The following is a 57,671-nucleotide window of genomic DNA, read 5'->3' on the forward strand; positions in this document are numbered from 1 at the left end:
CTGAATGAATTATATTTTCAATTGTCATCCCGACGGGAGGAGGGATCTCTATTAGAAAGACAAAATACCATCAAGGAGATTCCTCCTTCGTCGGAATGACATACAATTGAATTTGCTTGTCAGTCTGAGCTTGTTGAAGACTCTTACTAATTACAAAGCACACTTCGACCTCAGTTTGACAAAACTATTTCGAAATCTTCGCTGGCTCTTCAGAAGCTATTTCTAAAGCGGTATAATCTAATTTCCAACCTATGGTCTCTACGATCTTTTCCATCAACAAGATAGTTCCTAAAGCTTCCTTTGCTGCTTTTTCCAACAAGCCGCTTTGCGGGATCTTATCTACAATGTGTTTTTTTGAATCTCTGCTAATATCGGTAAGATCTGAGGTAGTAAAAGGGTTGGCCCAACCTTCGCGTTTGTCGTAATATTTAAAATCGGTTTCTACAGTGAGTAGTTCTGGCTTAGGGAAATTGGTAAGTATAATTTTCTTATTTTCAATATCGCTCTCCATCCGAACTTTGCTAAGATCGAAACCTACATGCGCTTTCGCGGTTATTAGGATGATTGCTTTTTTCTTTCCTAAAAGCAAGCTTACATACTTCTCTTTAAGGTTTTCATAGTGATAGATCTCAGAAAAATCTCCTTCAACAGAGATAAACTTACAGACGCTCTTAATTTTATCCATCAAGATCACAGATTGCTCATCTGCCCGCGATCTATTTTTGTTCTTATTGAGCCTGACAAAAATAAAATATGCTAAAATAGCTCCGGCTCCCAAACCAATCAAAAGATACTCCATATATCAAATATACTTAAATGTCATTTAATCCTCATGAGGGTTTATTCCCGGTCCTGATGGATACCGAGATGCCTAGAATTATTAAAATTATTTTTTCTCCAGAACCCTCAAGGCTTACCCAGAGGTTCTTATTTTTTACTCTAAAGTTTAGCCTACAATATTTACGATTTTTCCGGGAACCACAATCACCTTTTTAGGAGCTCTGCCGTCCAATTGCTTTTGGGTTCGCTCATCTGCCATAACCGCTTTTTCAATTTCATCTTTCCCCATATCTAATGACAACTCCATAGTAAACCTCATTTTTCCGTTGAAAGAAATAGGATAATCCTTGGTGCTTTCTACTAAAAAGCTTTCCTCATAAACTGGGTATTCTGCTGTTGTAATAGAAGAATCGTGACCTAATTTACTCCAAAGTTCTTCTGCAATATGTGGTGCATAAGGTGCAATTAATATGGCTAAAGGTTCTAAGACCTCACGCTGATTACATTTCTGAACCGTTAACTCATTCACACAGATCATAAAAGTAGATACCGAAGTATTAAAACTGAATTCTTCTATATCTTCTGTTACTTTTTTGATGGTCTTATGCAAAGTCTTCATAGAATCGGCTGAAGCTTTTTCTTCTGAAATATAAAACGAAAACTCCTCTCCTTTTGAGGGGTTGGAGGAGGAATGATACAGCTTCCACATTTTCTTCAAGAAACTATGAACTCCAGTGATTCCAGCTGTATTCCAAGGTTTTGCTTGCTCTAATGGCCCCAAGAACATCTCATACATACGCAAAGTATCTGCCCCATATTGAGAACAGATCTCATCTGGACTCACTACATTGTATTTGGACTTAGACATTTTTTCTACCTCTCTACCAACAATATATTTTCCGTTCTCTAAGATAAATTCAGCATCTGCAAACTCTGGTCGCCAGTTTTTGAAAGCTTCTATATCCAATTCATCTGAAGAGTTGATCATAGCCACATCTGCATGGATAGGTTGTACCGATTTACCCTCTATCAGTCCTTTGGAAACGAAGGTGTTCTCTCCTTCCCTTCTATACACCATGGCGCTCATTCCAAGGATCATACCTTGATTGATCAACTTCTTAAATGGTTCTTTTACTGAAACCATTCCGCGGTCGTATAAGAATTTCGTCCAAAATCTGGAATATAATAAGTGTCCCGTGGCATGCTCGCTCCCACCAATATATAGATCTACATTTTCCCAATAGTTTTGAGCTTCTTCAGAAGTAAATCTTTCTTCATTGTTGGCATCCATATATCTAAAGAAATACCATGAACTTCCCGCCCAACCTGGCATTGTATTCAGTTCTAAAGGATAAACATCCTCCCCTGACCCCTCCAAAGGAGGGGAAACCACCTTATTTAGCTTTGTATTCCAATACCAATCTTTGGCGCGACCTAATGGAGGCTCCCCTTCTTCGGTTGGCAGATATTTTTCTACTTCTGGTAATTTTAAAGGCAAATACTCATCTGCGATCATTTGCGGCATTCCATTTACATAATACACAGGAAATGGCTCACCCCAATAGCGTTGTCTGGAAAATACTGCATCCCGCAATCTGTAATTGATTTTTCCTTTTCCTGCATTCACTGCTTCCAAGGCTTCAATTGCTTTTTGAGTAGCTTCCTTATAACTTAATCCACTTAGGAAATCACTATTAGCAATTATTACTCCTTCTTTTTCTGCGTAAGCCTCTTCAGAAATATCTATTCCTTCAAAAATATTTGGGATTGGCAATCCGAAATGCTTCGCGAAATCGTAATCACGCTGATCTCCACAAGGAACCGACATTACTGCCCCGGTTCCATAACCTGCCAACACGTAATCACCGATCCAAACAGGGATTTTCTCCCCGCTTAATGGGTGAAGTGCATAAGCTCCGGTAAACACCCCGCTTATGGTCTTGACATCTGCCATACGCTCACGTTCGCTGCGTTTAGCCGATTTTTCTATATAGGCAGAAACTGCCTCTTTTTGCTCTGAGGTTGTTATTTCCTGAACCAATTCATGTTCCGGAGCAAGCGTCATAAAGCTAACCCCAAAAATAGTGTCGGGTCTGGTTGTGAAAACATCAATCCCCCTAACCCCCGAAGGGGGAACTTGGTAATTAATCAATTCTTTTTCAATTTCTTTTAAAACTGAATCAATATTTCCTATTACTTCTTCATTTGAAAAACGAATAACTTTAAATCCAAGATCATTTAAAATTTTACTTCTTTCTTGATCTTGCTCTCCTTTAGGAAGATGAATTTTGCCATCAACTTCTATAACAAGTTTCTTTGTTAAACATACAAAGTCTACAATGAAGTCTCCAATTAAATGTTGCTGTCTAAATTTAAAACCTACCTTCTTAGTTTTTAATTCCTGCCAAAGAAATTTTTCAGCATCTGTTGGATTATCTCTCATTTTCTTTGCTTTTTCAAGCAACAAATGAGAGTTATTTCCCCCGGTGAGATATCCGGGCTTTGGCTCCCTTCCCTTTGGGAAGGGCTGGGGATGGGATGAGTCTAAGATCTGGAACTTAACCAAAGCCCCCTTAGATCTGCCAATCCAGTTGGTTTGAGAATCTTTAAGTGGTTGTGGCCAATCTAAAGTTTCAGAATCGTCCAATAATCGTTGAGCATATGCTGAAATACGCATACTCCATTGCGTCATCTTTTTTCGAACTACAGGATATCCTCCGCGTTCTGAAACTCCATTCACAATTTCATCATTCGCCAACACAGTTCCTAATTCCGGGCACCAGTTCACTTCAGTTTTAGCTAAATAAGTAAGTCTATATTTTAAAAGGATCTGTTGTTTTTCTTCAGAAGAATAGGCATTCCATTCATCTGCATTAAAAGTTTCCACATCCTCATCACAAACTGCATTTACAGTTGCATTCCCTTCCGAAGAAAAAAGAGTTTTTAAGTCTGAAATGTTGCGAGCTTTATCTTCATTTTTATCGTACCAAGATTCAAAAAGTTGAATGAAGATCCATTGCGTCCAGCGATAATAATCTGGTTCGCTGGTGCGCACTTCTCTGCTCCAATCGAATGAAAACCCAATTTGATCGAGCTGCTGGCGGTATCTTTTTATATTATCTTCTGTAGTGATGGCAGGGTGCTGACCAGTTTGAATGGCATATTGCTCTGCCGGTAATCCAAAACTATCATATCCCTGTGGGTGCAATACATTAAAGCCTTTATGGCGTTTGAATCTTGCATAGATATCACTGGCGATGTAACCTAGAGGGTGACCCACGTGTAACCCAGCTCCAGAAGGATAAGGAAACATATCTAGCACATAGAATTTTGGCAGATCGCTTTTGTTCTTTGCTTTAAAAGTTTGGTTCTCTGCCCAATATTTTTGCCACTTGGCCTCAATCTCATTGAAATGGTAACTCATTCTATATTTTTTCTGATTACGCAGTAATACTTCACTGTAATGTGCGCAAATTTACAATTTTATACTTCTTTACCTGTTCTATTTTATTTTGATTCTGCCAGCATTCTTGCTTGATTTTCCATTGGCAGCAAACATCCATAGATAAATTGATTCACTGGAGTCGGGATATTCAATCGGTTTCCTTCTTTAACTATATAACCATTAAAATTTTCCAATTCTGAAGGTTTACCTTCCATAATATCACGCTGTGCTGAAGCAGTGGTTTTTGGATTTAACTTATTTATAACTTCAAATACCGCTTTAATATGATCTTCATTTAAGGCAATTCCTTTAGCATTGGCAACATTTTTAATCTCATCGGCAGTCTTTCTCATAAGATCCATCAAATAAGAACTCTCTCTCATTTCTCCAAGACTAATTCTTGTAAGTCCGCCCAAAGCGCTTATCGTTGTTATGAACAAGAACTTCTTCCAAATTTCAAGATCTATATCTTCTGAAACTATATTAGTAATCTTGGCAACTGAAAATACTTTTTCTAATTTTTGAACTCTTGCAGACTTAGAGTTATCTAACTCCCCAAAAGTGATCTTTGGCTCGAAACTTACATGTTTTATTCTCCCTGGAGCCGATACAAAACTTACAATATGACAGAGCCCACCCAGAATATTTTCTTTAGGGAGCACTTTCATCAAATTTTCCACATTGTTTGCTCCGTTTTGAAGTGGTAATACCATCGTGTTTGGATTGATAATGGATTTCAACTCTTTAGCTACTGCAGGAATCTGCCAAGATTTCACTCCTAAGATTATTAATTCGGGAGCTTCTACTTCAGTTAAATCATCTGTGACTTTGCTTGGAATAATTTTAAAATTCCCATTGATACTTTCTACCTCTAAACCATTCTTTTTGATTGCTTCCAGATGTTTTCCACGAGCTATAATACTAACCGAATTACCTGCCTCAGCTAATCTTCCTCCAAAATATCCACCTATCCCACCTGCACCATATATCAAAATTCTCATAGTAGTAATTTTCGACTAAATTAATCTAATAAGAATAATTTAGAAAGTTTGAACGTTTTAAAGAAAGTGAAGGGTTAACTTTCTTATTTTTACACCAAAATCTATAATTACTATATGAGTACATCTTTTGAAAGGTATCAAAAACGCCGATTGATCTCGTCTTATTTTTCTGTAGTTATAAGTATTTCGTTAGTGCTTTTTTTATTGGGCCTTTTAGGTCTCTTGGTGCTTAATACCAAGAAAGTAGCAGACCATTTCAAGGAACAGATAGCACTTACAGTATATCTTAAAGACACCGCCAAAGATGTAGAGATCGAACAGCTAAAGAAGAGCTTGGCATTGGCAGAATACACTAAATCTAGCGTGTTTGTTTCTAAAGAAGAGGCTGCCGAAGAACATAGCAAGGAAATAGGTGAAAATTTTATGGAATTCTTGGGTTATAACCCTTTACAAAATTCCATAGATATTCATATGAAAGCAGATTATGTCTCTTCAGATCAAATAGACAAAATTGCTGAAGACTTGACCTCTAAGGGATATGTAGATGAAGTGGTTTATGATAAACCTTTGATCTCGCTTTTAAATGACAACGTTAAAAAAATAAGTTTCTGGATTTTAGTGATAAGTGGAATCTTCACTTTTATCGCTGTTCTGTTGATTAATAGTTCTATCAGATTGGCTGTTTATTCTAAACGTTTTATTATTAAGACCATGCAAATGGTTGGAGCTACCAAAAGTTTTATTCGCAGGCCTTTTATCTTACAAAGTGTGAAATTGGGAATTATTGGAGCCGTTTTAGCCTTAATTGGTATGGCAGCTGTACTTTATTATTTGAATGACAGCTTCCCTGAACTGGAATTGTTAAGTGATAAAAAAATATTAATAGCATTGTTTGTTGGCATTTTTCTAATGGGATCGCTTATCTCATGGTTAAGTACCTTTTTTGCAACCTCGCGATTCTTGAATCTCAAAACAGACGAACTGTATTATTAATTTTCAAGAAAATCATTTAAAATAGTTTGCCACGAATACACGAATATTTTTATTCTGATTACAATTACAATCAACTAAAAAATGCAAGATGGGAGATATTCTTTATAAAGATGAAAGCTACCAATTGCTAGGTGTTTTATTTGATGTTCATACTGAATTAGGAGGGGGTTTTTTAGAAGCTGTATATTCTGATGCTATTCAGCATGAATTGAAATTGAGAAGTATTCCTTTTGAAAGAGAAAAACAATATAAAATACACTACAAAGATGTTATTCTACCACATCACTATTTTGCAGATTTTGTTATCTATAATAAAATAATTCTAGAAATTAAATCAACAACCAATTTAAATGATAGACATACAGCGCAATGCTTAAACTATTTGAAAATCTCTGGAAATAAGTTGGCGATTTTAGCTAATTTTGAAGCAGATAAATTAATGCATCAGCGAATCATCTTATAAATTATTAGTGCATACGTCGCCAAGTTTATAAAATTAAAACATTACACATGAGCAAGATCAAAAAACCATTTCATAAGCAAGACCTCAACTTTGTTTTCGGGAAAAAGAATTACACCTTCATGTTTATTGGTTTAGCGGTAATTGCCCTTGGTTTTATCTTAATGTCTGGCGGCGGTAGCACAGACCCAAATGTATTTAATCCAGAGATTTATAACTTCCGGAGAATCCGCTTAGCACCGGCATTAGTTTTAATTGGTTTTGGAATAGAAGTCTACGCCATCTTATTAAATCCCAATAAAAAATAATTTACTTTGAACGAATTTGACGCCGTAATCCTTGGAATCATTCAAGGACTTACCGAATTTTTGCCTGTTTCTTCAAGTGGGCATTTAGAACTTGGAAAAGCCATTCTTGGAGATAATAGTATTCCTAGCGAATCTTTACTTTTTACAGTAATATTGCATTCTGCAACTGCTCTTAGTACCATTGTGGTTTTTAGAAAAGATATTTTAGAAATCTTCAAAGGTCTTTTTCAATTTAAATGGAACGAGGAAACTCAGTTTTCATTAAAAATAATCCTTTCCATGATCCCGGCAGCATTAGTGGGACTTCTTTTTGAAGAAGAAATGGAAGTGCTCTTTGGGGGCAATTTATTGTTGGTAGGCTTTATGCTTATAATTACAGCATTATTATTATGGCTTGCAGATAAAGCAAAGAATACCAACAAGCCGGTTAGTTTTAAAAACGCATTTGTAATTGGAATTTCTCAAGCTATTGCAATTTTACCAGGTATTTCGAGGTCTGGAGCAACAATATCTACTTCGGTCTTATTAGGAAACGACAAATCTAGAGCAGCCAGATTCTCATTTTTAATGGTAGTGCCATTGATCTTAGGAAAAATTGCAAAAGATGTTCTTAGTGGAGATCTCTCTGAAAGCACGACAGAACCCTCAATTCTAATTATAGGCTTTATAGCTGCTTTCTTAGCAGGATTGGTTGCATGTACCTGGATGATAAAATTGGTAAAGAATAGCAAGCTTTCTTATTTTGCTATCTATTGTTTGATCGTTGGAATAATCGCTATAGGATTTGGATATGCAAACTAAAACCTTCACTCCAGAAGAATTTAAAGAAGGACAAATTCTGTTGTTTGACAAACCCTTGGGTTGGACTTCTTTTCAATTGGTAAACAAAGTGCGTTGGCTTATTCGCCAAAGCTGCAAAATAAAAAAAATTAAAGTTGGCCATGCAGGAACTTTAGATCCTTTAGCTTCTGGTCTACTTATAATTTGCACGGGGAAATTCACCAAACGAATAGAAGAATTTCAAGGCCAAGAAAAAGAATACACCGGCACCTTTACTTTAGGAGGCACAACGCCTTCCTATGATCTGGAAACAGAGATTGATCAAACCTTTAATATCGATCATATTTCTGAAGAAGATATTAATGAGGCAACAAAAGGCTTCCTTGGAGAGATCTCACAAGTTCCACCAGTATTTTCAGCCTTAAAAAAGGATGGAAAACGTCTTTATGAATATGCCAGAAATGGAGAAGATGTGGAAATTCCATCCAGAAAAGTAACTATTTCAGCATTTGAGATCACAAATATTGAAATGCCAAAAGTCGAGTTTAGAGTAGCTTGTAGTAAAGGAACCTATATTAGAAGCCTTGCGCATGATTTTGGAAAAGCCTTAAATTCCGGAGCACATCTTTCCACCTTAAGAAGAACTAAGATTGGCACTTTTAATGTAGATGATTCTTTAGATATTGCATCTTTTGAAAAATTGCTACCTTAATCGCAGAATAATTATAAGTTTTCGAAGTTTAAACTCTATGGATTTTTTTGACAGACATAAAGCCTTGATCATCACTCTTTTGTTTTTTGCTGTATTATTTTTGAGCTTATTTAATTTAAATCTCTCAAATAATATTCAAAAAGAACGAGAACTATTAGTGGATCTCGATAGCTTTAAAGCTGAAGAAGCTGTGGAAGAAGAAAAGGAACCAGAAGAATTGCTACCCACGAAAGCTCGGGAGAATGTTGAAACCCATCAAGCCTTCAACCAAAATCAAGAAGCAAGAGATGCTAATTTTAACGATCAATTAAACGAGATCTTTCAGAAAAACAGCGCTGCCGAATTAGAATCTTCAGATGAGAATGCGTCCAACACTGTTGGTAGTTATAATCTCGCTTCAGCAAAGAAGAAAGAACCAAAAAAACAATCTGATGGGAATAATTCTTCAGAAATTAAATCTGTTCAGAAAGGCGGAATAGATAATAGCTCTATTTCTTATTCCCTAAGAGGGCGAACAGCTATAGAGATTCCAAATCCTATTTACACCTGCGACAGATCTGGAAAAGTGGTAATTAATATCACTGTTAATCAAGATGGGCGGGTTATTTCCACAAGTGTCAACAAAGGAAGTTCTTCTACTAATAATGAATGTTTGACAGATCAGGCTGAGGAATACGCGAATCAGGCCTATTTTAGCTCGATGCCGGGACGTTCTTCCCAATTGGGAACAATTACCTATAATTTTAAGCCTTAAGTAGTATGAGCGACAAGAAACGTTGTGGTTGGTGCATGGGCGATCCATTATATGAAGCCTATCACGACGAAGAATGGGGTGTTCCGGTTTATGATGATGCAACTATTTTTGAATTCTTGGTTTTAGAAACTTTTCAGGCAGGCTTAAGTTGGATCACTATTCTTCGGAAAAGAGAAAATTTCAGAAAAGCCTTTGATGATTTCAACTATAAAAAGATTGCGAATTATTCTGAAGAAAAAATTCAGGAGCTTTTGCAAGATGCTGGAATTATTCGGAATAAGCTAAAAGTTAGAAGCACAGTTACCAATGCGCAGTTATTTATAAAAATTCAGCAAGAGTTTGGCAGCTTTAGCAACTATATATGGGGATTTGTAGATGGGACCCCTATTCAAAACGCTGTGGTAGATTATAAAAAAGCTCCTCCTACTACCCCAATAAGTGATGCCCTAAGCAAAGAACTAAAAAAACGAGGATTCAAATTTGTGGGTTCCACAGTGGTCTATGCCCACATGCAAGCTACGGGGATGATAAACGATCATGAAGTGGATTGTTTTAGATATTACGAAGTTTAAACAGAGAATTCTAGATGAAAACCAAATTTGCCAGAAATTTACTTTTCTTCCTGCCCTTCTGCGTTGCGATCTTCACTATACTGCCAACCCTGTTCCCTAATATTTGGTTGATAGATCTAATGTCTCATTTCCGGGTTCAGTACTCAGTTGTATTAGTATTGATTTTGCTTTTTATGGTATTGGTGGGGCTTCAAAGAAATAAAACACCCTTAATAATTCTAGTTCTCCTTTTCATTTGGAATGCAATCTATGTAGTTCCTTTATATATTTCTCCTGTGATTGTTTCTGAAAATACTGAACAAGAATTGACAATTCTTTCCATAAATCTTTTATCCTCAAACACTAATTCCACTGAAGTTTTAGAGTTAATTGAAGAGAAAGATCCTGATATTTTGGTTTTAATGGAATTGACACCTCATTGGGAAAATCAATTAAATGAAGTTTTTAAATCCTATCAATTTCACGAAGTAAAACAAAGAAATGACAATTTTGGAATTGCTTTATTCAGCAAAATAAAAATGAGTTCTTCTGTTATTTATTTTGAAAACAGCTCTAAATCATCTATAAAAGCAGATTTAGTTTTTGGTGATAAACCACTCAGCATATTAGCCACCCATCCTGTTCCTCCTATTAGTCCAAGAACTTTTGATTCAAGAAATAGTCAATTACAAGATATTGCTAGAAAACGGGATAGCTTTTCAGAGAATTTTATCCTGATAGGAGATCTAAACACTTCTTCTTTTTCATCGCATTTTAGAGACCTTCTTACTAATGCGAATCTAGTAGATTCTAGAAATGGATTCGGAGTAGCTACCACATGGCCAGCCGATTTTTACACATTAAGAACCACCTTAGATCATTGTTTAATTGGGGGAGAACTTAAGGTTTTAGAAAGGAGAACAGAAAAAAATATTGGGTCAGATCATTTACCTATTTTCATAAAAATTGGAATTTAATCCCTCCTTGAGGGTTTAAATTCCCGAGGTTCTTGATTTTTTTGAAAGATCTTATTTCAAATAATCCAAAAACTCTTTCCTAGGAATTTCAGTAGCTCCCAAACTTTTTAAATGTTCAGTATAGATCTGGCAATCTATAAGGGAAACTCCTTCAGCTTTCAATTTTCTTACATACCTGATAAATCCGTATTTGGAGGCATTGCTAACTTTAGCGAACATACTTTCTCCGCAGAAGACTTTTTTCTCTTTCAGGTAAATACCATACAGTCCGCCAACCAATTCATCATTTTGCCAGACCTCAACAGATTGAACTATTCCCAAATGATGAAGTTTCAAATAGGCATCTTTGATCTGCTGCGTGATCCAGGTACCATTCTGACCATCACGTTTAATCACAGCACAGTTTTCTATTACGGCCATAAAATCCTGATTATAGGTAACTTGAAAAACTTCCTTTTTGATCAGCTGTCGCATACTCTTGGAAACTTTTAAATTTTCAGGAAACAACACCATTCTAGGGTCTGGGCTCCACCAAAGAATAGGCTCTGATGCATCATACCAGGGAAAGATACCGAGATTATATGCATCTAGCAGCCGTTCCACTGAAAGGTCTCCTCCCATTGCGAGAAGCCCGTCTGGGTTTGCAAATTCCACGGATGGAAATTTTTGATATGGAATTGAAGAACTCAAAATTCTAGGGTACTAATAATTGGATTAATTCAATTTAGCAAATAAAAAGAAAAGCTTAGCCTCTTAATTTAAGATGCTAAGCTTTAAATATATGATATTCTTGAGGTCTTAGACCTTAAAAAGGTAAATCGTCGTAATCTTCATCCTTAAGATCTTGAGCAGGCTCAAATTGATCTGCAGGTGGAGGAGTTTGACCTGGAGCAGCACTACCAGCTTGCAAATTCTCTATTCTCCAACCTTGAATAGAATTAAAATATTTAGTTTCTCCCTGAGGATTCACCCATTCCCGACCTCTTAAATTGACTCCAATTTTTACTGGTTGTCCAACTTGGTAGTTATTCAATAGGTCTGTTTTATCTTGTACAAACTCCACCATGATATATTGTGGATACTGTTCTTCAGTTGTTACAACAAGCTCTCTTTTTCTAAATCCATTACTTCCAAATGTTTGGGTTTCACCAATCATTTTTATTTTTCCTTCTACTTCCATTTTAATTTGATTTTGCTAATAATATTTTCCAGGCTTTTGCCGGATCTTCTTTCTCTAAATATTCTTGTGCTTGCTTATGGATCTTTTTAAGATCTCCAGATTTCACCAAGCTCGAGGCATTAATATCCTCATTTATAAATGCATTTATTTCTTCTTCGGAAGGTAAAACTTCTACATTCCCAAGTTTACCAAGATCATTCCCTGTTAGAAATTTACTGTTTCTAATTTCCTGCGGAATTTGATCTACACCCATCCCGAGAGAAGACAATGGTTTAGGCACTTCAAAAAGACCCATATTGGCTCTGGTATACCAATTTCCTCCCATTCTTGCTACTTGATCTATTTTATGCTGATCTATAAAACCTTCAGCATCTAAAATAGCTTCATCAAAATGCATTTTTACTACTTCACAAATTACCAAATTACCTGCTCCTCCTTCTTCCCCAAGCTCCTTTACTTCTAGGATCTTGCACTCGAACTGCGCAGGAGATTCTGCAACTCTAAAAGGTTTTACAACATCAGATTTCAGCATAGTAAAACCAGCTTTTTCAAACTCATTAACCCCTTCAGGGTATTCTGTGCTAGAAAGTGACATTTGTTGTACGATCTTATAATCTACAACATTAATCACCACTTCCTTGGTTGCTTTTGCATTCAAATAAGTATGCTTAACAGTATTATCACGACCCCTTCTCGCAGGAGAAAATATCAAGATAGGTGGATTGGCGCTAAACACATTAAAAAAACTGAATGGTGACAAGTTTGGCTTACCATTTTCGTCTAATGTGCTTGCAAATGCAATGGGTCTTGGACCTATTGCTCCCAGCAAATATTGATGTCTTTTTCCTGTACTAATTTCCTTAGGATCTATAGATAGCATTCAGCGATTTTTCACAAAGGTAACGAATAGCCTTAGGAATGAAAAACCGTATTTCAACAATAATATCAACAGAAAACGGTTATATTTAAATCCTTCTAAATAAGGCTTCATGAATTTTACAAACGAACGAAACTTTGCACGTTGGTTCATTATTATCTCCTCCCTACTCATTGTAGCGCTTATTTTATGGAACACCTCCATTTTTTTTGAACGCTTAAAACAGGATGAGCGAGATAAAATGGAATTATGGACTGCAGCACAGGCATTTCTAGATAAAGCCACCGGGGACACTGATATCGATCTCACTTTGAGAATTCTTAATACCAACACTACTATCCCTACCATTTGGATAAATGAAAAGGGGGAAATTGTAGACGGATTAAATATTCCAATAGAAACAAGGGGAAATCAAAAGAAACTGGATGAATATTTTAGTGAATTAAAGTCGGAAAATGAACCTATAGAAATGGTTTTGGGGAAAAACCAAGTTCATAAGATCTACTATGGAAATTCGCCGCTGCTCACAAAAATCAAATATTATCCTATTGGATTATTACTTATTATATTTCTGTTTATAGGGGTTGTCTATTTCTTTTACACCACCACAAAATCTAGCGAGCAAAATAAATTATGGGCGGGAATGGCAAAAGAAACCGCGCACCAAATAGGTACACCATTATCATCTTTAATTGGATGGACAGAAATTTTGAAAGAAGAAAATGTTAACAAGTCCTATATTTCTGAAATTGAAAAAGATATAGAAAGATTACGAACTATCACCGATAGGTTTTCTAAAATAGGTTCTACTCCTATCCTCTCTGAAACCGATATTGTTATTGCGATCAAGGAGAGTTATAACTATCTATTTACCCGAAGTTCGCGACTCATCAACTTTAAGCTTTCTACACCGCACAGCCCTATTTATGTGAATTTAAATGAATCTCTATTTAGTTGGACCATAGAGAACCTGGTAAGGAATGCTATTGATGCTATGAAAGGAAAAGGAAATCTTGATATACAAATAAAGCAGGATCCACATTGGGTTTATATTTACATAAAAGATAGCGGAAAGGGGATCCCAAAAAGTAAGTACTATACTATTTTTAATCCGGGATTTACCACAAAAAAGAGAGGTTGGGGGCTTGGTCTTTCACTTTCCAAACGAATTGTGGAAGAATATCATAATGGAAAGATCAAGGTTTATGAAAGTGAACTTAATAAGGGATCAACTTTCCAAATAGCCCTGAGAAAGATTCAATAATTCTTCATGATTGCCCTAAGATTATCCGGGATGGTGTAAGTTTTATTCAAATTAAAATCGAAGCAAACAGCAATATCACGACCCTCGGCACAAACTTCCATGTCTTCATTCAAAATAATATGACCTAGACCAAAACTGCTATTCTTAATAAATGCCAGTTTTGTTTTTACAATGGCAGTTCCAGGATAATATAAAGATTTTTTAAAATCGCAATGTGTAGATACCACCATTGGCCCTCTATGGGTAGCTTCATAAATTTCAGTTAGTCCAGTTGCTTCCCAAAAAAGCGCTCTTCCTGTTTGCATGAATCTGATAAATGTCAGATTATTTACATGTTTATACATGTCCAGATCGCTCCAGTCTATCCTTAAGTCTATACTAAGTTTATAATCTGAATAATCCATTATAAATTCTCCTTGATCTCTTCTGCTAATCTCGATAATTGATCATGTGAAAAATTCAACTTTTTACCGAAGTCCATATCCTTCATTTTATTTAGTGGGATTAAATGAACATGTACATGTGGTACTTCCAGTCCAATCACTGCCATTCCCACTCGTTTACAAGGAACCGCTTCTTCTAGAGCCATTGCTACCTTTTTGGAAAAACTCATTAATCCCATATAGGTTTCGTCATCTAATTCAAACAATTTATCAACTTCCTCTTTTGGAATACATAGAGTGTGTCCTTTTGCATTAGGATTAATGTCTAAGAAAGCAAGAAATTTATCGGTCTCGGCAATCTTATAAGAGGGAAGTTCCCCGCTGATGATTTTAGAAAAAATTGTAGACATAACTATTGTTGTATATATTAAAATTGAAAAACCTTTTCATGGCATCTCTTAAAAGACACAGAAAAGGTTATATTTTTTTTATTTAAAATTTAAATTCATTCTCTCCAGATCTCAAGTACTTCAAATTCCATTGTACCATTAGGAACACTAATTTCTGCAGTATCTCCCACCTGTTTTCCCAGTAATCCTTTTCCAATTGGTGATTCAACAGAAATCTTACCGGTTTTAATATCGGCTTCACTTTGAGCCACCAACTTATAGGTCATTTCTGATCCGTTGGTTTTATTTTTAATTTTAACCAAGGAGTGAACTAAAGCTTTTGAAATGTCCAACTGAGATTCATCTATAACTCGTGCATTAGAGGCCACTTCTTCCATTTTAGCAATTCTCATTTCTAATAATCCCTGTGCTTCTTTTGCTGCATCATATTCTGCATTCTCACTCAAATCTCCCTTATCGCGAGCTTCAGCAATTGCTTCAGATGCTTTAGGACGCTCGATATCTCTTAATTGATTAAGTTCATCTTTCAGCTTTTTTAAGCCTTCAAGTGTATAATAAGATACTTTACTCATAATTTTATCGTTTATCAATAGCAGTTAAAGGAATTCACCTGACACTCCTCATTACCTATAACTGTATCGTGATTTTATAAATTCCAAACTCCAAAAGTAATAGGGTTTGGAGAACCTAATTTAGGCCTGTTTTATATGCGTTTAAATTTCAAAATCTTGCTAATAAATACAAAAAATCCCACATAAGACGGGATTTATATACACAAATATAATAAATTTAAATTTTGAAAGCAATATATTTCTTAAGCCCAAAATCCAATTAAAATGATTCAAAAACTTTGTAGTTTATTAATGCTACTTTTACTCCTTAACTCTTGCAGTACCAATGCTGACGATAGAATAGATAATCCCAATTTAATAAATGTGAGTTTTAGATTGAATCTTGATTTAAACTTACCAGAATATAACGCTTTAAATTTTCCCGGAAATAGTTATTCTACTTATAATACCGGGATTAATGGTGTAGTTGTTTATAACATTAATAACTCTCAGTTCACTGCTTTTGAATTAAGCGATCCCAACCACCCTTTAAGTGATTGTTCAACTTTGCGAGTACAGGGAGTTATTGCTAAATGTGATTGTGATGATGGCAACAGTTATAACATTCTAACGGGGGAGCTTACCAACGGGAGCGGCCAATACACCATGAAACCCTATAGAGTAAGTAAAAACGGAAATACGTTAGAGGTATTTAACTAAAGCCTTTTTTTATAAAAAATATAAGTCGCCATTCTAAATTAAGAATGACGACTTTTTTTGTGCATCAATCTTGAAAATTGATCCCTACCGCACAAAATTCTTTTTATTATATGAGAATCTTCTAGGTTTGCCCCGATATTTCGGAATGAAAATACTTTTAAAATTTTTGAGATAAGTTTCACCTAATTGATCTCTCAATGAGAGATTAAAATTTTAAGGTGGCTCCAGCCAAGAAATTAATTCCAGCCTGCGGATAATAACCTGCTCCCTCTATTGTGGTTATTTCTCCGGGAATAGAAAAATCGTCATCATAAGTAAAGAAATATCCATTGGACACATATTTAATATCAAAAATATTATTTACCAAGGCATTAAAAACGATGGATTTAAAAACTGGAATATTTCTTAATTCATACACCACATTTAGGTCATTTACAAAGAAACTATCCAACTTAGAAGCTTCGCTATCTATGTTCCCTAAATACTGCTCACCTACAAATTTAGATAGCAAGCCTATTTGTAAATTCTCTTTAGGTGAATAAACGAACATATTAGAGGCAACAATTTCTGGGGAATAAGAAATATTGGTATTTCCAAGATCTACCAAAGCCCCATCTATAGAAGCGACAAAATCTTGATTTTTATTTGTGCTTAAAGCAATATTAGGCATCAAGCTCCATTTACTAGATATTTGCCAGTCGGCATCTATTTCTAAACCTAATCTATAACTGTTCCCACTGGTAGTTCTTAATGGAGCTCCCACATCGTTTAAGGCTCCTGAAAGCACTAACTGATCTTTATAATCCATCACGTAAAGATTCGAGTTCACCTTAAAATTAGGTTTATCATATCTCCAGCCTAATTCAAAATCGTTCAATTTTTCAGCGGTACTAATTCCTTCTTCAAAATCGTTTCTGGTAGGCTCCCTGTTTGCTCTTCCGTAGTAAGCATAAAACTGATTGCTTGGATTTAACTGATATGTGATCCCCGCTTTTGGATTGAAAAATTCAAAGCTTTTATCAACATCTATACCTACAAGGTCTGAGGTGATCCCACCTGTGGAGTAATCTATAAACCTCCCTTGAAGATCAATAAAAAATTGCCATTTATTATCTAGCTTATAAGTAGCTTTAGAGAATACAGTAAATTCAGTTTTAGTTGCATCACTAAAATAATACTTGTCCCTTATTTCAGAATCACTGGCAAATCTAGCCCAGATAACCTCTCCAAAATGATCACCTTCATACAAACTATAAAATGCTCCAGAAGTTACTTCTAATTTAGAGTTCTTATAAGTTGCATTTGCATTCAACACATAATAATCGTTATCCAGCCATCTGCGTCTTATAAGATTTGTAGAATTAATGGTTTCCCCACCAATTTCTATGGGTGTAAAATTATAATCTTCAAAATCTTCATCTTCCTTATATTGTTCGAAATACCCTCTTCCGTAGGTATAATTTAAGCCAAGATTAGTAGACCAGTAATTGTTAAACCGCTCATTCCAGTGCAACTGATAATGATCCTGCTTATAATTATCTACTTCATTATCATAAAATTGAGTATTTCCCTCGGTATCTGTATACATGCCCGCAGGATTGAAAGTTCGGTCATTCTCCAGAGTTTCTTTATCTATCCCAAACCAAGATTGATACGTTTTTTCATGTCCTCCAAAGGTGATAGCTTTTATTAAAGTATTATCATCTACATAAGCAGCTTGTAAAAAGTAAGATTTAAGATCGGAAGAAGCTCGATCTACATACCCGTCGGAAACTATTGTAGATAATCTCCCGGAGATCTCTACATGATCCTGCAACAAGCCTGTGCTTAATTTTACATTATGTTTTCTAGTCCCAAAAGAACCAACAGAATTAGAAATCTCTCCATAAGCTTCTTCGGAAACAGCATCGGAAAGCAAATTTAAACTCGCTCCAAAAGCTCCAGATCCATTGGTAGAAGTACCTACTCCTCTTTGCAATTGAAGGCTTTGAACTGAAGATGCAAAATCTGGCAAATTAACCCAAAAAGATCCTTGACTTTCAGAATCGTTAAATGGAATTCCGTTGAGGGTTACATTTACTCGAGAAGCATCGCTTCCTCTAACTCTAATATAGGTATATCCTACTCCAGCACCAGCATCTGAAGTGGTTACCACAGAAGGTAAATAATTTAAGAGGTAAGGAATATCCTGCCCTAAATTGCGTTTTTCAAGTTCCTTTTTAGAAATATCTGAGTGGGTTACAGGAGAATCTGCATCTACCCTGATGGCTTGTACTAAGACTTCATCCAGTGTTTCCACGGGTTTTCTTAGCGTGTCGTTTTTTTGTTGAGCATAACCTAATGCGGTTATTAAAAGAGCTGTAGGTAATAGAAATAAATGTTTCATTCGTTACATTAATGGTGTTACGAATAAAAGGGGCGATTATTCTTGATTTAAATTTAGTGCGAAAATTCGCGTATAAAAAAACCCTTAATAAATCTATCTTGAAGATCTATAAAGGGGTCTAAACAAATTTGACACTCTTTCGAGTATCCGTATCCCTTGGCAGCATTACCTGCCCAGGTTCGTTGGGTATAATCTCAGCTATTCTTCAGAAATAAATCTTATAATAGCACCCCTTTGAGATGTTCGACAAATGTAATAAGGTTTTTTTGATTTCCTACATCAATACCAAAATTTAAAAGAATTGGCGTAATTTTAGCGATAATTTGCTAATGCAAAACACAAAGCGCTCCATAACTTTTAAGGTAATTATTGGGTACCTAATGGTAGCTGCGGTTGCCGCTATGGCTGTATGGTTCACCTATGAACAGGTGGTGAAGTTTTCTTCTATAAATCAGTCCAACAACATTAACAATCAGCAATTAGTGTTAGTAAGTGAAATAGCTACCGCTCTTTACGAAACAGAAAGTACAGGTCGCCAATTTATTCAAACAGGTGACACTACAGATCTTAATAGATATAGTGGGCAAATAGATGGCATTCAAGAAAGTATCAATGTTCTTAAGACCACCTATGCAGATTCGGTTATGAAAATTGAATTGGATAGTATTTCCAACTTATTATCCCGAAAGAGCCAAAACTTGGAGGAATTATTAAAACTTCGATCAAGAGATAGGAATACGAGTTTTTATACAGAGGTGATTCAGGAATTAGAAAAAGTAGATGAATCCTTTAAAGATAACGATTACGATAAGCGTTTTGCAAATTTAGAACCTCACCAAAGAAGGGTTCTAATCAGATTGTTAGAATTCTCCAAAGAAGAAAATCAAGAACAACTTTCCAGTATTAGTGCAGATTCTTTAGTGACCTCAGTAAAAAAAGTATTAAATGAATTAGAGCGTGAAAATCAAAAATTCAGAGCTATAATCAACAAGAAAGAAAACGAATTACTCGATAATGATATCATCCTAAATGACCAATTAAGAAATTTATTGGCATCTGTAGAGCAAGAGGAAAGAGCTACGACATTTAATAGAGCTAAGAGGTCTCAAAAAATGCTGAATGAAATTTCGCGAATACTCCTTTTTGTAGGCATTACAAGTGTGCTAATTGTGTTGTTTTTTCTATTTCTAATAATTAGGGATGTTTCCAGAAGTCAGCGATATAGAATTCAACTGGAGGAAGCCAAAGCCTTTACAGAGTCTTTAATGATTCGCCGGGAGCAATTCATGGCAACTATCACACACGACCTAAGATCTCCTCTTAATACGGTGCTTGGCTATACAGAATTAATTGGCAAAACACCTCTTAACAACAAGCAAGAACATTATCTGGGCCACCTCAGGAAAAGTTCAGAATTCATTCTCCATTTAGTTAATGATCTTTTAGATCTCTCTAAACTGGAGGCTGGTAAAATGCAGATTGAAAAATTGCCTTTTAATGCCAAAAAATTACTGGAAGAAACCTTCTATAATATTATTCCTGAAGACGACCCTAAAAATCTAGAATTAATCGTTGAAGCTGAAGAAAATGCAGATGTAAATGTGTTAAGTGATCCCTTTAGGATCAAACAAATACTCTCTAACCTTATTAATAACTCCTATAAATTTACTGAAAAAGGAAGCTTAACAATATCTGTTAGCCTAGAAAAACAAATAGAAGACAGCTATATCTTAACCTATAAAATAAAAGATACAGGTCTTGGTATTTCAAAAGACAAACAGAAAGAAATTTTCGAAGAGTTTTCTCAGGAACACCGCCAAATAGAAAAAAAATATGGCGGAACTGGGCTTGGTCTAGCTATCTCTAAACGAATAACTAAATTATTAAAAGGGGAACTATCCTTAGAAAGCGACCCTGGAATAGGAAGTGAATTTACAGTAAGAATTCCGGTTATAAAACTAAAAGACAGTCTAGAAATTATTACTGAGTCACCAATTAGCAATACCCACTTATACGGGAAAAATATTCTCGCGGTAGATGACGAATCCTCTCAACTGGCACTTTCCCGAGAACTTATAAAATCTATTGGGATGCATTGTGATATAGCACAAGATGGGAAAGAGGCTCTGGAAAAATTAGGAAGAAAAAAATACGATCTAGTCCTTACAGATATTCAAATGCCAAGCATGGATGGATTTGAATTACTAAATGCAATTCAATCTAAAAAGAAGTTAAAACACATTCCTGTGATTGCGGCCTCGGGTAGAACCACCCTTTCTAGCAGCGATTATTTAGATGCCGGTTTCTCTGGGAATTTATTAAAACCATATAAGCCACAAGAGCTATTGCAAAAAATTGGAGATGTTTTGAATCTAGAACTAGAAACAAACTCGGAAATTAAAATTCAAACAAGGGAAAGCTCGGAAGAATTTTCCTTAAAGGAGATCTTATTATTCGCAGGTGACGATAAAGATGCTTTGAATACTATTTTAAAAGTTTTTGTAGATGCTAGTAGAAAAAACCTGGCAGCAATAAACAAAGCAATTATAAATAAGAACAAAAGCAAAATCACTGCTATCGCACACAAAATGCTGCCAATGTATAAGCAGCTAAATACTCGAAATATCGTTTTTCAATTACAGCAGTTGGAAAAGGAAGTGCCAGAATATTTTGAAGATCAAAAAATTAAAGGATTGATAACCGAAATAGAAGCGCTTTTAGAGAAGCTAGAGAGAGAAATTATAGTTTAATATCGTACTGCTTCAGTTTGTTATAAAGTGTTTTCCTATCTATATCTAAAAGTCTTGCAGCCTTACTCTTATTTCCTTGTGCTTTTTCCAGCGCATCTAGGATTAAAGATTCTTCGTTTTTATTCTTGAATAAACTGTATGATTCATCGCTGCTTTTAGCCAATGAAATCTCATGTGGCAATACTTTAAGTGGGATTATATCAGCCTGAGCAAGTAACACGGATCTTTTCACCATATTCTTTAGTTCCCGTAGATTTCCCGGCCAACTGTAATTTTTAAAAGCTTCAGTTGCTTCATCACTAAACCCAACTACCTCTTTTTCAAGATCTTCATTTGCCTGGTCAAGAAAATTATCTGCAAAAAGCATTAAATCTTCACGTCTCTCGCGCAATGCTGGAACTTTAATAGAAAATTCATTTAACCTATGATAAAGGTCTTCTCTAAAATTCCCTTCTTTTACGGCTTTGGTTAAATCTTCGTTCGTAGCCGTTACTACTCTAATATCAACTTTTATTTCGTGGCTGCTCCCTACAGGCTTAATTTTACGTTCCTGCAAAGCACGTAACAATTGTACTTGCAATCCATAACTTAAATTACCAATTTCATCCAAAAATAAAGTACCACCATTGGCTGCTTCAAAGTGTCCAGTTTTATCTTGAATGGCTCCCGTAAAAGATCCTTTCACATGTCCAAAGAATTCACTGGAGGCGATCTCTTTTGGAATTGCCCCACAATCTACTGCAATAAAAGGCGCGGCTTTTCTCTTGCTTTTATTATGTATGCTTTTGGCAACTTGTTCTTTTCCTGTTCCACTTTCCCCTATGATTAAGACTGACATATTGGTTGGTGCTACGAGTTCTATATAATCATTTAGTTTTATAGCTGCATCACTTACTCCTTTCACAAATTCTGAAGAAGACTCAGCTGCTTTTATTTTTTGTTTTTTCTTCGGAAGAACTTCTTCCTGAGAGATCATATTTCCATTTAAATTCTTCTGGTCTAAAGCATTTTCAATGGTCTGAAGAATGGCTTCTGGCCTAAATGGTTTTGAAACATAATCAAAAGCTCCATTTTTCATAGCTGTAACAGCCATATGTATTTCAGCATAATTGGTCATTACAATAACCTGTGCTGTGGGGTAGTTAGATTTAACTTCGAATAGCACTTCCAACCCATCACTATCGGGCAATCTCACATCGGTAAGTATCACTTCATATGGGTTTGCCTTGATTTTTTTAAAGGCTTCTGCGGCAGAAAAAGAAGTGTCCACCTTATAACCCTTTTTTTCAAAAAAGGTTTTTAACATTGTTGCAAATGCCACATCGTCTTCTACTATAAGAATGGATACCATAATTGGTCTTTGGTTTATTATCTCGCAAATTTACGAATTATGGTTCTTTTAAAGACGTACATATTAAAACAAAAAAAGAGCTGACCGCAATGTCAGCTCTTTTTATTCAGAAAGATTGGTTGGCTAGTTAGACTCCTCTTTCTTATCTTCTTTTTTTATCCAGTTTCCTGCTGAATCCAAATAGACTTTTTTCATTTGTCCTTTAAGATCCAATTTAACTTTATATATCACCTCTTCCTCATCTTGCTTTACAAAAGCTTCTGTGGTAATAGCCTCTGGAAATTGAGTTAAAATTGCTGCAGTAACTGCTTCTGGTAATGCCGAAACCTCTATTTTCTCAAATTCATCTCCTGCAACTACTAATTCTTTTTTTACTTCTACCTCAGTCTGCAATTCTTCTACTTGAGCATTTGCAGCAGTAAAAAATAAGCCTATTGCTAACAGTATTAAACCTAACTTTTTCATAATAGTCAGTATATAAAGTTAATACTAAGTTTTAGTGTCTAATCTTAACGAATAATTGTACCATTTAAGCAAATATTAACGCAAGAGGCTATAAATGATGACTTTAAGTTAATTTTTTGGTAGTGGAAATATGTGAAAAGTGTAGATTACAGTTTTTAAAACGGGGATATTTTACCCAGTTTTAAGTAAGTTTATGAATGATCTGGCTTACGCCTATTAGTTTTTTTCTCTGAATGCATTTTCTTTTTGCGCAGTCGTTTAAATTTTGAAGCCCTGCTAGGCTTCGTCTTTTTTCTCTTTTTGGGTTTAGTAAGTCCCGCCAAAACAATTTCTTTAAACCTGTCAAGAACCAGCTCTTTATTTTTATGCTGACTTCTAGTTTCACTACAATCTAGTATCAATTCGTTATTGAGAGTTAATCTGCTTTGCAATTTTTTACTTAACAATTGCTTTTCTTCTTCTGAAAGACCAGAAGATTGTTCAACATTAAAAGTGAGGATCACTTTAGAAGATGTTTTATTTACATGTTGTCCCCCAGCACCAGAACTGCGAACAGCTTTAAACGAAACCTCATTAAAAAGTGTAGCTAGATTAGGCATGATCTATTTAGGCTGATGACTCGATTTTAAAAGATCTCCAATAGTTTTCACCGGATTAAATGTAGAAACAGGAACCTCTACAAAAACAGTATTCCACTTTGCCATAGCTCCATTCCATAAACCCGGAAGTTCCAGAGCTTTTAAAGCTTTCCCATCCTTAGTTTTAGAGGTAATAAAACTCATCTCTGGGTCTACAAATTTGTTAAGATCGAATTTCTCTCCTTTATAATCTTTTAATCCGCATACCAGATCTACAGGATTAAAATGAGTGGAGTTTTGTGCTATTTCTTTTTGTTGTGGATTCTTAGAATCTATTTGTGCTCCTTCTATTATTTGAAGGGAAGAATCTCCATTTTCAAATTCCACTAAAAACGGTCCTCCACCCGGCTCTCCTTCATTTTTAACCATTCCACATACACGTAATGGCCTATTTAGTAGTTGCTTTAATTTATGTATCTGTTTTACTTCTGAAACTGATTCAACATCGTTTGAAAAACTTAGTGATAATTGATCTTTTGAAAATTGGATAATTTGCTGAAGGCTGGTCTCAGAGAAATCCTGAGCATCTAAAATTTCTAAATAGTAAAAACATTCTTGCTGAACCTTCAATAAATATCCGGCTAGCATTTTTTTATAAAATGCCACTTCTTTTCTATTAGATGCGGTTACCAGATTATCTATATTCTTAATAAAAACAAGATCGGCATCGAGATTATTGAGATTTTCTATAAGTGCTCCATGACCTCCTGGTCTAAAAAATATTTCTTCGCTGGAAGACCTGAAAAATACATTAGAAGGATCTACAGCAATAGTATCTGTCTTTGAATCTTGAAAAGAAAAACCAATTTGAAAAGTAGTACCTGTTTGTTCCTCAACCCGAGATCTTATCTCATCGTATTCCCTTTTAAATTTATCTAAATGTTCTTTGGAAACGGTAAAATGAAGATTGGCTTTATTGTTTTTTTCAGCATAAGTGCCAGTTTCATAAAGATGCTCTTCGAAAGCTGTAGCTGTAAAATCTTTATATCTATGGAAAGGTACTAAGCCTTTAGGAAAATTCCCAAGCTCCAGTCCGGGCTTAAACAACATAGATCTTACTAAATAGTATTTTTGAATATCTGCGGAGCTATTCTTAAATTCTGGAAAATTTTTAATTGCTGAAGAAAGCGTTTCTTCATAGAAAGGCAACTTATGGAGCTCGCTTAAAAAATGCTCTAGTTTCTTAGTTTCATTTCTTCTGAAATATTCCTGCAATGAATCTTTATCAGGATCAAAATTTTCAACAAAGACATATAATTCTTTAAACATTCTTGTAGCTGCACCAGATGCTGGAATAAAATTAAGGAGCTTAAGATTATTTTTTAAATCTTCAAATATACAAATGAACTTATCAGCTTGTTTGTTATCTACCTGACTAATTCCATTTCCCAAGGTAGCAGCAGCCAATATCTTAACAGCTTTATTACCCCGCTTAAAAATAGCGATTTGGTCTTCTATTTCTTTTAAACTAAGTCCCTTTTCTTGAATCTGGGCGATATCTTTCTGGCTAAACTTCAATTTTTTGACTTTAATAATTCATTAATTGCTGAAACCGCAGTTTCAAACCGTTCGTTCTCATTACCTTTTAATTCAACAAAAGGCCTGTTATGAAAGCGTAGGGAGCTTTTAAATTTATTAAACATACCTTCCCTATCATGGGGTTTGTCCCGCAGATCGTCTGGAACCCAAGGAACATCAATATTAGTTAAAAAGTAAAGGTCATACCAATTGTTTAACGCATGTTTAAGAATAGAAGGTTCACAAAACCCATTATAATAAGCTTTGGAATAGACGCTTAATTCCAATAGATCTGTATCACAAAACAATACTTCATTAGCTGTTTTAGCTTTTTTGTTTTCTCGTTCCATTTGGCCTTCAGCAATAGTTATAAGATCTTCTGGTACGCAGACTTCTTTTTTAGAATCCCATTTTTTTTGAAGATACTCTCTCATATATTCTGCAACCCATTCAGTTTTGAAATGAGCCGCAAGTTTTTTTGCCATAGTAGTTTTACCGGTAGACTCCGGCCCGAACAATACTACTTTAAAACAGGCTGAAGGTTTTTGTTTAAGCTTTTCTTCCATGCGAAATAACCAAAAACGGCTATAATTGTAAATAATAAATATTGAAAGCTAGTTAAGGTTAAGCCTTTATAAAAATATAGTGGTACTGAAATGATATCACCAACGATCCAAAAGATCCAGTTCTCAATCTTCTTTCTTGCCATTAGCCACATTCCAACAAAAAAGATTGCTGTTGTAATAGTATCTATATATGCAGTCCAATTATTCCATTTTTCAAAATATTCATAGACTCCAAACACAAACAATAAGGTGGCAACAAATATTAAAATGGACCAGACATGTTCCTTCTTATTCATTTTTGTTACTGGAGTAAAATGGGTAGCATCCACTTTTCTCGTCCAAATATACCAACCGTATATACTCATAGCAAAATAGTAAGCATTTATCATCATATCTCCCAACAACTCCCATTGCCATAAGAGATATACAAAAATAAGGGTACTTATAATCCCTGTTGGATATACCAAAATGTTCTCTTGCTTGGAATACCAAACAGATAGAAAACCAAAAATTACAGCTATAACCTCTAGATATATAAATAATGTAGGGTACTCATAGTATTGCCCAAAAAAGAAATCAAAAATCGGCTGCATACTCGCTTCTGTCAGATTTTACAATTTTAATATAAAGTAGTCCTCGTTCTACAGATTCTAATGCGGTCTTCATTTCTTTATTCAAAACTTCCATCACTTTATCATACTCCCCATACACCTGAGTGCTTAATGGATTTTCCAAAACAGTTAATCCGGAAGCTCTTAATTTCTTAATGAAATTGATAATTGCAGGTTCATATTCATCCTGTAAAGGAGTAAGGGTAAGTTCTACGGAAATTTTCATGTATTATTTTTTTACGATTATCAAATTTAAATATATTTTAAGGATCATCGGGTGAAATTTGGAGCTTATAATTTTAGGTGGAAAAGTGAAGTGTGAGGAGTGGAGAGTGAGGAGTGAAGTGAACGGGATTTCTACAATCCCATTTAAAGCCTCAAAATTATATATTAATGAAAATTCCCTTTTTCAAAAGCAGTTCCTATCACCACTATATCTGCTCCTGCTTTATAAATGTTTTCTAATTGACGACTGTTTTTAATACCACCGCCAACAATTAATGGAATGGAAAGCGCCTTTTTAACTTCCTTGATAATTTCCAGAGAAACATGATTGATTGCTCCACTTCCTGCTTCCAAATAAATTAATTGCTTGCCCGAGAATTGTCCTGCCAAAGCCGTATTTACAATAGCTTCTATATTATTTTGTGGCATCGGCTTAGTCTTGCTTATCCTTTGCACCGCACACTCCTTCCCTCCATCTATTAGGATATAGCCCGTTGGAATAATCTCTAGATTAGATTTCTTTAGTTTGTTTATAGATTTAACTTGTTGTTCTATCAAATACTCCGGATTCCTGCCAGATAACAAGCTTAAAAAAAGAATTCCATCGGCTTTTTCTGTAATTTGAGTATGATCACCCGGGAAAATAATGACTGGCATCTCTGAGAAAAGCTTTATAGCAGAGACTGTTCTGTCTGTTTTATAAGCTTCAACAGTACTTCCTCCAACAAATATATGTGTGATATCTTCGGGAAGATTATTAAAAAATTCTTCTGCTTTAAATTCGTCAAATTTGTCGGGATCTATAAGAACTATAAGTTGCTTTTGATCGAGATCCTTTAATAGAGATAGATTTTCATAAATGGTTGCTGTGAGCATAGCCTATTTTTTAACTTCAACTTTAGAAAGCTTTGCATAGACACAGGTGAAGCCTTCGAATTCCAAAAACTCCAAGTTATAATCGGAATTCTTTCCTTTAAAATAAACCTTACCGGTAGTTCTTTTATCGTCGAAATCAAAATCAGCAATATTGATGTGTTGTAAAAACCCAAGACCAGATTGTGAATACAATTTGTAGATAGATTCTTTAGCGCCCCAAACTATCGTCAATTTTCTTATAATCGCTTCTTCATTAGCCAAAGTATGATATTCTTTTAGGGGAGTAAACTTTTCTGCAATCTTTAAGATCTTATCCCTTTGCTTTTCTATATCTATTCCCACCTCATCTTCAGAAATAATGATCGCTGTGAAGTTGAAGGAATGTGTAATGGAGATACATTTACCATCTTTAAGATGAGGTTTTCCCTTTTCGTCATAAAAAAGATCATGATCTGTATAACCCATTTCGGCAAATAAATGCCTAATACTCATGAACCCACGTTTATGGATTTCAGATTTCATTCCGTTCACCCGTTCTTGGCAGTGATTGGTTAATTGAATATCATCAACAAGCCAATCCAGCGTTTCTTCGATCTTCCAAATGAGCACTTTAGTGCCTTCATCAACTGTTATTGTTTTGTAAAGTGGCATGAAATTTTGTTAGATATTACGTACTTTTGCGACTGAAAAATTGCTAAAAATCAAATATAATAATATGTCTACTAAAACAGTGCCTTATACGGCCTATAAAGTTAAAGATATTTCCCTTGCAGATTGGGGAAGAAAAGAAATAGAATTAGCTGAAGCAGAAATGCCTGGTTTAATGTCTCTTCGCGAAGAATTTGGAACAGAGCAACCTTTAAAAGGGGCACGCATCGCCGGATGTTTACACATGACTATCCAAACGGCGGTTTTAATAGAAACCCTTAAGGCTTTAGGAGCTGAAGTTACTTGGAGTTCTTGTAATATATTTTCTACTCAAGATCAGGCCGCAGCAGCTATTGCAGCTACGGGTGTTCCTGTATATGCTTGGAAAGGGATGAATGAAGAAGAATTTAACTGGTGTATAGAGCAAACTTTATTCTTTGGAGAAGATCGTAAACCACTTAACATGATCCTAGATGATGGGGGAGATCTTACCAATATGGTTTTAGATAAATATCCTGAATTAGCTGAAGGAGTTAAAGGTCTTTCTGAAGAAACCACGACTGGTGTGCACAGATTGTATGAGCGAGTAAAGAACGGAACACTTCCAATGCCTGCGATTAACATTAACGATTCTGTTACAAAATCTAAATTCGATAATAAATACGGATGTAGAGAAAGTGCTGTAGATGCTATACGTAGAGCTACAGATATTATGCTAGCTGGGAAAAGAGTAATAGTTTGTGGATATGGTGATGTTGGAAAAGGGACAGCAGCTTCCTTTAAAGGAGCTGGTTCTATTGTAACAGTTACAGAGATCGATCCTATTTGTGCTTTACAAGCTGCAATGGATGGGTTTGAAGTTAAAAAACTGGAAACCGTACTTCCAACAGCAGATATAGTTATTACCACTACAGGAAATAAAGATATCGTTAGGGGTGAGCATTTTAAAATGATGAAAGACAAAACTATCGTTTGTAATATTGGTCACTTTGATAATGAAATCGCTGTTTCCTGGTTAAACGAGAACTTTGGTGACACTAAAGATACTATTAAGCCTCAGGTAGATAAATATACCATAAACGGAAAAGATATTATTTTACTAGCTGAAGGTAGATTAGTAAATCTTGGTTGTGCAACTGGACACCCAAGTTTTGTAATGAGTAATTCATTTACCAACCAGACTTTAGCACAAATAGAGCTTTGGAAAAATGCTGACAGCTACGAAAATGAAGTTTATATGCTTCCTAAGCACTTAGATGAAAAGGTAGCTAAACTGCATTTGGAAAAAATTGGAGTAGAGCTAACAGAGCTTTCTACTGATCAGGCAGAATATATTGGAGTAACTGTAGAAGGACCATTTAAACCTGAGTATTACAGATACTAATGCCATTGGCATATTAATAAAAAGACCCCTTTCTATTTCTAGTAAGGGGTCTTTTTATTTTACGCCTTTTGAAGGCAAGTCTGATGCTAAAGGATACTTACTCCTTCTAATATTTTTTTAGCCCTTATTAAATCTTCTTCTATTACTTGTACCCTCATCCCGGTAATTCCAAGACCTCCAATGCCAGCCGCACTGTTCACAAATTCATCAGGGATTCTGTATTGAATTTTCTCTTGGTCGAATAAATTTTTGACAATGGCTATCTGGAAATTATTTGGTGTATTCAGGATTGTTATAAAATTCATGACTTATACATTTAGCTTCAAATAAAAGTACAAAAAAAGCCCTTTCTGTTTCCAGAAAGGGCTTTTTAATAACTATAAAAGATCAATTATGCTTCAAACGGTTCAATAGAAACGTAAGATTTGTTATCTCTCTTTTTTGTGAATTTTACGAGACCGTCTACTCTAGCGTGTAAAGTATGGTCTTTTCCTCCATACACATTATCACCTGGATTGTGTGTATAGCCTCTTTGTCTAACGATGATATTTCCAGCAGTTGCGGCTTGACCTCCAAAAATCTTAACGCCTAAACGTTTTGATTCGGATTCTCTACCATTCTTGGAACTACCAACACCTTTTTTGTGAGCCATGGCTTATAGTTTTTCTAGTTAGTATTTTATTATTTATTCTTAAGCAATTCTTTAGCTTGCTTTACCCATTCATCAGATTCGATCTTCTCACGAGTAATACCATCGATAGCAGAAAGTTCTTCTCTATCGGCAGCTTTTAACTTGCTAATTTGCTCATAAGTATAAACACCTATTTCGTTTAATTTAGTTTCGTAAGCAGGTCCAATTCCGTTGATCTCTTTCAAGTCATCAGCATCAGATTTAGCAGCAGTACCAATACTGTGAAGAAGTTTATCTACATTGATTTCAATGTTTCCTTCTACGCGGTGTTCAGCACGGGTTACTAAATTTTCACTTACTTCAACTTCCTTTTTTGCTTTTGCCTTAGTATCAGCTTTTGGAGCTTCTTTCTTTGGTTCAGCTTTAGCAGAAGAAGATTTCTTACCACCTGGAAGTGTAATTCCAACAATAGAAATTTCAGTCAAGGATTGACGGTGACCATTTTTTACACGGTATCCTTTTCTTCTTTTCTTTTTAAAGACAATAACTTTGTCTCCTTTAACGTGTCTGGTGATTTTAGCATCTACCAAAGCTCCGTCTATAGCTGGGGCGCCTAAAGTAATATTGTCACCATCGCCTGAAAGAAGAACTTTGTCAAAAGAAACTTTGTCTCCTTCTTCTCCCGATAAACGGTTTACAAATACTTTTTGGTCTTTTGCAACTTTAAATTGCTGCCCTGCTATCTCTACAATTGCGTACATAGCGTATTTATTAATTAATTATTTTAAATAAACCACCTGTGAAATTTCACAAGCGGGTGCAAATATACTTCTAAATAATTAATTCACAAAGTCTTTGGTTAATTTCATAAAGTGTGCTTTTTTGCATCTTTAGTGTTCCAAGAATCTTTAAAAAGCTGCATAAATGACAAGGTAAGTACAAAGCTAGTGGCAAAACCCATTATTGCAACAACAAATAAAATGATCCCGACACTTGTGTTGTAATCGCTTCGCCACATGGTAAGTAGCTCGTTAAAAAAATTAGGATTCAATTCTGTAGAATAAATTCCGAATAAAATAGTGAAAATTATGGTTGCGTTAAAACCGGTAAGAAGCCCAGTCATAAAACCTTTTTCATATTTAAATTTAGACCCTTTCTCTAGCCTATAATTCTTAATGGCCTCATACATTCCGAAAGCCATAATCACCCCATTAAACAAGCTAAAAACAGGATTATTATGCGCTCCAAATAGAGAAAGCACTAAAAAATAAGCAATTAGTGAAGCAGAAATTGCTATTCCGTATTTAATAGGGATTTTAAATTTGTTCATCTTCAATTCTTTTTTTTAAAGGTAAAGTTCCAAAAAAACAAGGAGTATTCTCCCTAAAACCTTGTTAATTTTAACAATTATTTATGCATTTCTATTAATCTTGACCTAACCTGCTATGTTTTATGGATTCTTCTGTAACAAATGAGCGATTTATGATACTTATATTGCACATTAATAAAAACCATTAAAAAAATGATCAACAAAATTAAATTATCAGCCTGTGCGCTGCTTCTGGGAGCAACCGGATTTGCACAAGAAGTTGAGTTTACAGAATACGATCTAGATAACGGCCTACACGTTGTCCTGCATCAAGATAAGACCGCACCTGTGGTTACAACTTCAGTAATGTACCATGTGGGTGGAAAAGACCAACAAAATGGCAAAACAGGATTTGCCCATTTCTTTGAACACCTATTATTTGAAGGAACCGAAAATATTCCAAATGGAAAATGGTTTGAAATTGTAAGTAGTAATGGAGGAAGCAACAATGCAAACACCTCTAATGATAGAACTTATTATTACGAAGTTTTTCCATCAAACAACCTGGAGTTAGGACTTTGGATGGAATCTGAAAGAATGATGCACCCTATTATCAAACAAAAAGGAGTTGATACGCAAAATGAAGTTGTAAAAGAAGAAAGAAGATTACGTGTAGATAATTCACCTTATGGAAACTTATTACAGGCAGTTTCGTCAAATTTATTTGTGAACCATCCTTATAAAGATCCAAATATTGGCTATATGGAAGACCTAGATGCTTCAACTTTGGAAGAGTTTAAGCAATATTTTGATAAGTATTATGTTCCAAATAATGCTGTTTTAGTAGTTGCTGGAGATATAGATATTTCCAAAACAAAAAAAATGATCGAAGATTATTTTGGGCCAATTCCTAAAGGAGAAGCTGTGACTAGAGATTTTCCAAAAGAAGATCCTATTACCCAGCAAATTAATGCTACAGCTTATGATGCCAACATTCAGTTACCGGCAACAGTGCTAGGTTATAGAACACCTGCTTTTACTGAAAAAGATTCGTATGTTTTAAATATGATTTCTAATTATTTAAGTGATGGTAATAGTTCTAAACTTTACAAAAAATTAGTTGATGAGCAGAAACAAGCACTTGCAGTTCAAGCTTTCAATTTAGAACAAGAAGACTATGGAATGTATTTAGTATTTGCAATTCCACAAGGAGAAACTACTCTTGAAACCTTAAACACTGAAATGGAAGAAGAAATTGCGAAAATTAGAATTGATTTAATTTCAGAAAAAGATTTTCAAAAACTTCAGAATAAAGCTGAGAACAATTATGTAAACTCTAATTCTAGTGTAGCTGGAATAGCAAACTCTTTAGCTTCTAGTTATTTATTATATGGTAACACGGATTTAATAAACGAAGAAATTAATATTTATAGATCTATTACTAGAGAGGATATTAAAAGAGTTGCCAACGAATATTTAAATCCCAACCAAAGAGTGGTTTTAGAATATTTACCTAAAGCCGAAGAAGCAAAACAATAAAATTAATAAAACGATTAATATGAAAAATAATATAATAGCTTTTGCAGCCTTATTGTTTCTTTCTTTTAGTGTGACTGCACAGATAGATAGAAGTAAGCAACCAAAAGCAGGGCCTGCCCCAAAAATAAACATAGAAGAACCTGATAGCTTTACTTTAGACAATGGTCTGAAAGTAATGGTGGTTGAAAATCACAAACTTCCAAGAGTATCTATGTCTTTAAGTTTAGACAATCCACCAATATTTGAAGATGAAAAAGCTGGAGTTTCTAGTTTAACAGGACAACTACTTGGAACTGGTACTCAAAATATGTCTAAAGACGATTTCAACGAACGTGTAGATTATTTGGGAGCTCGCCTTAATTTTTATTCTAGTGGAGCTAGTGCCAATACGCTATCAAAATACTTTCCAGAAGTTTTAAAACTAATGGCAGATGGAGCACTAAATCCAAAATTTACTGAAGCGGAATTTACCAAGGTAAAAGATCGTGAAATTGAAGGTTTAAAATCTCAAGAGAAAAATGTAGCTTATAATGCGGGTAGAGTAAGATCTGCTTTAGCATATGGGAAAAATCATCCTTATGGAGAATTTGCTACAGAAACAACTGTAGAGAAATTAACTTTAACAGATGCACAGTCTTTTTACAAAACTTATTTCGTTCCTCAAAATGCATATTTAGTTATTGTTGGAGATGTAGATTATGATAATGTAAAAAAAATGGTAAAAGAAAATTTTTCTAATTGGAAAAAGAGCGAATTGCCAGAATATAAAATGCCAGCAGTTACCAATCTAGATCAAACTGAAATTCAGTTCGTTGATATGGCTAACGCTGTACAGAGTGAAATTTCTTTAGTAAACACCATAAATCTAAAACAAAAAGATAAAGATTATTTTCCTGTTTTAGTTGCTAATAAAATTCTTGGTGGCGGTGGAGAGGCTCGTTTGTTTCTAAATTTGAGAGAAGACAAAGGTTATACATACGGAGCATATTCAAGAACTGGTAACGATAAATATGGTGCTGCTACATTTGTTGCAAGTGCTAGTGTTAGGAATGCAGTAACAGATAGTTCTGTTGTTGCTTTTTTAGATGAAATTTACAAAATCAGAAACGAAAAGGTTTCAGACAAAGAGCTAGCTAATGCAAAAGCTAAGTATACAGGAGATTTCGTATTATCTTTGGAACAGCCTGCTACTATTGCAAGATTGGCTTTAGATGTAGAAACTGAAGATCTTGATGACAACTTTTATGAAGATTATTTAAAAAACATTAATGCAGTAACTGCAGAAGATGTACAACGAGTTGCTAAGAAATATTTCCTTGCAGATAATTCCAGAATTGTAGTTGTTGGTAAAGGAAGTGATGTTGTAGAAAATTTAGAAAAAATAAAGTATAACGGAAAGAAAATTCCAGTAGTTTATTTTGATAAAGAAGGAAATAAAGTAGATAAGCCAGAATTCAATAAAACTGTAGACGCTTCAGTTAATGCTGAAACTATTTTCAACAATTATATCAAAGCGATTGGCGGAAAAGAAGCGGTATCTAAAGCAGAGAGTGTTATGATGGTAGCTCAAGCAGAAATTCAAGGTCAAAAATTAGATCTTGAGGTAAAGACTGCCAATGGAAAGTCTTCTCAAAAAATTGCTATGGGCGGGAATGTTCTAAGTAAGCAAGTATACAACGGCGAAACTGGATTTACAGTTGCACAAGGTCAAAAAATGGCTTTCACAGATAAGCAGTTAGTGGCAGCAAAAGCAGACGCTAATCCATTTCCAGAATTAACCATCAAAGATGCAAAAGTAATGGGTATTGAGCTGGTAGATGGTAAAGATGCTTATGCTGTAGCATTATCAGCAGACAAAACTGCATACTATGATGTAGAAAGCGGATTGAAAGTGAAGTCAGTAAGTAAAGTGTCTCAAGGAGATCAAACTATGGAAGTTCCTGTTACTTTCAGTGATTACCAGGAAGTGAACGGAATTAAATTTCCATTTACAGTATCTCAGTCAATGGGACCTCAAACATTCGAATTTAAGGTGTCTGCCATTAAAGTGAATGAAGGAGTATCTGATGAGGATTTTATGGAATAATCTTTTTATTAATGTTGAAAGAGCCGGCCATTATTGGTCGGCTTTTTTGTTTTTAGCATATAGATTCTTCGATCTATTTACCAGAAAAACACCCAATAAAATGATTAGCATAGAAATTACTTGAAATACACTAAACACTTCTCCATCCAGAAAACCCCAGCCTAGAGCCACTAGCGGAATGGTATAGGTAACAGAAGTCGAAAAGACAGGATCGGAGATCTGTATAAGTTTATTAAAAATTACCATTGCAATTCCAGTTCCTATAACTCCTAAAATAAGCACGTAAATAATGGAGTTAAATACAATTTCGTCATTCAGGATGTTTTCAAAAGAAAATCCTGTTAGAACCAACACAACAAAAGATGGAAAAAGCAACACTAAAAAATTCCCAGCAGTAATTCCCAATGCAGAAATATCGTGCATATATCTCTTAATAATATTCACATTAAAAGCATAGCAGGCGGCTGCTATTATAACTAAACCTGAGTAGAGATAATTCTGATCTGGATTTACTTGCGCACCGCTAAATATCAAACCTAGAGTTCCTATTAAACCAATAGTTACTCCCAATACTTTATTTTGAGTAAATGCCATTTTAAAGAATAACACTCCAAAAATTAAGGTCATCAATGGTGTAGTTGCATTTAAAATAGATGCAACTGCGCTATCGATTTCGGTTTCTGCATAAGCAAAAAGATATACTGGAAAGAAAGAACCTATAAAAGCAGAAACAGAGATCCATTTCCATTGCGCCATAGTAAGCTTACTAATGCTTTTAAACCCAATCAGGATTAAAAACAAAGACGCAAAAATTATCCTGAACGATCCTAGCTGCAAAGCACTAAGACCAATAAGCCCTTTTTTAATAAGAATAAAGGAGCTTCCCCATACCAGGGATAATAAGATCAGATAGATCCATTTAAGGTTTTTAGACGGCATTTGTTAAGGAATAAATTATAATTATAGCTCGCGAAAGTACTATAAAAACCATCTAGGTGAGAAGGGAAAATAAGAAAAGGCCTGAAACGTGAGAAATCCACATTTCAGGCCTTTTAAAGAATATTAATTAAGTTTTACTGATTCTCGGTAAGTGGAATAGGGAATTGAGTGAACACATCATCCCCGGGCCTGTCGATAGGTAATGTGTTTAGGATATCGAACCTTCTTGCATCTATCCATCTGTGACCTTCACCATAAAGCTCATATCTTCTCTGCTTAAGCATCTCTGTAGTTAGAGCGGCCTGAGTCAAAGCACCTGAATAATCTGGGAGCGATGCAGAATTTCTAATTACATTTAAAGCTTCTACCGATTCAGAAGGGTTTATTGAAATATTTGCTTCAGCATAAAGCAAGATTAATTCAGCATTTCTAATTATTGGAATATCATCTGTTCGGGAAGTGTATACGAAGAAATCATAATCTCCCGAAAGTCCATCAAAAGTGATCGTTTCATCCCTAAGTCGTGTTTTCTCATCAATTCTAGTATCGCCTGCTTCGGCGTCAGCAATAAATCCAGGCTGAACAATTCTCACACCTGCGGCTGAGGCATTTTCAGGAAAAAATACCGGATTTGCTAAATCTGTTTGATCTTCAGAAAAAACATAATAAATTCCAGTATCAAGATCACCGGAGAGATCCAGAAATGAGCTTTCCAGAAAATTAAGGACTGCAGGGTAATCCCCTTGGTAAGCCGCTACTCTGGCAGACAAGCCTTTGTTCACTTGGAGAAATTTAGCAGGCGTATTAAAATCTGCAAAACCTGTTGTCATTTTGAAAGGAAAGGAGTTTCCTCCTGAAACAAGATCTGTTGCGGCCTCCTCCATCAAGTTTCTAATTGCCGTTAAACCTTCAGTGTAAGAAACAAAAGGGCCTAAATTATTGGGATCATCAACATCAACGCGAATACCATTCTCGTAGGTCAGGTTCAAATTCAGCAAAAGTTCATAAGCCTTTATGGTTTTAAGAAAACCTCTTGTAGCACTTAATTCTTCTGGTGAAAAGTCTGCAGTAGAATTTTCTAAAGCATTAAGAATTATGTTTGCATTTTTTACTGTTCTATATCTGGCCGCCCAAGGGGTAGTGATATAAAAAGTGTTATTGTCAAGAACTGCGTTTTCTCTTCCTAAAAGATCTGCGGTAAGACGGGGATCTGAACTTGAGAAACGGTAAAATTCCCGGCCTATAACTCCTACATCATCATAGTAATTCCCTAAACCTTCTCTCATAGAATAAAATACTCCCCCTACAAGATCCTGAAGGTCTCCACGGCCTAGATCTTCTACCAAAGCATCCACTTCAGGACCATTCAAATCGGAAAACTCTTCTACCTCACAAGAGACAGTAAAAATTCCGATGGCCATTAAAACAAATAGTTTATTTATAATTTTCATACTGATCTTTTTAGAAGTTAAATTCTGCTTTAAATAAATAACGTTTGGATGAAGGGAAAGGAGTTACTTCAACTGCGTTGAAGATAGCACTTCCTCCAAAATTTGATACTTCAGGGTCATAACTGTTGTAATCAAATATGTTCACAAGATTTGTCCCAGAGAATCCTAATCTTATTCTCTCAAAAGTTCCGTTAAGCAATCTGTCTGAAAGGGAGGATGGTATATTGTAATACAATCCAAGCTCTCTTAATCTTACATATCCGGCATCTTCAATGAAAACCCGGGCCGAAGAACCAAGTTGACTAACCCTGTAGGGACCGTTACCTAATTGTCCTTCCGGATCCAGATCTACAGTATCAAAATCGTGGCTGGTTCCACTAAGATCTGTCAATAACGCTGTTAAGTTTACGTTATCTCCACCTTTTTTCCACTGCCATAAAAACGAAAGTTCAAAATCCTTATATCTTAAGAAGTTGTTGAAAGCCATTTGAAAGTCTGGCTCAGAATCTCCAAATACCTGAAGGCCGTTAGCACCTGCATTAGGTCCAATACCTACCAGTTGAGTAGCACTTTTTCCTTCTTCAATTCTAAAAGTTCCCAATGTTGCACCAAATGCACCAATGTTAAAAGCAGGTACGTCAAGCTTGGTGATCTCAGATTCATTTTTGAAGAAATTGATTCCCAAATCCCAGTTGAAATTACGACTTCTAGCAAGGATGGCATTAATGCCAATTTCTATTCCTCTATTCTCAAGACTACCTCCATTCACAAATTGATTTCCAAATCCTGAAGATGGTTCTTTAACAGAAAGAAGAATTAGATCATCAACTGTTTTCTTATAATAAGTAATCGAGCCGGTAAACCTGTTAGAGAACATCCCAAAATCAATTCCTGTTTCAAATTCTTTTTGTCTTTCAAATTTAAGATCTGGATTTCCCAAAACTCCTCTTAAACTAATTCCTTTTAAAGTACCATCAATTCCTACGTTTGTATAGCTGTCATAAGAAGTAAATAAACCAGCAGGTGGAGGGAAATTACCTGCTTCCCCATAAGCAGCTCTTAGTTTAAATTGACCTAAAAAAGATTCGTCATTCCAGAAATCGAACTCGTTCAAATTAACTGCAACTGAAGCTTTCGGATAGTAAAAAAGTTCATTAGCATCTCCGTTATTTGAAGATTTATCGCCTCTCAAACCAATTGTTGCAATTATCTTATCCTGATAATTCACCTCTTCCTGAACAAAGAAACCAGCATCTTCCTGCCTTACCCTTGTTTGTTCAACACCAGTGTTGGTAGCCTGATCTACGTTGGTTTCAGAAGCAACAAGATCTGTAGCTGCCAAAAGATATCGGTTTTGATCAAAAGATTCTCTTGTCAAACCTGCCTGAGTTCTGAAATTGATATTACTATCAGTAAAATAATTATGTACTAAGAATGCTGATACATTGTAGTTCTTGTTGGTAGCAGTTCCTTGCACAGACACTCCGTTTAATCCTCCGTTATCCGGATTTTGAAACTGAAGTTCTTTTGGAAAAAAAGCATAGGTGTTATAACCGTAATAATCTATTCCTCCTCTTAATATAAGCTCAAGGCCAGATTTTTCAGCTTTATATATATCTATATTTGCGTATCCTCCGGTAATCAACCTATCTACCTTTTCTTGGTTTACTACAAGGTCTCTGGTTTGCAAAATGTTTGATGCTCCTAAAGGGTTATCTGGATAGTTTCCATTTTCATCAGGAAATAATTGTAACCACGGCACTGTACCTGTTAGAGCAACTCCTATAGATGTTCCAGTATTGTCATTGTTAAAGTATCCCCTGTCTGAAGTAGAATTTATGTAATTGGTACTAAAGCCAAACTTGATAAAATCGTTTGCCCTGTGATCTATGTTCAATCTAAATGAAATCTTATCATAACCGGTATTGGCGACAATTCCGTCTTCTTTATTTTGTGTAACACTGGCAAAGAACCTGGTATCTTCGCTTCCCCCACTGGCGTTAAAATTTGTGATACTAATAAGACCTTGATCTCCAAAAAGTTCCTTTTCGTAGTCAATAAGCCTATTTTGGTCACGTGCCTCAATAAAATCCTGAACAGCTGCTTCTCCAAAACTTTCTCTCACCCTCTCCTCATTATAGTCTCTTACACCTAAAAGGTTAATAACTTCTGTCCATCCTAAACTTTGAGAAAAATTGTACCTAGTCTTTCCAGCAGAACCACGCTTGGTTGTAATAATAACAACCCCCGCAGCAGCCCTACTACCATAAATTGCAGCTGTAGATGCTCCTTTTAAGATCTCAATATTGGCAATATCTTCAGGATTAATATCTGCGATCCTGTTAGATGGGTTATCCTGGTTAGATGAACTTCCCTGTCCTGCAGCAGCAGAAACAATATTTAAACCTGCCGGGATTGAAGAGTTATCTATATAAACACCATCCACGATGTACAAAGGCTGGGTATTTCCTTGCAAAGAAGTAGCACCTCTTAATTTAACCGAAAGTCCTCCTCCCGGTGCTCCAGAATTAGCACTAACTATAGCTCCCGGAAATTTACCGTAAAGGGCTCCATCTAAGGTGGGAGGTGCAGTTGTTCCAACCAATTCCTTGGCGCTAATAGAAGAAACTGCGTTAGCCGAGTTAGATCTTTTAATAGATGTTGCAAGACCAGTAACCACTACCTCATCTAAGGCGGCGGCAGCTTGTACAAAACTTACGTTTATTGGTGAATTTTGAGTAACTTCTCGCTCTTGGGTTTCAAAACCTATATACGAGAAAACTAGGGTTGTAGGCAAAGATTCAACAGATAATGAAAAATTACCGTCTAAATCACTAGTCGTTCCATTTGAAGTTCCTTTTTGAATTACATTCACAAAAGGTACAACTTCCCCTGTCGACTCATTAATTGTTTTACCTGTTAAAGTTTCTTGGGCGAATAGCAATGCAGGAAAAATAAACAGTAAAAGCATCATTTTGATGCCAGTTAGTTGGATGTGCCTCATAATTTTGGTTTTTTCAATTAGCAATCACCAAATTAAGTAAAAAACCAAAGGCCTCGACTAAAAGTTAATTATTGTTTAATAATAACGGAAGAAATGTTAATATTTAAAAAAACGCACACTATTTCGTGAGAATTATCTCCATTTAAGAGATTCCATAAGCCTCTTAATGTCAGATTTAATGTAGGATGCCGCTGGCATTATAGAATCAAAATTAGGTTTTTGATTGAAATAGAGGGAGCCTGTTAAAAAGTGCTTAACACTGTCTGTAACATAAAATTGTGCTTGAGATGCAGCATCTCCATCAATTGAGTAAAACATTCCGTAAGTTTTATGCTCTGGATTCACATAAACATCTCCTTCTATATAGTCTGCCTTAATAGTATGCTGCAGGGGTAATTTTTGAGAATCCATTAAAAGAGAATCCAAATTGTTGTGCACTTCCTGATATGTAATAAAAATAGAGGCATTCAATTTTGGGTAATTCAGATTGATCCAACACGGCCTAGAACCTTTAGGTTTTACAATCTTCGCAATAGAATTATACTCAAAGCTATATGGGCAACTTAGGTTGGTTTCAACATATTCTGCAGTAGGAAATTCTAAGTCTAAAAAAGCCTTCTGCTTAGGAAGCACCTCGTCTTTACAAGAAATAGAAACAGCGATAATTAATAATATGATACTTATTTTTTTCATCTTGAAAATGGTGAAAACTAATTTAAGGTATAAAAGCTTAAAGCTCTAGACTATTCTTCTGAAGATGTTTCTGACATAATACTTAATTTGATCTGCTTTATTCTTTTATCATCTATTACTTCTACTGTAAAGAGATAATTCTGAAAAGAGATCTTTTCATTCTTCTTCGGGAAACCTCCCGATGTTTCGAGTAAAAAGCCTGCAAGGGTATCTGATTCTCCTTTGTTTTCTTCAAAATTCGAGGAGTCTTCTAGCTTTATAATCTTATAAAAATCCTTTAAAGGAGTCTTTCCTTCAAATATAAAATTAGACTCATCCAGCTTGGAGAAAACCAAATCTTCATCATCAAATTCATCGCTTATATCACCTACAATTTCTTCAATTATATCCTCTAAAGAGACCAAACCACTGGTTCCACCGTATTCATCTACAACAATTGCCAAATGAATTTTCTTATCCTTGAATTCATTTAAGAGATCATCTAATTTTTTATTTTCAGGAATAAAATACGGCTCTCGTAAAAGAGAAGTCCATTCAAAGTCCTTTCTATCTAAAAATGGTAATAGATCTTTAACATATAGAATTCCGCTTACTTGGTCTATGTTTTCCTTATAAACCGGAATTCTGGAAAACCCATTTTCAACTATTTCCGGAATTATCTCTTTATAGGTTTGATTTTCTTTTAATGCAAAAATATCCATTCTAGGGCGCATAACCTGCTTGGTGTCCGTATTCCCAAAGGAAACAATCCCTCTTAAAATCTTTTGTTCTTCATGTGTGGTGTCCTCATCCCTCGTCATTTCTAGTGCCTGGGAGAGATGATCTACACTTAAAAACCCTTTTTGTTTGCCTAACTTATCGTGAATATAAATGGTGACAGCCCTCATAGGAGTGCTAAGTGGAGATATTAAAAAATCCAATACATTTAATGGAATAGCCATTAGATTACTGAATTTCACATTGTTTCTGCTTGCGTAAACCTTTGGCAGGATCTCTCCAAAAAGAAGGATAAGAAAGGTCACGATACCAACTTCTATCAAAAATTTAAAATTGATACCAAAGACAACAGCATTCAAATTCCCGAAAAACTCATCTGTAAAAGAATCAAAAAGAAGAACAATTGCAATGTTTATGGTATTATTTGCAACTAATATAGTAGCTAATAACTTTTTTGGCTTCTCTAAAAGCTTGACAACTATTTTTTGAGCATTTGTTCTTTTTCCGCTATCACTAAGGAAGTCTGCAGGAGTTAGAGAGAAAAACGCAACTTCTGCACCAGAGATTAGCGCAGAGCAGATTAATAATACAATTAGCATTACAAGGCTTAAAACCTGTGAAAACTCTAGTGATATAAATGATAAAATTAAACTGGGAGGATCTGGATCCAAATGCTTATGTTTTAGTTAGACTTAGAAAGGCAAATCGTCTTCTTCCTCATTGCCTGTATTTTGATTGGCAAAAGTATCATTTTTAGTATTGGAAACTGGTTTTGCTGAAGCAGTATTTTGAGCAGCATTTCCTGAAGTTTCACTTTTAGGTGTTAGAAAGGTAAAATCTGTACATTGAATTTCAACCGAGTATCTTTCAATCCCTTTATCATCTGTCCATTTTCTGCTTTTCAATCTGCCTTCTACGTAAACCTTGTCTCCTTTTTTAAGATATTTCTCACAGATTTCCGCAGCCTTATTTCTCACAACTATATTGTGCCATTCGGTATTCTCTACTCGTTGCCCAGAAGATTTGTTTGTGTAAACTTCATTGGTAGCTAAAGGGAAACGTCCAATTGCTCCGCCTCCTTCAAAATAATGCATTTTTACATCGTCTCCTGTATGCCCTATTAGCATTACCTTATTAAGTGTACCCGTCATTATATTTTATTTAAATATTTAGCTAATTATATAATTTAAAAATAAAGAAATTTATTCAGTATCCCCTCTTATTAACCTCAATATTACCACCAACAAAAATATTAGAAGCTAAATTTAATATTCACTTAGTTCAAATTCGCTGATAAAATTGGCAATTAAAACCGGAACAGGGTATTCTTGGATTTTAGATAAGGGAATTGCATTGGTATTTAATTCAGCAATCTCTACAATCCAAAATCTGGTGTATATATGCTGATGCGACAATTTATGTATAATAGGTGTGTCATTATACAAACTTATTTTTGCATCATGTTCTCCTCCCTTGGGGAAAAGATTAGGTTCTGCCAACAAGGCTTCGGCATTTATTAAAGATGTGGACTCCAATAAAGGAAATTGATACAATCCTTCCCAGATTCCTTTCCCTATCCTTTGCTCTAAAATAGTTTCATTTTCTTCTGAAAGGAAAACCAAATAATTAAAATACCGTTTTTTTACCTTGGCTTTTTTCAGCTTAAAAGGAAGCCTAGCTATCTTATTATTTTTTAAAGCCAAACAGCTATTGGAAAGCGGACAACTTTCACATAAAGGGTTCTGGGGCCTACATTGCAAAGCACCAAACTCCATGATCGCTTGATTATATGTAGCGGGATCCTCCTTATCCATCAGCTCGGTTGCCAAAGCCTTAAACTCTTTTTGACCTGCACTACTATTAATAGGTGTCTCAATATCAAAATATCGAGCCAAAACCCTATATACATTTCCATCCACCACAGGAGCAGCTTCATTATAACAAATAGAAGCCACTGCACTTGCTGTATAATCACCAATTCCCTTTAATTTCAATAAATCCTTGTAATTATCTGGAAATTTACCATCTAATTCATAAGCCACAACCTTTGAAGTTTCATGTAAATTTCTGGCCCGAGAATAATAGCCCAAACCCTGCCACAGTTTAAGAACTTCGTCTTGTGAGGCATTTGCAAGATCAAAAACAGTTGGAAAAGCGGTTGTAAAACTCAAATAATAGGGCAAACCTTGCTCTATTCTAGTTTGCTGAAGCATGATTTCACTTAACCAAATACGATAGGGATCACTGGTTTTTCTCCAAGGCAAATCTCTTTTATTACCTAAGTACCAATTAATCAATATTTTATGAAAAATCATGAATGTCATTGTTTGCCTGCAATAATAATTCTTTATTTGGTTACTATTTAATGAATTAGGATTGAAATATTGGAGATTTAATTCTTATATTTGCCCCCTTGAAAATTAAGAACCCCAATTATAATTTTAAATAGTACGAAAATGACGAAAGCAGATATCGTAGCGAAGATTTCCGAAAAGTTAGGAATGGAAAAAGGTGATGTACAAGCTACTGTTGAAACATTTATGGAAGAAGTGAAGACTTCTTTAGAAAGCGGAGACAATGTTTACTTAAGAGGATTTGGAAGTTTTGTTATTAAAACAAGAGCTGAAAAAACCGGAAGAAACATCTCTAAAAATACTACAATTAAAATCCCTGCACACAATATCCCTGCATTTAAACCTGCTCGTATTTTTGTAGATGGTGTTAAGACTAATGTTGAAGTAAAAGAATAATTCCTGTAATAGGGAGTTTGAAAGTATATAATTATTAATTTAAAAAAAGTACACTATGCCAAGTGGTAAAAAAAGAAAAAGACATAAGGTAGCTACTCACAAGCGTAAAAAGAGAAGTAGAGCTAACCGCCATAAGAAAAAGTAGTGTTCTCACTACTTTTTTTAGTAAAAAACGTTCTTTGAAATTGAAGCCGAATTTGAATACCCTTTAAATTCCGGTTTCTTCAGGCTTAAAAACCCTGTGAAAATTTATTGTTTAATCCATCCCGATTTCCGGGATAAAAATCTAAAAGAGTGGACAAAGAATTGATTATTAGATCAGGTTCCTCTGCTATAGATTTTGCCTTAATTAAAGATGGAAAACTAGTCGAATTAAACAAAGAAGAAGACGATAGCAACTTTGCTGTAGGTGATATTTTTATCGCCAAGATCAGGAAAGCTGTTCCAGGATTAAATGCCGCATTTGTAAATGTTGGCTATACAAAAGATGGTTTTTTACACTATCATGATCTTGGTCCTCAAGTCCTCACTTTGTTGAAATTCGTAAAACGTGTAAGCACAGGTAAATTAAAAGATTATTCTTTACAGAATTTAACTTTTGAAAATGATATTGATAAAGACGGCAGTGTAGCTGAAGTCTTAAAATCAAATCAGTCGTTACTGGTTCAAGTAATGAAAGAACCAATCTCCACAAAAGGCCCCAGAATAAGCTCAGAGCTTTCTCTCCCGGGTCGTTATATTGTGTTGGTGCCTTTTTCCAATAGAGTTTCAGTTTCTCAAAAAATTGAAAGCAAAGAAGAAAAAGACCGCCTAAAAAGATTGGTAAAAAGCATTAAGCCTAAAGGCTTTGGTGTAATTGTTAGAACCGTAGCAGAAGGCAAAAAAGTAGCAGAGCTAGACAGAGATCTCCAAAATTTAATGAGTCGCTGGACAGCAATGTGTAAAAAACTATATAAAGCACCTCATCCATCCAAGGTATTGGGAGAGTTAAATAGAGCGTCCTCAATTTTGAGAGATGTCTTTAACGACACTTTCTCCTCTATTGCGGTAGATGAAGAAGAGCTTTATACACAGCTAAAAGATTATGTGGCAGAAATTGCCCCAAATAAAGAATCTATAGTAAAGCTGTACCAGTCCAATGTTCCAATTTTTGAAAAATTCGGTATCGAAAGACAAATAAAAACTTCCTTTGGTCGCACCGTATCGATGAGCAAAGGAGCTTACCTGATTATTGAGCACACAGAAGCTATGCACGTTATAGACGTGAATAGTGGAAACCGTTCCAATAAAGCTAAAAACCAGGAAGAGACCGCCTTAGAAGTGAACCTTATAAGCGCCACAGAAATAGCCCGACAATTACGATTACGTGATATGGGTGGAATTATTGTGGTTGACTTTATAGACATGAATAAGGCCGAAAACAGAAAAGCACTATTTGATCATTTACGCGAAGAAATGAGCGATGATCGTGCTAAACACAAAATATTACCCCCAAGTAAATTTGGGTTAATACAAATTACAAGACAACGCGTTAGGCCGGAAACTAATATCAAGACCCGTGAAGAGAATCCGAACGGAATAGGAGAGATTGAGGCTCCTATTATAGTTATTGATAAGATTAAAACCGACCTGGAAAGGCTGATCAAAAAGAATCACAAAAAGATCACCTTAAGTGCGCACCCATTTATTGCAGCCTTTTTAACAAGAGGCTTTCCATCGCCCCGCTCCCAATGGTTTTTTGACCATAAGCGCTGGGTAAAAATTTTACCAAGAGACGCTTACACGTACATGGAATATCACTTTCACGACAAAAACGGGGAAGTTTTAGACTAAAATTTTAAACCGCTATTCATTTATTTGAGTAGCGGTTTTTTTTGTTTTAGTATGTTTTGTGAGTAAGTCTCATTAACTTCATAACAAGCGATAAAAGGTCCTTGTTACTTTACAATATCCAGTTCACTAATAAGAACTTCCTTCTTTTTAGTAATCTTAATATCTAAGCTTTACTTTAATCACTTTGTCTCAATACAGCCAATTAAAAAGCCAGAAATCTCTTTCCGGCTTTAGCTTAATTTCCTTTTTCTGCTTCCTGCTCCCAACCTTCCGGACGTTTCCATCTTACCGGCGGGGCAGGCTCTTGCTTCAAATCTACAGGTGTTTCTTCCAGGAGTCTTAATGCTTCCTGAACAGAACGCTCAAGCTGTGGATCTCTTCCCGCAATAACATCTGCCGGAGTCATATTTACCTCAATATCGGGGGCTACCCCTTCTCCTTCTATAGCCCAGTTCCCTTCAACATCAAAGAATCCTCCGCGCGGTGCTACCATTCTTCCTCCATCTACAAAAGCAGGGGTGTCCCAGGTGCCAACAAGTCCGCCCCAGGTACGAGTACCTACGAGGGGTCCTATTTCCATCTCTCTAAATAAGTAAGGTAATAGATCTCCTCCAGATCCTGCTCTTTCGTTAATGATCATCACCTTTGGGCCCCAAATTCCAGCCATAGGGGTTGTAAAAGGCTTATTTCCCTCCACCCTACTATTAAAATATCCATGAAGTTCCCTTGCGAGTACGTCAACAATATAATCTGCTGCAGAACCTCCCCCGTTGTTTCTTTCATCTATTATAGCTCCCTGCTTATCCTGCTGGGCAAAGTAATATCTGTTAAAATATTGATAGCCTTGTTGCCCTGTATTAGGGACATACACGTATGCCAGTTTCCCATTGGACATTTCATCAACTTTCCTTCTGTTTCCCTCGATCCAGGCAAAACTCCTTAGTTGATATTCATTTTCAACAGGAACAACCGTGATCAATCTTGCTCCATCTTTCGAAGGTTTATCATTCACTAATATATAAGTTTGCCTTCCTGCTGTCCCTTCAAAATAAGTATAAAGATTTTTGGAAGCTGTAACTTCTTCTCCATTTACCTCCAAAAGAAAATCCCCTTCGTTAACGTTCAGCCCTGAAAGACTTAATGGGGCCTTCACTTCCGGATTCCAGCTTTCACCATTATAAATCCTGCTGAAATAATATCTGTTTGATCTCACAGCGTAATCTGCCCCAAGCAATCCTACAGCGACTTCATTGATATCCGGAAAATCTCCGCCTGAAGTATATGAATGCCCAACAGCTACTTCACCTCCCAATATGTCTACCAGATAATTAAGATCTGATCTATGACGTACGTGCTCTACCCATGGCGTATACCATTCCAGGATTTTATCCCAAGGGGCACCGTGAATATTGTCTACATATAAAAAATCTCTTTGATACCGCCATCCTTCTCTAAAGATCTGCTTCCATTCTTCTATAGGATCAATTTTTAATCTCAGATTGGAAACCACCAGTTTATTATCTTCAGCATTCGGAGCTCCATTAGCGGTGGGGACAATTCCCCAGTTACTGCCGTTGCGATAGAGCATATTCTTACGGTCATGGGAAACAGAAGCCTCATTTACTTTAGGAAGAAATGGGATAGATTTTCGCTCTTCCAGGCTGTACCGACTCATTGAGAATTCAGACTCGTTTGGGATATCTTCCATATAGAATACATAGCCCTCCGGCCCTGATAATAAATTGGTATAACTTTTATCTGGAACACCCAGTACTTCAATTCGGTTTTCCAATCCGTCAAAATCGATTTTTACCTGGGCCACATTCTTTTCAGGTTCCTTTTTACCTAAAGATTTCTTTTTCTCTTCCTTAGCTTTGTTTTCCTCCTCTTCCTTTTGCTCCTTCTCATCAAAAAGTCTGGGCATAAGGGGAGATGGAGTGTCTTTTGAAAGTACCATCATATACAAACTTCTGGTTACAGGTCTTTCATAACTTGTCATATCCAACCAGCCGGTATTGAGCCCGTAATTTGTAGTAGCAAGAAAGTAAAGATACTTCCCACTTGCATCCCATACCGGCGAAATTGCATCGGCCATGGAATTGGTTAATTGATGGTTTTTACCGGTTTCAACATTATGCACTTTTACCGCCTTGAACATATTATCCATAATGCGTACATATGCTATCCATTGGCTATCTGGAGACCAAACCGGGTTAAGAGAACGATTTGGATGAGCATAACCTTCTACGTCGGCTTTGGTGATCTTTTCGCTCTCTACATCCATATACCACAGGTTGTAATCTGTATCTGTAAAAGCGATATACTTCCCATTTGGCGACCATTCCGGTTTAAAGAAAAAGGTTGGGTCCGGTATCTTTACACTACGGATATCTCCTAATCCTTCCTGGTTCCCAATCATAAGCTGATATTCTCCCGAAGCATCAGAAAACCAGGCTATTTTAGATCCATCAGGAGACCATACAGGAAATCGATCTGCCGCCCCGGATGAGTTGGTAATGTTTCTCCAGTTCCCTTCTTCTTTTGAAACAGTAAAGATCTCTCCTCGGTATTCAAATAGGGCTCGCTGCCCCGTTGGACTTAAGGACGAATTGGAAAGTTTGGTGGTTTCCACATCTTCCCATCTTGGCCTGGCCCAATTGAAATCACCGTTCACATTTATTTCAAGCTGTTTACTCTTTCCGTTGGAAGGGTCTAGCAAATGAAGATATCCTCCCTGCTCATAAACGATCATCCCGCCACCTGCGTCAAGGCTTTTAGCATCAAATTGCTTGTGAAAAGTTATCTGTTCAACATCTTCGGTATCAGGGTCATAAGACCAGATATTGTTAGCAAAATCCCTTTCTGATAAAAAGAATATTTTACCGTTAAGCCAAACAGGATCGGTATGTCTCTCATTATCTGTTTGTAAAGTCTGTTTGAGTGAATAATCTTTTAAATTCAGGATCCATATTGGTTGCGCCTGTCCGCCACGATAGTTACGCCATTCAGGATCCCAAAAGGAGATAGGAGTATAGGCAAGAAAATTACCATCTTTGGACAATTCTCCGTTGGCCGCTCTTGGAACTTTTAGAGCTACTGGCATGCCCCCATTCGTAGCGATAGTATATAATTTAGAAGCTGCAGTTGGATATCCTTCCCTTCCGGAAGAAAACAAAACCGACTGTCCATCTGGTGTCCAGCCGGTAACTTCATCGTTTCCCGGATGCCAGGTAAGCCTCTTTGGCTGTCCACCTTCAGCAGGAATAATATAAACATCTACATTTCCATCATACTCCCCGGTAAAAGCTATCCATTTTCCATCCGGAGAAAAGTGCGGATTGGTTTCAGCTCCTTCATTTGAAGTGAGACGACGTGCATTACCAAGCTTGGTATCTCCCAGTCGTCGGTCAACAACCCAGAGATCATTGGCATGAACAAAAGCAATATGTTGATCGCTAATGGTTGGCTGGCGTAACAACCTGGTGCCCTGGGCATTTGTCTGTACAGGGTAAAATCCCAAAAAAGAACAAAAAAACAATAAAGAGCCTATTTTTGATATCATAGAAAGAATAGCTTAAATAATAAATTAATAAGTAGTAATATAAGGAATAAATCTTGTGGAAATATTTACAAAATTTAACCCATCTCTATTAAAGTATAGTTTTAGAATAAAATTTTGAAAACCGCCTATCAAATAAATGATAGGCGGTTTTTTTATGTATAAGATTTTCTGAATCAATTATCTCATTAATGAAAAATTACCTTTTAGAGTAGCATAGCCTTCAATTTTAATATGATACCAATAATCTGAAGCGGGCAAATTTGTACCATTAAAAGATCCATTCCAGGAAAAGTTAACTCCATTCCCAGATATCAATAACTTGCCATATCTATCAAAAATCGTTATTTCTGAAGAAGGAAAAAACTCCAGACCTTTCAATGTAAAGGAATCGTTATACCCATCTCCATTTGGAGAGATCATCTTGGAGACAACAATATGAGGGAATTGTAGCAAAACAGTTTTACAAGCGCTTAGATCACGCATATAGGCGGTATATACTCCACTGGGAACATTTAAAAATACATTTGAACTCTGAAAGTTGATACCATCCAACGAATATTCAAAAATTCCAGTATTGACCGGAGTAATTATTACAGTATTTTCATCAGATTCAAGGCTTCCTATTTCAGGATTATCTACAGGAACAACTGTAAAAGTTTTAGTTGAGGAACAAGCTTGATCTGTAACAACCTCAACAGAATAAGTACCAGATTGAGAAATGTTTATAGATTGGGTGTTTTCTCCTGTAGTCCAAATGTATGTATATCCTGCAAGCTTTGCATCTAATAATAATGATGCTTCCGGACAAAGTTGAAGCTCTTCATCTTCCAGAACCGGCACATCATTTATTACCACTCTAATTGGTGTTCTTGCACTTGCATCACAATCATAATCTGCATTTTCTGCTTCCGCATAGAAAACACCGGCTTCCTCTGGCTGATAACTAAAAGAATCTTCCTTTAATAATACCCCATCAACTGCTGCACTGTACCAATTTATTCTTACATTTTCTGTGCTCGTAACTGCTATAGTTGGAATTATATCTCCATCACAAATAAATTTATCACCTTCACTAATTGGTGTATCTGGTTTTTTTAAGATTTCAATAAAAAAAGCTTCAGAGAAAGAACTACAAAGATTGTTGTTCAAATTCACAACATCTTCTGCCACCTTGATCCTATAATAATTAGAGCTAGAAAGCATACCAATAGTAAATTCACTTTGCGCAGCACCGGCAATATTCACCCAATCTTCCCCATTTGCGCTTTGCTGCCATTGGTAGGCATGAGTTTGGTACACCGTATTATCTGGAGTTGCCACTAAAGTTTTGGTGATAGGTGCATCTTCTTCACAAATCACTAATCCCGTATTTGTAGCGCCATTTGTATCGATACTTGTAAGATCTCCACAGGATCTAAAAATAATATCGTCTATGGCAAGATCATTTCCGCAGCCACCATCTCCATTATTGAAAATCTTTAAAATAACCTTGTTCTGTCCGGCTTCGCTTTTAAAAGTTAATGCAAATTGTTCCCATTCAGGAGCGGAGGAAGCAGTGATAGCAGCGGTACTTCCTTCTTTCAAAAGTTGAGTATCGGTTTCATCCCAAATTTGGAACTTTACATTAACCGGAATATCGCCATTAGGACAAGCACCACTTGTAGAATTATAAATATTCATAAGATAAGCCGAAAACTCGTAGGTAGTATTTTCACAAAGACCTGAAATATTAGTCTTATAAAATTGTCCTGAAGTAAAGCCTGCATTAACGATTAAAGCTCTTCCTCCTGAAAGTGTTGTGTTAGGGAAATGAGAATGCCAGGAAGTAATTTGACGACCAACAATATCAGACACCGTATATTCTCCATCTTGCGGGTCTTGAGTTATAAAATTATAACTGGTGATTCCCGTTGCCAATGCGGGACCATAACCGGTTCCACTTCCAAAGTCCTCCTGAAAAATCGGGTCGCCCTTACTGCCCTCACAAAATCCTAACTGTGCAAAAGAAGGCTTAACAACAAAGAAGAAAGCAAGAAAAAACAACCTAATCATTTTCAAATATAAGGCAATTAAAGAGCTTTAGTAATAAATAATAGCGTGAATGATCTTGAAGGTCTCACTTTTTCGAAATCAACTTATAGGATTAAAACCTATCTTTTTTTAGAGGAATATATACCTTTACGATCTATGAAAGCCAATGCCTCAGAGAAATCTTATACCATAAAAGAAGCTACTATAAAACTGATGCAATTTTGTGCATATAGAGATAGATCTCAAAAGGAAGTTCAAGAAAAATTGCGCGAAATGAGGATGATCCCTGAAGCTTGTGAGCAGATCACCATTCAGCTAATGCGAGAAAATTTTTTAAATGAAGAACGTTTTGCCCGTAGTTTTGTTCGAGGAAAATTCCGCATCAAAAAATGGGGGAGAATCAAGATAAAACAAGAATTAAAAAAGCGGGAGATCTCCACGCCACTTATAAAACTGGGATTTACAGAGATAGATCCTTCAGAATATTATTCAACTTTAAATGATCTGGCAGAAAAGAAACTTCCACTTATTAAAGAAGCAAATTCCTATAAAAAGAAACAAAAATTGATCTCTTTTTTACACCAAAAAGGCTACGAATTTCCCATAATTATAGAAGTTCTGGAAGAATTTAAGTTTTAATATTGTTCTTTTTGTGAGTCTTGATAATGGCCTGTTCGTTCTTATAATCAATCCACTTCTGACCTCTTAATTTGCGCATATAATTATCAAAATAGCGCATAAATGCAAGGTTGTATACTGCTTTTGAAAAATTGGTGATGTTTCTAGAAGTTGCTCTTAGGCTCATTGAAAACCCAGGAGTTAGATATGTCATCTGGTGCCAATAGCCTTCAGGCATATACAAAGCTTCTCCATGATTAAGATTAGTAATATATCCCTGAGCTTCCTTTAAAGCTGGAAACTTTTGGAAATCGGGATTTGTGAAATCTATATCTTCTCTGGAAATCAAGGCATGCGGTACTTTATAGAGATATTTACTTTGTGAAGGCGGATAAAGGATACACTGCTTTTTTCCATGAAAATGGAAATGGAGAATATTTGCAAAATCTATATCATAATGCATGAACACCTTCGAGTTCTCCCCTCCAAAAAACAAGGTTGGTAGTTGTGTTAAAAATCGAAGTCCCATATCCGGGAATTTAAAATCATTCTGAAGCACAGGAACCTCTTTCATTAAATGATACAAAAAGATCCTGTAATTGGTAGGTTTAGATTTTAACAACGCGATATACTCGCTCATCTTCATCTTTAAATGTGGCTCATTAAATTTGAACTCAGAGCTGATTGGCCTATCATCATACAAAGGCACTATTTTATCTCCAGCAATCTCAGCAATATACTCTAAACTCCATTTTTTGTATGCTGGCCAATCTTCAACTAAATGTTCGATCACCACAGGTTTCTGTGGCTTTACATAATGCTTTATAAAATCGGCCTTAGAAATATTCTTTATCCTAGGGATTTCAGCTAATTGCAATCTTTCTTTCATCCTTTCATCATCAAATTCCTGCATTTTTATGCGTACTATTTACGGCAAGTCGGTTTTTATAATCTATCCATTTCTGGCCTTTAAATTTCCGCATAAGGTTGTCGTAATTTCTAATAAAAATTACATTATTTAAAACCTCTAAAATTTTCGTTGGTTTTGTTGGTAACGAACGAAGGGTTAAAGATAAGCAAGGGGTTTCATATTTTACAAAATGCCACCACTTACTTGGAATAAATAAAGTGTCTCCATGTTCTAAGATCACTTCAAATCCATGCGCCTTTGCCAAGGCGGGATACTTTGTAAAATCTGGATTATCCATATCTATCGACTCCATGCTTACAATAGAATAAGGAACCTTATAAAGATATTTTGTTTCTGAAGGCGGATAAAGAATAAACTTCTTGGTTCCAGCGAAATTGAAATGAAAATTATTCGCAAGATCCATATCGTAATGCATCAAAACCTTTGCACCCTCACCTCCAACAAATAATACGGGAAGTTTTTTGAAGAACTTCACGCCAATTTCCGGATACTTAAAATCTTTTAATAAATCTGGACAATTCTGAAGTAAATTAAAGAAGAACATTCGAAGATCTGTAGGTCCCGATTTTAAAATATCTATATATTCAGACATTTTAATCCTCCTCGCCGGTTTATGGCTTTTTTGTTTGCCTTTAGCGGGCTGCCCATCATATAGGGGAACAATAACATCTCCCGCATGTTTATGGAAATACTCTAAATCCCATTTTTCTTTTGCAGGCCAGTCTTCACTTAAATTTTCCATTACCACAGGTTGCTGCGGCTTTAAATACTCCTTTAAAAAAGTTTCTTTATCTATCGCATTAACGCGTGGTAAGGGTTTTAAGTTAAGCTGCACATCCTAAGGGAATTCAATTATATTATAAACTGGTTTTAGACTTTTTTTGAGCCTCTAGGTTTCTTTCAATTTTATGACTAGGTCTAGACCATTTAGGTTTTTCACCTAAATTCAGAAACTTAGATTCGGTTGCTTCCACACTTTCAGGTTTAGATTTCTTCACAAAAGGTTTTTGTGGATGAAGCCCTAAAGCTTTGAACATTTCCATGTCTTCTCCCACATCTGGGTTTGGAGTAGTTAGCAATTTATCTCCTGCAAAAATAGAGTTAGCACCCGCAAAGAAACACATTGCCTGCCCTTCTCTACTCATTTCAGTTCTTCCTGCTGAAAGTCTTACTTGAGTCTCTGGCATTACAATTCTGGTGGTAGCAACCATTCTTACCATATCCCAAATAGATACTGGCGCCTGTTCTTCTAGCGGAGTTCCTTCTACAGGAACCAAAGCATTTATTGGCACAGATTCGGGCTGCGGACTCAAAGTTGCCAAAGCAACTAACATTCCTGCACGATCGTCGTTAGACTCTCCCATTCCAATAATCCCACCACTACAAACAGTAACATTGGTTTTTCTAACATTTCCAATGGTATCCAATCTATCTTGATAGCCTCTGGTAGAAATAACTTCTTTATAATATTCTTCTGAAGAATCTAAATTGTGATTATAAGCATACAAACCAGCTTCAGCCAAACGCTGTGCTTGATTTTCTGTGATCATACCCAAAGTACAACATACCTCCATATCCAGTTTATTAATGGTTCTTACCATTTCCAAAACCGAATCAAATTCTTCCCCATCCTTTACATTTCTCCATGCTGCTCCCATACAAACCCTGGAACTACCTGAAGCTTTCGCTCTCAAAGCTTGCGCTTTCACTTGGTTCACACTCATAAGATCGTTCCCTTCAATATCTGTGTGATATCTTGCAGCCTGCGGGCAATACCCACAATCTTCTGGACATCCTCCTGTTTTTATAGAAAGTAATGTAGAAACCTGAACTACATTTGGATCGTGATTTTCTCTATGTATAGATGCTGCTTCGTAAAGAAGATCCATAAAAGGTTTGTTATATATTTCAAGAATTTCTTCCTTGGTCCAGTCGTGTTTGATTGTCATGAAATTGTATTTGAATTCAAAAATAGCTAAAACTAAGCTTTCTTGGATATTTACTTGTAAAAGTTTTTCCGTTGAAACTAGCTAGAAGCCAGAATATATTAATTTTTACTTATTAAAATGGAAACAGCATTCCCACCAAAACCAACAGCATTAACGAGTATATTGTCTAGCTTTTTCGGGGCTTTACTTATTGCTGAAAATGGAACCGATATAAATTCATCATGCTGAAGCATTAAAATAGCCAACTCCATACTCAAGATCCCAGAGGCTCCAAAAGTATGACCTATCTTCCATTTATTAGAAGTTAATGCCGGAAGTTCGTTCCCAAAAATTGCTTTTATCGCATTTATTTCTGCTTCATCTCCTTTAATAGTTCCTGGCGCATGCATAACCACAGCATCAATTTCGCTCATTGCTAAATCACCAATTGCCATTTTCATAGATTTCTGAAAACATGTTCCATTTGCTGAAATAGAAACCGAATGTTTCAATTCTTCTGTCGCATACCCAACTCCTGTGATCTTGGCGATACTATTTTTAGGGTTTTTGGAAATACATGCTACTCCGGCCGCTTCTCCCAGCACCATAGAATTATGCTCTTTTTCCATGTTTAAAGCTTGGCAAGGATATTTTAGATCTTTGTTAGCATAGATCTTCATCGCTTTCATCTGTGCGATCGTAAAAGGGGTTAAAGCAGCCTCACTGCCGCCAACTACAAACTTATCAGCAAAACCAGACTGAAGCCAAACCACGCCATTTAAAACAGCATGTAAGCCGGTAGAACAGGTTACGCTGTGTGAAATGTCCGGGCCAGTAGTTCTAAGGTCTTGAGCCACCCATGAGGAAATATTCCCTAATGTTGTACTTGGGGAAGCCAGGACTCCAACTTTTCCTTTTTCTATAAATTCTTTGTGATGTTTTTCAAAAAGCTGAGTTGCACCTCGAGAGCTTCCAATATTTATCCCGATAGAATCAGCTTTTTCCCATCCAGCTTCTTTAAATGCTGCTCTAGCTGAAAAAATGGAATATGAGACTGAGTTATCCAGACCTTTAAATCTGGATTCAGAATTCCTTAAACTCTCTACCTCTGCTTTTTGCTTTGAGGTTAAGCTCGCTGCGAATGCTTCACTGCCAGAAAAATCATGCTGTTCAATAAAATGCTGATTGGTTTTATAGTTATTCCAAATTTCTTCTCTTGTGGTTCCTAGCGGAGATATGGAAGCGATGGAATTAATATAAACAGGATTTTTCAATTGGTATAATTTTCAGCAAAAATAAGGCCTTGAAAAGATTTATATATGTTTATTCTCTTAAAATTGACGGAAAATTAAGCAGATATTACTTTACTTTTTCAGAAAAATAAAGCTTCAATATAGAATCTAACTTTTTTTCTCCCTTTAGTATTTGCTTTACACTTGTTTGGATTGTTTGCGGTAACAAAGTTTCTAAAGGCTGTGGAATTTGATTCAGCCTTTTAAAAGTGTGTGCCAATTTAGCGTCCCATTCTTTATGAAAATTCAAGAGATCATCTGGATATACGGTAGTTCTGGAAGCACCTTCATCTTTAGCTTTAAATGCTTCGGTAACATTTAAATACCCGTAATCGTCGGTTAATTCTTCTCCGGGTTGAATATCCCGAATAGCAATTTCGAAATCGTAAGCCGTAGAAAGGCAATTGGAATTAAAACTATGGTTTACATATTTTGCTGTATCCCAGCACAGCACATAGTTTCCTTTATTATTTCTAAAAGTGAATTTATCTATCATCTCTTGGGTAAACGGTAACATTTCAGCTACTTGTTCAGGAGTATAAACTTGATCTAATTCATCCTGAACCCACGTGATAGTGCCTTCAGGAATAAATTTAGTGGCTACAATTCCGTAACCAATCTCTTCACTAATAAATCGAACTTCTGTATCTGGATGTATCATATAGCAATTATAACTAACCGAATTTAACTATTATTATCGCTTGTAAATTTCAAAATTAGTTAAAATATTTCCAATGCCGAAAGGATGGAATCGTACACTTTTTGTAATTCTTCTTGCGAGATCACATATGGC

The 57,671-nt window shown here is 35.7% G+C and carries 55 protein-coding genes and 1 riboswitch (1 of these 56 running past the window's edge); of the genes, 17 read left to right on the top strand and 38 right to left on the bottom strand.

The window, feature by feature from the left end:
- Window positions 1–184: 184 nt before the first annotated feature.
- From H033_RS0100755 to H033_RS0100765, 3 genes are all read right to left on the bottom strand, one after another.
- Window positions 185–799 (bottom strand): DUF4230 domain-containing protein, encoded by a 615-nt coding sequence (locus tag H033_RS0100755; RefSeq protein ID WP_026836608.1) that lies wholly within the window; start codon window positions 797–799, stop codon window positions 185–187.
- Window positions 800–946: 147 nt separating this feature from the next.
- Window positions 947–4,204: a leucine--tRNA ligase gene (leuS, locus tag H033_RS0100760; protein WP_026836609.1), complete on the bottom strand. Its 3,258-nt coding sequence runs from the start codon at window positions 4,202–4,204 to the stop codon at window positions 947–949.
- A gap of 83 nt (window positions 4,205–4,287) precedes the next feature.
- Window positions 4,288–5,226, bottom strand: a complete 939-nt coding sequence (locus H033_RS0100765) for a ketopantoate reductase family protein (RefSeq protein ID WP_026836610.1) — start codon at window positions 5,224–5,226, stop codon at window positions 4,288–4,290.
- A gap of 114 nt (window positions 5,227–5,340) precedes the next feature.
- On the opposite strand from H033_RS0100765, the gene H033_RS0100770 reads away from it, so the two are divergent.
- The 8 genes from H033_RS0100770 to H033_RS0100805 all read left to right on the top strand — a co-directional run bounded on the left by H033_RS0100770 (window position 5,341) and on the right by H033_RS0100805 (window position 10,761).
- Complete coding sequence (locus tag H033_RS0100770; RefSeq protein ID WP_026836611.1) at window positions 5,341–6,219, top strand: cell division protein FtsX; 879 nt, start codon at window positions 5,341–5,343, stop codon at window positions 6,217–6,219.
- 88 nt (window positions 6,220–6,307) lie between these two features.
- Window positions 6,308–6,682: a GxxExxY protein gene (locus tag H033_RS0100775; RefSeq protein WP_026836612.1), complete on the top strand. Its 375-nt coding sequence runs from the start codon at window positions 6,308–6,310 to the stop codon at window positions 6,680–6,682.
- Between the two features lie 47 nt (window positions 6,683–6,729).
- The gene (locus H033_RS0100780) at window positions 6,730–6,987 is read left to right on the top strand and encodes a DUF3098 domain-containing protein (protein WP_026836613.1); all 258 of its coding nucleotides are present in this window, start codon (window positions 6,730–6,732) and stop codon (window positions 6,985–6,987) included.
- Window positions 6,988–6,993: 6 nt separating this feature from the next.
- Window positions 6,994–7,788: an undecaprenyl-diphosphate phosphatase gene (locus tag H033_RS0100785; protein WP_026836614.1), complete on the top strand. Its 795-nt coding sequence runs from the start codon at window positions 6,994–6,996 to the stop codon at window positions 7,786–7,788.
- The gene (gene truB / locus H033_RS0100790; RefSeq protein WP_026836615.1) at window positions 7,778–8,479 is read left to right on the top strand and encodes a tRNA pseudouridine(55) synthase TruB; all 702 of its coding nucleotides are present in this window, start codon (window positions 7,778–7,780) and stop codon (window positions 8,477–8,479) included. Before H033_RS0100785 ends, truB begins: the two co-directional genes overlap by 11 nt.
- Window positions 8,480–8,516: 37 nt before the next feature.
- The gene (locus H033_RS0100795; protein ID WP_026836616.1) at window positions 8,517–9,233 is read left to right on the top strand and encodes an energy transducer TonB; all 717 of its coding nucleotides are present in this window, start codon (window positions 8,517–8,519) and stop codon (window positions 9,231–9,233) included.
- A 5-nt stretch (window positions 9,234–9,238) separates the two neighbouring features.
- Window positions 9,239–9,805 carry a DNA-3-methyladenine glycosylase I gene (locus H033_RS0100800; protein ID WP_026836617.1) on the top strand — a complete coding sequence of 189 codons (567 nt, stop codon included), beginning with the start codon at window positions 9,239–9,241 and terminating at the stop codon, window positions 9,803–9,805.
- 14 nt (window positions 9,806–9,819) lie between these two features.
- Entirely contained in the window at window positions 9,820–10,761 is a 942-nt protein-coding gene (locus tag H033_RS0100805) for an endonuclease/exonuclease/phosphatase family protein (RefSeq protein WP_026836618.1), read from the top strand.
- Between the two features lie 51 nt (window positions 10,762–10,812).
- Here the strand turns inward: H033_RS0100805 and aat are convergent, their stop codons facing one another.
- From aat to H033_RS0100820, 3 genes are all read right to left on the bottom strand, one after another.
- On the bottom strand, window positions 10,813–11,382 hold the full coding sequence (gene aat / locus H033_RS0100810) for a leucyl/phenylalanyl-tRNA--protein transferase (protein ID WP_231367531.1): 570 nt from the start codon (window positions 11,380–11,382) through the stop codon (window positions 10,813–10,815).
- A gap of 184 nt (window positions 11,383–11,566) precedes the next feature.
- Window positions 11,567–11,941, bottom strand: coding sequence for a DUF3127 domain-containing protein (locus H033_RS0100815; RefSeq protein ID WP_026836620.1), 375 nt, complete (start codon window positions 11,939–11,941; stop codon window positions 11,567–11,569).
- A 1-nt stretch (window position 11,942) separates the two neighbouring features.
- A complete protein-coding gene (locus H033_RS0100820) occupies window positions 11,943–12,821 on the bottom strand; it encodes a flavin reductase family protein (protein WP_026836621.1) in 879 nt (292 codons plus the stop codon).
- A gap of 109 nt (window positions 12,822–12,930) precedes the next feature.
- Between H033_RS0100820 and H033_RS0100825 the strand changes: the two genes are divergently transcribed.
- Window positions 12,931–14,082 carry a sensor histidine kinase gene (locus H033_RS0100825; protein ID WP_026836622.1) on the top strand — a complete coding sequence of 384 codons (1,152 nt, stop codon included), beginning with the start codon at window positions 12,931–12,933 and terminating at the stop codon, window positions 14,080–14,082.
- Here the strand turns inward: H033_RS0100825 and H033_RS0100830 are convergent.
- The 3 genes from H033_RS0100830 to greA form a co-directional block, all read right to left on the bottom strand.
- Window positions 14,076–14,486: an acyl-CoA thioesterase gene (locus tag H033_RS0100830; protein WP_026836623.1), complete on the bottom strand. Its 411-nt coding sequence runs from the start codon at window positions 14,484–14,486 to the stop codon at window positions 14,076–14,078. The genes H033_RS0100825 and H033_RS0100830 overlap by 7 nt on opposite strands.
- A complete protein-coding gene (locus H033_RS0100835; RefSeq protein ID WP_026836624.1) occupies window positions 14,486–14,875 on the bottom strand; it encodes an HIT family protein in 390 nt (129 codons plus the stop codon). Before H033_RS0100835 ends, H033_RS0100830 begins: the two co-directional genes overlap by 1 nt.
- Before the next feature lie 95 nt (window positions 14,876–14,970).
- A complete protein-coding gene (greA, locus tag H033_RS0100840) occupies window positions 14,971–15,447 on the bottom strand; it encodes a transcription elongation factor GreA (protein ID WP_026836625.1) in 477 nt (158 codons plus the stop codon).
- 264 nt (window positions 15,448–15,711) lie between these two features.
- Between greA and H033_RS0100845 the strand changes: the two genes are divergently transcribed.
- A complete protein-coding gene (locus H033_RS0100845; protein WP_026836626.1) occupies window positions 15,712–16,146 on the top strand; it encodes a hypothetical protein in 435 nt (144 codons plus the stop codon).
- A gap of 205 nt (window positions 16,147–16,351) precedes the next feature.
- On the opposite strand, the gene H033_RS0100850 is transcribed toward H033_RS0100845, so the two are convergent.
- Complete coding sequence (locus H033_RS0100850) at window positions 16,352–18,532, bottom strand: TonB-dependent receptor (protein WP_026836627.1); 2,181 nt, start codon at window positions 18,530–18,532, stop codon at window positions 16,352–16,354.
- 135 nt (window positions 18,533–18,667) lie between these two features.
- Window positions 18,668–18,776: riboswitch (TPP riboswitch) on the bottom strand.
- An 85-nt stretch (window positions 18,777–18,861) separates the two neighbouring features.
- Here H033_RS0100850 and H033_RS0100855 point away from each other — a divergent pair.
- Window positions 18,862–21,282, top strand: a complete 2,421-nt coding sequence (locus tag H033_RS0100855) for a hybrid sensor histidine kinase/response regulator (RefSeq protein WP_026836628.1) — start codon at window positions 18,862–18,864, stop codon at window positions 21,280–21,282.
- Here H033_RS0100855 and H033_RS0100860 read toward each other — a convergent pair.
- The 9 genes from H033_RS0100860 to H033_RS0100900 form a co-directional block, all read right to left on the bottom strand.
- Window positions 21,272–22,633 carry a sigma-54-dependent transcriptional regulator gene (locus H033_RS0100860; protein ID WP_026836629.1) on the bottom strand — a complete coding sequence of 454 codons (1,362 nt, stop codon included), beginning with the start codon at window positions 22,631–22,633 and terminating at the stop codon, window positions 21,272–21,274. The genes H033_RS0100855 and H033_RS0100860 overlap by 11 nt on opposite strands.
- A gap of 123 nt (window positions 22,634–22,756) precedes the next feature.
- Complete coding sequence (locus H033_RS0100865) at window positions 22,757–23,098, bottom strand: hypothetical protein (protein ID WP_026836630.1); 342 nt, start codon at window positions 23,096–23,098, stop codon at window positions 22,757–22,759.
- Between the two features lie 191 nt (window positions 23,099–23,289).
- Window positions 23,290–23,697 (bottom strand): alternative ribosome rescue aminoacyl-tRNA hydrolase ArfB, encoded by a 408-nt coding sequence (gene arfB, locus H033_RS0100870; RefSeq protein WP_026836631.1) that lies wholly within the window; start codon window positions 23,695–23,697, stop codon window positions 23,290–23,292.
- A 3-nt stretch (window positions 23,698–23,700) separates the two neighbouring features.
- The gene (locus H033_RS0100875; RefSeq protein WP_026836632.1) at window positions 23,701–25,254 is read right to left on the bottom strand and encodes a DUF4301 family protein; all 1,554 of its coding nucleotides are present in this window, start codon (window positions 25,252–25,254) and stop codon (window positions 23,701–23,703) included.
- The gene (locus H033_RS0100880; RefSeq protein ID WP_026836633.1) at window positions 25,251–25,820 is read right to left on the bottom strand and encodes an AAA family ATPase; all 570 of its coding nucleotides are present in this window, start codon (window positions 25,818–25,820) and stop codon (window positions 25,251–25,253) included. Before H033_RS0100880 ends, H033_RS0100875 begins: the two co-directional genes overlap by 4 nt.
- Window positions 25,775–26,413: a nicotinamide riboside transporter PnuC gene (pnuC, locus tag H033_RS0100885; RefSeq protein ID WP_026836634.1), complete on the bottom strand. Its 639-nt coding sequence runs from the start codon at window positions 26,411–26,413 to the stop codon at window positions 25,775–25,777. The genes H033_RS0100880 and pnuC overlap by 46 nt, the downstream gene beginning before the upstream one ends.
- Window positions 26,397–26,657, bottom strand: coding sequence for a thiamine-binding protein (locus H033_RS0100890; protein WP_026836635.1), 261 nt, complete (start codon window positions 26,655–26,657; stop codon window positions 26,397–26,399). The genes pnuC and H033_RS0100890 overlap by 17 nt, the downstream gene beginning before the upstream one ends.
- Window positions 26,658–26,821: 164 nt before the next feature.
- Window positions 26,822–27,532, bottom strand: coding sequence for a geranylgeranylglyceryl/heptaprenylglyceryl phosphate synthase (locus H033_RS0100895; protein WP_034885983.1), 711 nt, complete (start codon window positions 27,530–27,532; stop codon window positions 26,822–26,824).
- 3 nt (window positions 27,533–27,535) lie between these two features.
- Window positions 27,536–28,183 (bottom strand): 4'-phosphopantetheinyl transferase family protein, encoded by a 648-nt coding sequence (locus H033_RS0100900; RefSeq protein ID WP_026836637.1) that lies wholly within the window; start codon window positions 28,181–28,183, stop codon window positions 27,536–27,538.
- Window positions 28,184–28,247: 64 nt separating this feature from the next.
- Between H033_RS0100900 and ahcY the strand changes: the two genes are divergently transcribed.
- Window positions 28,248–29,564 carry an adenosylhomocysteinase gene (gene ahcY, locus H033_RS0100905; RefSeq protein ID WP_026836638.1) on the top strand — a complete coding sequence of 439 codons (1,317 nt, stop codon included), beginning with the start codon at window positions 28,248–28,250 and terminating at the stop codon, window positions 29,562–29,564.
- A gap of 86 nt (window positions 29,565–29,650) precedes the next feature.
- Here the strand turns inward: ahcY and H033_RS0100910 are convergent, their stop codons facing one another.
- From H033_RS0100910 to H033_RS0100925, 4 genes are all read right to left on the bottom strand, one after another.
- Window positions 29,651–29,869, bottom strand: a complete 219-nt coding sequence (locus tag H033_RS0100910; RefSeq protein WP_026836639.1) for a DUF2007 domain-containing protein — start codon at window positions 29,867–29,869, stop codon at window positions 29,651–29,653.
- Window positions 29,870–29,955: 86 nt separating this feature from the next.
- Entirely contained in the window at window positions 29,956–30,216 is a 261-nt protein-coding gene (gene rpmA / locus H033_RS0100915; RefSeq protein WP_026836640.1) for a 50S ribosomal protein L27, read from the bottom strand.
- A 29-nt stretch (window positions 30,217–30,245) separates the two neighbouring features.
- A complete protein-coding gene (rplU, locus tag H033_RS0100920) occupies window positions 30,246–30,956 on the bottom strand; it encodes a 50S ribosomal protein L21 (RefSeq protein WP_026836641.1) in 711 nt (236 codons plus the stop codon).
- A 104-nt stretch (window positions 30,957–31,060) separates the two neighbouring features.
- Window positions 31,061–31,525: a DUF4199 domain-containing protein gene (locus tag H033_RS0100925; RefSeq protein ID WP_026836642.1), complete on the bottom strand. Its 465-nt coding sequence runs from the start codon at window positions 31,523–31,525 to the stop codon at window positions 31,061–31,063.
- Between the two features lie 192 nt (window positions 31,526–31,717).
- Between H033_RS0100925 and H033_RS0100930 the strand changes: the two genes are divergently transcribed.
- Window positions 31,718–33,043, top strand: coding sequence for a M16 family metallopeptidase (locus H033_RS0100930; protein ID WP_026836643.1), 1,326 nt, complete (start codon window positions 31,718–31,720; stop codon window positions 33,041–33,043).
- Window positions 33,044–33,062: 19 nt separating this feature from the next.
- Window positions 33,063–35,129 (top strand): M16 family metallopeptidase, encoded by a 2,067-nt coding sequence (locus H033_RS0100935; protein WP_026836644.1) that lies wholly within the window; start codon window positions 33,063–33,065, stop codon window positions 35,127–35,129.
- 30 nt (window positions 35,130–35,159) lie between these two features.
- Here H033_RS0100935 and H033_RS0100940 read toward each other — a convergent pair whose 3' ends face one another.
- The 7 genes from H033_RS0100940 to mutY form a co-directional block, all read right to left on the bottom strand.
- Window positions 35,160–36,068 carry a DMT family transporter gene (locus H033_RS0100940; protein ID WP_026836645.1) on the bottom strand — a complete coding sequence of 303 codons (909 nt, stop codon included), beginning with the start codon at window positions 36,066–36,068 and terminating at the stop codon, window positions 35,160–35,162.
- A gap of 134 nt (window positions 36,069–36,202) precedes the next feature.
- Window positions 36,203–37,519: a RagB/SusD family nutrient uptake outer membrane protein gene (locus H033_RS0100945; protein ID WP_026836646.1), complete on the bottom strand. Its 1,317-nt coding sequence runs from the start codon at window positions 37,517–37,519 to the stop codon at window positions 36,203–36,205.
- Window positions 37,520–37,529: 10 nt separating this feature from the next.
- On the bottom strand, window positions 37,530–40,523 hold the full coding sequence (locus tag H033_RS0100950; protein ID WP_026836647.1) for a SusC/RagA family TonB-linked outer membrane protein: 2,994 nt from the start codon (window positions 40,521–40,523) through the stop codon (window positions 37,530–37,532).
- Between the two features lie 132 nt (window positions 40,524–40,655).
- Window positions 40,656–41,216 (bottom strand): gliding motility lipoprotein GldD, encoded by a 561-nt coding sequence (gldD, locus tag H033_RS0100955; protein ID WP_026836648.1) that lies wholly within the window; start codon window positions 41,214–41,216, stop codon window positions 40,656–40,658.
- 50 nt (window positions 41,217–41,266) lie between these two features.
- The gene (locus tag H033_RS0100960) at window positions 41,267–42,604 is read right to left on the bottom strand and encodes a gliding motility-associated protein GldE (protein ID WP_026836649.1); all 1,338 of its coding nucleotides are present in this window, start codon (window positions 42,602–42,604) and stop codon (window positions 41,267–41,269) included.
- A gap of 21 nt (window positions 42,605–42,625) precedes the next feature.
- Window positions 42,626–43,084 (bottom strand): single-stranded DNA-binding protein, encoded by a 459-nt coding sequence (locus tag H033_RS0100965; RefSeq protein WP_026836650.1) that lies wholly within the window; start codon window positions 43,082–43,084, stop codon window positions 42,626–42,628.
- A 114-nt stretch (window positions 43,085–43,198) separates the two neighbouring features.
- Window positions 43,199–44,248 carry an A/G-specific adenine glycosylase gene (mutY, locus tag H033_RS0100970; RefSeq protein ID WP_026836651.1) on the bottom strand — a complete coding sequence of 350 codons (1,050 nt, stop codon included), beginning with the start codon at window positions 44,246–44,248 and terminating at the stop codon, window positions 43,199–43,201.
- Between the two features lie 123 nt (window positions 44,249–44,371).
- Here mutY and H033_RS0100975 point away from each other — a divergent pair, with 123 nt between their 5' ends.
- Both H033_RS0100975 and H033_RS0100980 read left to right on the top strand, forming a co-directional pair.
- A complete protein-coding gene (locus H033_RS0100975) occupies window positions 44,372–44,683 on the top strand; it encodes an HU family DNA-binding protein (protein ID WP_262489267.1) in 312 nt (103 codons plus the stop codon).
- Between the two features lie 294 nt (window positions 44,684–44,977).
- Window positions 44,978–46,516, top strand: a complete 1,539-nt coding sequence (locus H033_RS0100980) for an Rne/Rng family ribonuclease (protein ID WP_026836653.1) — start codon at window positions 44,978–44,980, stop codon at window positions 46,514–46,516.
- Between the two features lie 235 nt (window positions 46,517–46,751).
- On the opposite strand, the gene H033_RS0100985 is transcribed toward H033_RS0100980, so the two are convergent.
- Together H033_RS0100985 and H033_RS0100990 are read right to left on the bottom strand one after the other, a co-directional pair.
- The gene (locus tag H033_RS0100985; RefSeq protein WP_026836654.1) at window positions 46,752–50,078 is read right to left on the bottom strand and encodes a S41 family peptidase; all 3,327 of its coding nucleotides are present in this window, start codon (window positions 50,076–50,078) and stop codon (window positions 46,752–46,754) included.
- 177 nt (window positions 50,079–50,255) lie between these two features.
- Window positions 50,256–52,130: a T9SS type B sorting domain-containing protein gene (locus H033_RS0100990; protein ID WP_034885985.1), complete on the bottom strand. Its 1,875-nt coding sequence runs from the start codon at window positions 52,128–52,130 to the stop codon at window positions 50,256–50,258.
- Window positions 52,131–52,175: 45 nt separating this feature from the next.
- Here H033_RS0100990 and H033_RS0100995 point away from each other — a divergent pair, with 45 nt between their 5' ends.
- Window positions 52,176–52,748 (top strand): regulatory protein RecX, encoded by a 573-nt coding sequence (locus H033_RS0100995; protein ID WP_316928609.1) that lies wholly within the window; start codon window positions 52,176–52,178, stop codon window positions 52,746–52,748.
- Here H033_RS0100995 and H033_RS0101000 read toward each other — a convergent pair.
- From H033_RS0101000 to bioA, 6 genes are all read right to left on the bottom strand, one after another.
- A complete protein-coding gene (locus H033_RS0101000; protein ID WP_231367523.1) occupies window positions 52,738–53,640 on the bottom strand; it encodes a cupin-like domain-containing protein in 903 nt (300 codons plus the stop codon). The two genes, H033_RS0100995 and H033_RS0101000, sit on opposite strands and share 11 nt — an antisense overlap.
- The gene (locus H033_RS0101005) at window positions 53,627–54,493 is read right to left on the bottom strand and encodes a cupin-like domain-containing protein (protein WP_026836658.1); all 867 of its coding nucleotides are present in this window, start codon (window positions 54,491–54,493) and stop codon (window positions 53,627–53,629) included. The genes H033_RS0101000 and H033_RS0101005 overlap by 14 nt, the downstream gene beginning before the upstream one ends.
- Window positions 54,494–54,515: 22 nt before the next feature.
- Window positions 54,516–55,607, bottom strand: coding sequence for a biotin synthase BioB (gene bioB, locus H033_RS0101010; RefSeq protein ID WP_026836659.1), 1,092 nt, complete (start codon window positions 55,605–55,607; stop codon window positions 54,516–54,518).
- A gap of 98 nt (window positions 55,608–55,705) precedes the next feature.
- Complete coding sequence (locus tag H033_RS0101015; RefSeq protein WP_026836660.1) at window positions 55,706–56,860, bottom strand: beta-ketoacyl synthase N-terminal-like domain-containing protein; 1,155 nt, start codon at window positions 56,858–56,860, stop codon at window positions 55,706–55,708.
- 85 nt (window positions 56,861–56,945) lie between these two features.
- Window positions 56,946–57,539: an SET domain-containing protein gene (locus H033_RS0101020; protein WP_026836661.1), complete on the bottom strand. Its 594-nt coding sequence runs from the start codon at window positions 57,537–57,539 to the stop codon at window positions 56,946–56,948.
- Between the two features lie 59 nt (window positions 57,540–57,598).
- Window positions 57,599–57,671, bottom strand: the final stretch of a protein-coding gene (bioA, locus tag H033_RS0101025) for an adenosylmethionine--8-amino-7-oxononanoate transaminase (RefSeq protein WP_026836662.1). The gene runs 1,193 nt beyond the window's last position; 73 of the gene's 1,266 nt are visible here — the last part of the coding sequence; its start codon lies beyond the right edge, outside the window; the stop codon is at window positions 57,599–57,601.

Origin of the sequence: Gillisia sp. JM1 (assembly GCF_000424645.1) — a bacterium.
GTDB lineage: Bacteria > Bacteroidota > Bacteroidia > Flavobacteriales > Flavobacteriaceae > Gillisia.

What these genes read in the sequence shown, in the direction of transcription:
- H033_RS0100755 (WP_026836608.1), bottom strand. Translation starts at nt 799, where the DNA reads ATGGAGTATCTTTTGATTGGTTTGGGAGCCGGAGCTATTTTAGCATAT.
- H033_RS0100805 (WP_026836618.1), top strand. Translation starts at nt 9,820, where the DNA reads ATGAAAACCAAATTTGCCAGAAATTTACTTTTCTTCCTGCCCTTCTGC.
- H033_RS0100880 (WP_026836633.1), bottom strand. Translation starts at nt 25,820, where the DNA reads ATGGAAGAAAAGCTTAAACAAAAACCTTCAGCCTGTTTTAAAGTAGTA.
- greA (WP_026836625.1), bottom strand. Translation starts at nt 15,447, where the DNA reads ATGAGTAAAGTATCTTATTATACACTTGAAGGCTTAAAAAAGCTGAAA.
- H033_RS0100830 (WP_026836623.1), bottom strand. Translation starts at nt 14,486, where the DNA reads ATGGATTATTCAGATTATAAACTTAGTATAGACTTAAGGATAGACTGG.
- H033_RS0101000 (WP_231367523.1), bottom strand. Translation starts at nt 53,640, where the DNA reads ATGCAGGAATTTGATGATGAAAGGATGAAAGAAAGATTGCAATTAGCT.
- mutY (WP_026836651.1), bottom strand. Translation starts at nt 44,248, where the DNA reads ATGATTTTTCATAAAATATTGATTAATTGGTACTTAGGTAATAAAAGA.
- H033_RS0100850 (WP_026836627.1), bottom strand. Translation starts at nt 18,532, where the DNA reads ATGAAACATTTATTTCTATTACCTACAGCTCTTTTAATAACCGCATTA.
- H033_RS0100900 (WP_026836637.1), bottom strand. Translation starts at nt 28,183, where the DNA reads ATGCCACTTTACAAAACAATAACAGTTGATGAAGGCACTAAAGTGCTC.
- H033_RS0100825 (WP_026836622.1), top strand. Translation starts at nt 12,931, where the DNA reads ATGAATTTTACAAACGAACGAAACTTTGCACGTTGGTTCATTATTATC.
- H033_RS0100775 (WP_026836612.1), top strand. Translation starts at nt 6,308, where the DNA reads ATGGGAGATATTCTTTATAAAGATGAAAGCTACCAATTGCTAGGTGTT.
- rpmA (WP_026836640.1), bottom strand. Translation starts at nt 30,216, where the DNA reads ATGGCTCACAAAAAAGGTGTTGGTAGTTCCAAGAATGGTAGAGAATCC.
- pnuC (WP_026836634.1), bottom strand. Translation starts at nt 26,413, where the DNA reads ATGCAGCCGATTTTTGATTTCTTTTTTGGGCAATACTATGAGTACCCT.
- H033_RS0100815 (WP_026836620.1), bottom strand. Translation starts at nt 11,941, where the DNA reads ATGGAAGTAGAAGGAAAAATAAAAATGATTGGTGAAACCCAAACATTT.
- arfB (WP_026836631.1), bottom strand. Translation starts at nt 23,697, where the DNA reads ATGCCTAATCTAGCTACACTTTTTAATGAGGTTTCGTTTAAAGCTGTT.
- rplU (WP_026836641.1), bottom strand. Translation starts at nt 30,956, where the DNA reads ATGTACGCAATTGTAGAGATAGCAGGGCAGCAATTTAAAGTTGCAAAA.
- H033_RS0100925 (WP_026836642.1), bottom strand. Translation starts at nt 31,525, where the DNA reads ATGAACAAATTTAAAATCCCTATTAAATACGGAATAGCAATTTCTGCT.
- H033_RS0100985 (WP_026836654.1), bottom strand. Translation starts at nt 50,078, where the DNA reads ATGATATCAAAAATAGGCTCTTTATTGTTTTTTTGTTCTTTTTTGGGA.
- H033_RS0100795 (WP_026836616.1), top strand. Translation starts at nt 8,517, where the DNA reads ATGGATTTTTTTGACAGACATAAAGCCTTGATCATCACTCTTTTGTTT.
- H033_RS0100910 (WP_026836639.1), bottom strand. Translation starts at nt 29,869, where the DNA reads ATGAATTTTATAACAATCCTGAATACACCAAATAATTTCCAGATAGCC.
- H033_RS0100820 (WP_026836621.1), bottom strand. Translation starts at nt 12,821, where the DNA reads ATGCTATCTATAGATCCTAAGGAAATTAGTACAGGAAAAAGACATCAA.
- H033_RS0100835 (WP_026836624.1), bottom strand. Translation starts at nt 14,875, where the DNA reads ATGTCTACAATTTTTTCTAAAATCATCAGCGGGGAACTTCCCTCTTAT.
- ahcY (WP_026836638.1), top strand. Translation starts at nt 28,248, where the DNA reads ATGTCTACTAAAACAGTGCCTTATACGGCCTATAAAGTTAAAGATATT.
- H033_RS0100855 (WP_026836628.1), top strand. Translation starts at nt 18,862, where the DNA reads ATGCAAAACACAAAGCGCTCCATAACTTTTAAGGTAATTATTGGGTAC.
- H033_RS0101020 (WP_026836661.1), bottom strand. Translation starts at nt 57,539, where the DNA reads ATGATACATCCAGATACAGAAGTTCGATTTATTAGTGAAGAGATTGGT.
- H033_RS0100945 (WP_026836646.1), bottom strand. Translation starts at nt 37,519, where the DNA reads ATGAAAATTATAAATAAACTATTTGTTTTAATGGCCATCGGAATTTTT.
- H033_RS0100990 (WP_034885985.1), bottom strand. Translation starts at nt 52,130, where the DNA reads ATGATTAGGTTGTTTTTTCTTGCTTTCTTCTTTGTTGTTAAGCCTTCT.
- H033_RS0100860 (WP_026836629.1), bottom strand. Translation starts at nt 22,633, where the DNA reads ATGGTATCCATTCTTATAGTAGAAGACGATGTGGCATTTGCAACAATG.
- H033_RS0100765 (WP_026836610.1), bottom strand. Translation starts at nt 5,226, where the DNA reads ATGAGAATTTTGATATATGGTGCAGGTGGGATAGGTGGATATTTTGGA.
- H033_RS0100890 (WP_026836635.1), bottom strand. Translation starts at nt 26,657, where the DNA reads ATGAAAATTTCCGTAGAACTTACCCTTACTCCTTTACAGGATGAATAT.
- H033_RS0100930 (WP_026836643.1), top strand. Translation starts at nt 31,718, where the DNA reads ATGATCAACAAAATTAAATTATCAGCCTGTGCGCTGCTTCTGGGAGCA.
- H033_RS0100895 (WP_034885983.1), bottom strand. Translation starts at nt 27,532, where the DNA reads ATGCTCACAGCAACCATTTATGAAAATCTATCTCTATTAAAGGATCTC.
- H033_RS0100770 (WP_026836611.1), top strand. Translation starts at nt 5,341, where the DNA reads ATGAGTACATCTTTTGAAAGGTATCAAAAACGCCGATTGATCTCGTCT.
- leuS (WP_026836609.1), bottom strand. Translation starts at nt 4,204, where the DNA reads ATGAGTTACCATTTCAATGAGATTGAGGCCAAGTGGCAAAAATATTGG.
- H033_RS0100965 (WP_026836650.1), bottom strand. Translation starts at nt 43,084, where the DNA reads ATGACGGGTACACTTAATAAGGTAATGCTAATAGGGCATACAGGAGAC.
- H033_RS0100950 (WP_026836647.1), bottom strand. Translation starts at nt 40,523, where the DNA reads ATGAGGCACATCCAACTAACTGGCATCAAAATGATGCTTTTACTGTTT.
- bioB (WP_026836659.1), bottom strand. Translation starts at nt 55,607, where the DNA reads ATGACAATCAAACACGACTGGACCAAGGAAGAAATTCTTGAAATATAT.
- truB (WP_026836615.1), top strand. Translation starts at nt 7,778, where the DNA reads ATGCAAACTAAAACCTTCACTCCAGAAGAATTTAAAGAAGGACAAATT.
- aat (WP_231367531.1), bottom strand. Translation starts at nt 11,382, where the DNA reads ATGGGAGGAGACCTTTCAGTGGAACGGCTGCTAGATGCATATAATCTC.
- gldD (WP_026836648.1), bottom strand. Translation starts at nt 41,216, where the DNA reads ATGAAAAAAATAAGTATCATATTATTAATTATCGCTGTTTCTATTTCT.
- H033_RS0100865 (WP_026836630.1), bottom strand. Translation starts at nt 23,098, where the DNA reads ATGAAAAAGTTAGGTTTAATACTGTTAGCAATAGGCTTATTTTTTACT.
- H033_RS0100800 (WP_026836617.1), top strand. Translation starts at nt 9,239, where the DNA reads ATGAGCGACAAGAAACGTTGTGGTTGGTGCATGGGCGATCCATTATAT.
- H033_RS0100940 (WP_026836645.1), bottom strand. Translation starts at nt 36,068, where the DNA reads ATGCCGTCTAAAAACCTTAAATGGATCTATCTGATCTTATTATCCCTG.
- H033_RS0100845 (WP_026836626.1), top strand. Translation starts at nt 15,712, where the DNA reads ATGATTCAAAAACTTTGTAGTTTATTAATGCTACTTTTACTCCTTAAC.
- H033_RS0100935 (WP_026836644.1), top strand. Translation starts at nt 33,063, where the DNA reads ATGAAAAATAATATAATAGCTTTTGCAGCCTTATTGTTTCTTTCTTTT.
- H033_RS0100780 (WP_026836613.1), top strand. Translation starts at nt 6,730, where the DNA reads ATGAGCAAGATCAAAAAACCATTTCATAAGCAAGACCTCAACTTTGTT.